Here is a 57,671-nt window from a genome sequence, read left to right as displayed (position 1 = left end):
ATTTGCCTCAAATTGTTCAAGTAAAATATCAAGTTGTCGGAGATTTTTTTGTTTTATCTCCTTGCCTTTATTGCGCAGACTTTCCCAATCATAGAATCTTGCATTGATAAGATTCTTACGATTATTTTTGAGTGTATCCATTGCATTTTTGAGATTTGCCCTTAATTGCTTATCGTTAAGATTTCCATTGATTGCATGATGAAACTCATCTTTAGTCTTTATTCCTATATCACTCATATTATCCCCCTTACAATCCAATTCTTGTTGCTAGAAAGTCATACAGATGCATGTATTTAACATTTACACCTTGTTTTCTCATTGCACCACTTATATTTAGCAAACAACCTGCATCTCCAGCAATCAGATATTCAACATTGCGAGATTTAATATCTTCAATTTTTTGACTTACCATTGCATTTGAGATTTCAGGTTCTTTAATACTAAATGTTCCACCAAAACCACAACATTCTTCTTCTCTCTCTAATTCAATGAGTTCAACATTTTTAAGACTTCTAATTAGTTTTTTTGCAGAATCAACGCATTTTGCTACGCGTAAGGCATGGCAGTTACTATGCCAAGTAACCTTTACTTTTTCACCCTTATCTTCATACACTACGTTCAATTCTTTATCAAGATATTCGCTTAGTTCATAGATTCGAGAACAAAACTTTTTTGCTTGTTCATGATATTGTGTCCCCTCAAAAAGCTCTATATAATCTACCTTAAACATACCCGCACAAGAACCACTTGGAAGCACAATTGGAATATCTTCACTAAAGAGATTCATGTTGTAAAGTGCGACTTGTTTTGTCTCTTCATAATAACCAGAGTTATAGCTTGGTTGCCCACAACAAGTCTGATCTTGTTTAAAGATTACTTCGATGCCTTCTCTTTGTAAAAGTTTGATACCATTGATACATGTATCAGCACATGCTGTGCTTCCAATACAAGTTGAGAAATAATATACTCGTTTTTTTTCCATATTGTTATGTATTCCTTTCTCTAAATAAACAAATAAAGTGAAGATTTTAAATCATGCAAATATAAACATCGTTTAGAATAGAAATATTATGATAACATATTTTTTTCTTACATTTTCTTAAAACGACTATAAAATATTATATTTTATGTTGTATTTCTTAAATTATCTGTATATTTTTTTTACTCAAATTCAAAAAATATTCAAAAATGTTTCTTTGATTAATAGAATGCCAAATTGAATTTTATAAGTTAGTAAATTAACCATGAAACAAGATATATTGTAGCTACTTTAGTCGCAGTGTTAGTCATTTATGGGATATATCTTTTACTTATATTTGTTATATTATTTATTAAGAATATTAATGTGAAGTTATGCCCTAAGTTTTACATAGATAATGCCTAAGAAACATATGGGGTTAATATTAAATTTATATTCAGTGGTAAAATGATAGGGAACATATAATATATAGGGCTTTTGATTGCAGGGAATTATACAAATTTTGAAGTTCAATTAAAATATTGATTAACAAGATGCAATATTTCATAAGTTAGCATTTTTTATGGCTAATATATGACAAATAAATGCTTGATAAGTTAGAAAGACAAGTAACTTGAGACAGCAACTAATCGGCTTTAATTTATATAATATGAGAATCTTTTTCTAAATATGAAGTAACATTTTACCACATGCTGTCATTGGTGCTATCTGTGATACTCTATTACTTTGATTGATATTTAAAAGCTTAAGGCATAGAATCTTGTATTGATAAAGATTTAAAATTTCTTTTTTTAATTTTTTTGATGTCTGGTTTATTTTGTAAGAGAGGATATTTAAACTAAAAGCATTTTGATTGATAATTGAATCAATATTTTATGGTGTGCTCGGAGGGATTCAAACCCCCGACCTACAGGACCGCAACCTGTTGCTCTATTCAGCTGAGCTACGAACACATTCAAGAGAACTATTATACTAGAATATTTATTAAAACTTACTTAAATTTATATTAATTAAACAAATATTTGTTTTACTTAATGATAATGAAAAATCAGAATACTAGCGACTACCAGGTTTATATGCAACAGAATCTTTACATAAAGGGCAATCTTGAGAATCATAAATTTCAAATTCAAAATCTGCTAAAGCAAATAATGGAATATTTTGAGTAAGTTTGCATTCTTTTTTACTTTGTGGCATTGAGAATTGCTTCCAGGATTCTGTTTTTATTTCTTGTGTACTGTGTGTTGTGTGTGGTAATATTCTCCTGCAAAACCCGCGATTTGCGAGTCCTGCAAATGCAACAATTTTTCCCCCTGCATTCTTTATACATTCTGCACTTTCCATTGCACTTCCACCTGTTGTAATTATGTCCTCACAGATTAATATGTTTTCATTTGTCTTAACTTCAAAACCACGTCGTAAAGCCATAATACCATTTACTCGTTCCGTGAATATGAATCGCACACCAAGTGAACGTGCAAGCTCATAACCAGCCAAAATCCCACCTAATGCAGGAGAACAAACACAATCAATTTGAATTGTTGATTCAATAATTTGTTTTGCTAACTCCGTGGCAAGTAACTCTGCTGTTTTTGGATTTTCTAAAACTTTTGCTGATTGCAAATAAAATTTCGTGTGATTACCACTACTAAGGAGAAAGTGACCTTGCAATAAAGCATTATTTTGACGATAAATAGATTCTATATCTAGGCTCATTTTTTCTCCTCCTGTTATACTTTTATAATCTCTTCCTCTTTATGCTTTACCATGTTGTCAATTTTTCTAATATATTCATCAGTAATTTTCTGAATCTCATCCATCCCCTTTTTACTTTCATCGGTTGTAATTTCTTTATTTTTTTCTGACTTTTTAATCATATTATTAGAATCTTGACGAATATTACGAATTGCAACTTTTGCTTTTTCTCCCATTGCTTTTGCATGTTTGGCAATTTCTTTGCGTTGATCTGAAGTCATTGGAGGAAAGAAAAGCTTGATAGAATCTCCATCTGTATTTGGATTCACACCAATATTTGCTTCTTGAATTGCTTTTTCAATATCTTTCAATAATGGTTTTTCCCATGGGGTAATGATAATTGTTGTAGCATCTTGTGCGATTATACTTCCTATTTGTTCCAATGGTGTTGGCGTACCATAATATTCGATGCGGATATTATCTAAAATACTCACATTGACACGTCCGCTACGAAGAGTTGTAAAATCTTTTTGTAGAGAATTGATACTTTTATCCATATGTTCTTTTGTATTTTTGTAAAGACTATGTAACATTATTTGCTCCCTTGCGATTGCTACTGTGTTGTGGATTCTAAAGAATTTTGGGTTGGCAATGTTGTGTTTTGCAATGGAGAATCTCCACCTTGCATTAGGGGAATAGTATTAGATTGATTGCCTCCGTTCAAAAGAGGACTTGATAATGGCACAGAATTATCTGTTGGAGTAAGTGGCAGAGCTTTTGGTATATTCATGCCATCAATAACACTTTTATTTTTTGCTGTCTTTGTGTTATATAGATACCCAAGTGCAATAGTATTGATTAAAAATATTACACCTAAAAGCATTGTAATCTTTGCCATAAAATTTGCTGGTCCTTTTGCACCAAAAAGACTTTCATTGCTCCCGCTATATGCTCCAAGCCCAATGCTAGAACTTTTTTGCAGTAAAACTACAATAACGATGCTAATTGATAAAATCACTTGCAAAACAATCAAAATTGTTGTCATACAAACTCCATGTAATAATTAAAGATGTAAAATGTAAATTTGAAATTGTATCAAAAGATTACTAATAATATTTTAATTCTAAAAAATATTAAAAATTTTTCCTATTGTAGTTTTATAGTATCATTAAATATATAAATCTATTGATAAGAAACTTTATTTATGCAATGTGGTTTTAATCTTCCTAAGATTAATCATAAAATTAAGTAATTTGATAGCATCATGCTTTTCTTGTAAAATTTTTAATGTTTGCTATAATTTTACCACAATAATTATAAAACTAAGTCAAGGATAGGAACATGGATACGCTCAATATTACACAAGAGGCAAAAATACTTATACAACAGCTTAAAAATGAATATCATGATTTTATTATTCATATTTCTGGAGGTTGTTGCGATGGAAGTGCTGCATTATGTTATGAGAAGGGTGATTTTAAAATTGGGGAAAATGATATTTTGCTTGGTAGCGTAGAACAAATCGAAGTTTTTGTCCATAGAAGCCATTATTCCTATCTTGAAAAAAGTAAATTAACACTTCATGCCTTACAAGGAAACGGTAGTGAATATTCCATAGAATATGGAAGTGGTAAATATTTTGTGCTTGAGAGTGAAATTTGCACAACTCTATCAGACGATTCAAAATAATTTTATTGAGACTTCATCAAAAATACCATAAATTATACAAATGTAGAAAAATAAAGTTCAAAAAGAATTTGAATAATATAATAGTGTATGTAGTAGAAAAAAATCCTAAAATTTGAATAAAGATTATTATTTTAATATATTATAGAATTTTTTTGATTTTTAGAATCTAAATTATCATACTACTTGCAATAATACACCGCAATTATGGATTTATATTATTATTTTTTAGCTATAATGACGCACAGCTCAATTGTAAATATATTTTTATTATTGTTTTATTCAAAGTTTATAATATAATTTAAATTGAAATAAGTAAAAGACATACTTTATTTTGTGATGTCATAGACAATAAATTTTAGGATATTTTAATGAATAATATTACTGACCATACTTTCCATCCACAATCAACAACTTTTAATGTTGAAAAACCTGTGCTACTTGATGATCGTATCGCGGTAGGAAATGCTTTTGATGAAATCGTGATAGCACCATTACTATCTGGAAAAGCTTATAATGTAAATATTAAGGAATTTAAGGCTTTTGATTCAAGTTCATTTGCTCAAAGATTTGAAGATTTTGGTTTAGATAGAAGTATTAAAAATGGACATTATAGTGAATACAATATAGAATATAAACCATTCCTTGTGCATTTTGAATTTCAATATAATCCAGATTTTCTTCACAATGCAAAAGATCTTTTTGAGAAAATTAGTAGCACAAGATATTGCGATAAGTCTATTCGAGATGCTAAAGATATACGAAATCTTGATATTCCTTGTGCTATTTTTGGTGATTTTAATCTTGAATATATCGAGAGAGAAGGTTGGTTTGGGATTAAGAATTTTTATTTGGAAACATTTCAAGGCATTAGACTGGAATATGCAAGTTTGCTTGCAAATAAACTTAATAAAATTTCATCAAATCTTTATTTTTCCTTTTGTGATTCAGACAATAATCATTTGGTTGGTGTATATTCAGATTTTCGTGATTATAGTTTAACATTCTATAATACAGAAGCCTTACGGAAAGTTAGTAAGATTTTGGTTAATACGACACGACCAACTTATGTTACCTATCAGGTTGAGCCATTAAGCTCAATGGCTCTTTCTTATCGATTACGAACTTTTTTTCTTGTGCGTGAAAAACCTGAAGAAAATTATTACGCCTTTATTATTTACCTTAGTGAAGAAGAAGTGAATCGAATCAGTAAAGTTCGTGCATGGGCACATGCTGATAGATAATATTGAGTTATGTTGCAACAGGACAAATAATTTTTATCAGATTTTTAGTAAGAGTGATGTTTAAATCATCTAATAATTAGTAATTTTTCTCACTCTATGTTTTCTAGTTATGTCATATTGAGTTTTTAATTGCTTAAATATTAAAGTTTGTATGAAAATTATGGATAATTGTGGAATAAAATATATTCAATATTGCAAGAAAAAAATTACTTAACAAAATAGTATTTAAGGAATAAAAAGATAAACAATTTGCATATAACGAACTAATATTTTCTTTTCAAGTATATAAGCAATATTAAGTAACCTTTTATTTCAATATCAAAATATATCTCTTATAGATTGCAATATAGAGAGTTATTTGCAAGAAGTGATTCCTGCATAAAGCTGATTTGCCATTCTTTATAAGATTTTTTTTCTTATGAAATAAAATACTTACAAAAAGAATGCAATATTATATATTTTACAAGAGAAAAAAGAAAATTATGGTAGAATCTGTTTTATAGCATTATTATTGTGTGTTTGTAGTGAGGGAAAGTAATTTATCAAGCTTATATTATATTGTTATATAAATAAAATTTTAATGAATAGATTTTTAGCAAGATTTTAAAGAATTCAAGGAGAATTTATGAAAATTAGCCCGAGGTATGTTTTACCGAATCTTTTTACTGCAGCAAGCATTTTTATGGGAATATTGGCTATCTTTATGGCATACAAAGGCTTAGTATATGATGACTCAAAATCTTTTACTACTGCTTGTTGGTATATTCTCTTTTCTATGGTATTAGATGGACTAGATGGGCGAGTTGCTAGGCTTACAAATACTGCAAGTAAATTTGGTGTCGAATTCGATTCGCTTGCTGATATAGTTGCATTTGGTGTTGCACCTGCTGTTGTGCTTTATTTTTATGTTGGACATGATTATGGTCGTTATGGAATGGCGATTAGTGGGCTTTTTGTTGTCCTTGGTGCGATTAGATTGGCAAGATTCAATATAACAACAAGTGTTGAAAATTCCTTTATTGGTTTGCCTATTCCATCTGCAGCAGCTATTATATGTTTGTGGATTCTTGTTGTAGAATACCATAAACTTGATATTTTTGGTATTTCAAACTTTATCACTGAACATTCTTATGTTTTTCTTATTCTTGCGTTTGTTACTTCAATTCTTATGGTAAGCAATATTCGTTATCCAAGTTTTAAAAAGGTAAAATGGAATTTAAAATATTTTATACTTCTTCTTATGCTTTTAACATGTGTTATTGTGCAACCTTCATTAACCTTATGTATTCTTTTTAGTCTTTATATTCTCTATGGAATTCTACGTTGGTTTTTTGTTGTTACCTTTAAGATTATTTTTAGAAAGAAATTTGATACACATGACAAACAGTCTGTCGCTACACCTACTAAAGATTTATTATCTTAAGCGAAAATAAATATGACAAAAACACAGTCAAATATCGATCTTGCAAAAGATAGTATCCCTAAACTTTTTATCAACTATTTTATTCCCATGTTGCTTACCATGCTTGCAATGGCAAGTTATTCAACCGTCGATGGAATCTTTGTTAATAAAAAATTGGGTGATGAGGCGATGAAAGCTATTGCTGCGACATGGCCCATTTTTCCGATTTTAATGGCTTGTTCCTTGATGTTTTCACTCGGTGGTGCAAGCCTTATTGGTTATTATTTGGCAAAAGGAAAAAAAGAATTTGCGAGAACTATTTTTAGTAGTATTTTTTATGTTCTTTTTCCTTTGTCTTTTGTTTTGGGAATGTTTTTTTATTACAATGCAGACATAATTGTCCATTATTTTATTAAAGGGCTTTCTACGCATGTTGAAATCATGGCTATTGAATATTTAAAAGGGATTTTTATTGGACTTTTTGGAGTCATTATTCATCCAGTTTTAGATATTTGTGTGGTAAATGATAAGCGACCAAGATTTGCCATGTTTGCAATGTTCTTAGGAGCAATTTGCAATATAATTTTTAATTATCTTTTTTTGTTTGTATGGGAATTTGGCATTATTGGAAGTGCGTATGCTACAACTTTGGGACATATCATTGGCTCTTTAGTGCTATTGTGGCATTATATTTCTACTGATATGAGAAAAGCTTTTTTTGGTTTCTTTAGTCAATCATTATTATGCTTTATGAGTAAAAAATGTAGTTTTTTACTCCAGAAAAAAGGAGATTTATATTTTGTTCGTGCAATAAGCTTTAAGGCTATTTTACGAGTAATGAAATTGGGAGTGCCTTATGCCTCAAGTGAAGCAAGTGTTGGTTTTGTAATGTGGCTTTATAATAGTGTTTTAAAAGATGTTGGTGGAGAAAACTCTCTTGCAATTTATAGTGCTTTGATGTATGCTGGATTCAATTTTTTTACAATTCTCCTTGCACTTGCAGAATCTATCCAACCACTTGCAAGTTTTAATTATGGTATGAAAGATTTTTCACGACTTAAGAAGATTCTAAAATTTTATATATGTGTTGAGATTATTTTAGCAATTAGTATTTATATAATATTTTTTCTTTTTGATACTTTTATAGCGTCCTTATTTCTAAAAGATTTAAGCCTTAAAGCACAAAGTGCGGAAGCAATGAAAATTTATTTTTTAGGATTCATTATTTTAGGAATCAATATTATTATTGCACTTTATTTACAATCTTTACAAAGAGCATTTAGTTCATTTCTTATAATAATGTCTTATACACTTATATTTATTGCAATTTTTTTACCAGTCATTGCATATCGGTATGGTTTAAATGGTGCATGGATTGCTTATCCAATTGCACAAATATGTGCATTGTGTGTGAGCATATTTATTCTTCGGTATGAGATTCGAATTGGACTTTATAACAATAAAAGAAAATGAGTATATTTTGATGTTATATTCTTTCTTTTTCTTTTTTTTGATATATAGTATCAGATTCTGAAGCTTGAGTAAAAATTCATGTGCAAATAGAGGATAAGGATTCCATGCCAATGAAGATATTATTATAGAATCTTTTATTATAATTTTATGTGATTATACAAAAGGCATACAATGGCACGAAAACAACAATATATTCAAATTAAAGACTTGTTTTTAAAAAAATATGCAAATGCACAAACAGAATTACACTACAACAATATTTACGAGTTGCTGATTGCTGTGATACTTTCTGCACAATGCACGGATAAACGCGTTAATATCGTAACCCCATTACTTTTTACAAAATATCCAAGCACAAAAGAATTAAGTAAGGCAAATATTGATGATTTAAAAGAAATAATAAAATCTGTTTCCTTTTTTAATAATAAAGCAAAAAATCTTATTCTTATGGCACAAAGTGTAGAGAGTGACTTTAATGGGGTGATTCCAACCAATCAGCAGGATCTTATGAAACTGCATGGTGTTGGACAAAAAACTGCCAATGTCGTGTTGGGTGAATTTTTTGATATGAATTATATGGCAGTTGATACGCATGTTTTTCGGGTTTCTCATAGGCTTGGACTAAGCAAAAGTAAAACTGCATTGCAAACTGAAACAGATTTAACAAAAATTTTTAAAGATAATTTAAATCTCCTACATCAGGCTTTTGTATTGTTTGGTCGCTACGAGTGCAAGGCTGTTCGACCTCAATGTGAAAATTGCTTTGTAAAGCAATATTGTAAAGATTCTAAAAACTTTAAACCACAATAATTATGATTTGAAGAATATTTGTAAAATCTTAGTAAGATAAAGAGGGTTTTATTAAGATACTTAGCCTACTAAGTGGTAAAACAAATGTAAGTTTAAGGGTATCAATAAAAAGCAATTATGTGTATTTATCATCTTATAATAGTTTATTATTCTGTTTTCATTTATTTTATAAAAGAAAATAATGAGATATATCTATAATATTAGACTTTATAGTAAATACAAACTTGTAGGGCTATATTGTTGTTTTTTATTTTTCTTTTTCAGTTTGTATGTTTTGTATATTGTCATTAAGAGTTGTTGTTTGCATAATTTTTGTATCAACAAGCCAAACATAACTTAAATGATTATTGAAATTTTGCAATTTGAGTTCCGCACGCAAATAACCATTATCTGACTTAATAGCACCAATAGTGCCTACTTTTATATCCTCAAAGAAAATACCATCTAAACCACTTGTAATAACACTATCCCCACTTTTAATACTTTGCCATGCAGGAATATAGTCTATCACAATACTGCCATCTTCTATTGTCCTTAATGTTCCAGGAACATGGTTCTCACCAATGTATACACTATAACTACATTCTGGATCACCAATCAAGATTCCAAGTAAATGATTATCAACCCATTTTGCAATACCAATGGCATAACCATCTTTGATAATTCCCAAAATTTTTGTATTATTTGGTAATGCTGGATAGCGAATCCAAATTTTTGTATATGATCCAAGTGTAGCATATGAGAGAATTTTTGCCAGATGAACATCAGGATCATCATAATGCCTTTCAACTTCAAGAGAGTATGAGAGATTTTCAAATTCTGCTTTGAGGGCTTCGTATTGAATTGTTTCTGCCTCTAGATTTTGAATTTTTGTTCGCATATTTTGAATTTGATTTGCTTGATTGATATAGTCTTGGATAAAGAAAGTAATATCCTCTTTTTTATCCAAATAAAAGATTTTAATATGAAATGACATATCAAGAACATATTGTCGCAATGTAGGTGTAAAACCAAACACGGTAACTAAGATACCTAGAATTATAACAAAAAAGGTAAATAATTTCACTCTATAATCCTAGTATTGTAGTTTTTAACTTCTCGCAGCAATTCTTTCAAGCATGTCCATATCTTCCATTGCTTTACCAGTCCCTTTTGCAACCGCAAGCAATGGTTCTTCACCAACATAAACTGGTAATTTTACAATATCTGAAAAATATTTATCAAGGTTTCGTATAAGAGCTCCACCACCTGTTAAAACGATACCATTCTCTACTATATCACCTGCAAGATCTGGTGGCACTTCTTGCAATACACCATGCAGTGCATTTCCCATTTCTTTAATTTGATCTTTGATTGCTTCACGAATATCCTCACTTGTTAGTTCTATTGAATTTAACAATCCACTCACTTGATCTCGTCCTTTAATAAGCTTGATTAGGGGAGTTTCAAGGGGAGCTGCACAACCTATATCAATTTTGATTTCTTCTGCTGTTCTATCCCCTATTAAGAGATTAAATTTTTTACGAACATAATCCATAATTGCGAGATCTAGTTTATCACCTGCAATACGAATCGATTTTGATATTACTAATCCACCAAGAGATAGCACTCCTATTTCTGTTGTGCCACCGCCAATATCAACAACAAGACTTCCTTGAGGTTCTTGTATAGGTAATCCTGCCCCAATGGCTGCGGCTAATGGTTCTTCAATAAGGAATACTTCTCTTGCACCAGCACTCATAGCCGATTCTTTGACTGCTTTACGTTCTACGGATGTTAATCCATAAGGCACACAAACCATTATTCTTGGTCGCATAAACGATTTTCTTTTATGTGCTCTCTCAATAAAGTAGCGAATCATTTTTTCTGTAATCTCAAAATCAGCAATAACTCCATCTCGTAAAGGACGTATAGCCCGAATATTATCAGGAGTTTTTCCTATCATTTCTTTGGCTTCTTTACCAACAGCAAGGATCTCTCCATCATGATGGTATTTATCAACTTTGACAGCGACAATAGAGGGTTCATTAATGAGAATCTCATGCCCTTTAATCATAACAATAGTATTTGCAGTTCCTAAATCGATTGCTATATCATGTGAAAACCAACCTACAAATTTATTTAAAAACACTTTAAAAATCTCCTTATTTTTTATTCTTTTATTAAACTACTTTACTCTTCTTTTTTTTGATTAAAATAGGTTTTTCAATTTTATCAACGCATTTGCGAGTGATGATTACTTCATATCCATTGAGGTTTGGTAAATCAAACATTACATCAAGGCTAAAGTCCTCAACAATTGCACGCAGACCTCTTGCACCCGTTTTTCTTTCCATTGCAAGTTCCGCAATACGCTCAATTGCATCGTTTTCAAATATAAGCCTTGCACCATCAATATCAAAAAGTTTTTGGTATTGTTTAATTAAGGCATTTTTTGGTTTTGTAAGAATAGAAATCATTGCTTCTTTACTTATGGAATCAAGAGTTGCGATAACATGCAGACGCCCAATAAGCTCTGGTATTAATCCAAAACTCACTAAATCATCTGTTTCGACTTGATGTATAGTATTGTCTTTTGTGACTTCAGACTTAGGATTAGAATCAAACCCTAGAACATTTTTACCTAGCCTTCGTTTTATGATTTCTTCTAATCCATCAAATGCACCTCCACAAATAAAAAGGATATTGCTTGTATCAATTTTAACAAATTCTTGATTTGGGTGTTTTCTTCCACCCTTTGGAGGAATATTTACTATGCTTCCCTCAATAATTTTAAGGAGAGCTTGTTGTACACCCTCTCCTGATACATCACGTGTAATTGATCGATTTTCAGAAAGTCTTGATATTTTATCAATCTCATCAATAAAAACAATTCCCATTTCAGCACGTTTTAAATCGTAGTTTGCTGCCTGCAAGAGTCTTGTGAGGATATTTTCAACATCTTCTCCAACATAACCAGCTTCAGTGAGTGAGGTTGCGTCTGAAATAGCTATTGGAATGTCAAGAAATTTTGCTAAAGTTTGCGCCATAAGTGTTTTTCCACTACCTGTGGGACCAATAAGTAATATATTAGATTTTGATAATTCTACATTTTCTTCTAAATCTGTTACATTTACAATATTGTCGAGAGATTCTGTTGCTTTTTGTTGGTGTAGTAATCTTTTATAGTGATTATAAATGGCAACACTAAAAACTTTCTTTGCCTGATCTTGTCCGACAACATATTGATCCAAATATTCTTTTAATTCTTTTGGAGATGGGACATCTTCAAGGCTATTAGATTGAATGCTTGCAAGAGATTTTTCATCATAAAATGATTTATAAATAAATACGGTGCATGCTTTGCAAATATAGGCTTTTGTGCCTGTGATCTTTTCATTACTTGATACGATAGGATTTGGTTTAGATTTTGTTTTACCACAGAAACTACATATTTCACTCATTTAATTCGCCTCTCTTATAGGGTATCCCTCTTTCTGATTGTAAAATAAATTCACAAATTTTAATAACACTTTTATTGATATCTGGAGAATTTTTTGCTACTTCTAGCTCCATTGTTGCAAGATCTTTTAAGTTTTGCGTTCCTGAAAATAAACGGCGATAGAGGGTATTGATTCTATCAATCTCATCTCTTTCCATAATTTTTCTCATACGAAAACGATTAAGTCCAATAATTTTTGCACGATTACCTTCTGCCATACAATACGGTGGAATGTCTTGTGAAAGTGCAGATGCACCAGCAACCATAGCACCTTCTCCTATTTTAACAAATTGGTGAATGGGCGTCATACCACCAATATTCACAAAGTTTTCAATGTGAATATGTCCTCCTAAAGTTGCATTATTTGCAAGAATATTATTGTCGCCAACTAAACAATCATGTGCAATATGCACATATGCCATAAATAAATTATTATTGCCAATCTCTGTAATCCCACCTCCACCTTCAGTGCCGGGATTAAACATGCAAGATTCACGGATAAGATTTTTATCTCCAATTTTCAAGATTGTATCTTCACCATTATACTTTAAATCTTGTGGTGGTGTTCCTAACACTGCATTAGGAAAAATTTTGTTATCTTTTCCAATTTTTGTATGTCCCATGATTGTTACATTATTATAAAGAAATGTTCCATCTCCAATCGTGATATTGCCCTTAATGACACTATAATCACCAATGATAACATTTGCACCAATTTCTACATTCCCTTCAATAATGGCTGTTTTTGCAATTTTTGCACTTGAATCAATCGTTATGGAATCATTCATTACATTTTACCCCTATAATTTTTATCTATCTTTATTATTTTGAATTTGAATGCAATATCGAAAATAATATAATACTCATTATTTATTATGTGAATCTGTAACCATGGCTTTGAGTTCTGCCTCACTGACTAATACATCATCAACAAAAGCTTTTCCTTCAAGTTGCCAAACATTACTGCGTTGCTTTAAAACGTTCATTTTATAGGTTAGGCGATCACCTGGACGAACAGGAACTCTAAATTTTACCTTATCAATTGTCATAAAATATACAATTTTATTCTGACTTGCATCAAATTCTAAACCCCAAGTGCTAACAAAAGCTAAAATTCCACCAGCTTGTGCCATGCCCTCAATAATCATGACACCGGGATAAATCGGTTCTTTAGGAAAATGCCCCATAAAAACTTGCTCATTAATTGTTACATTTTTGTAAGCAATAATAGTTTTGTGTGCTTGTAATTCTAAAACTCTATCTACCAATAGCATTGGATAACGATGTGGTAAAACTTGCATAATCTTATCGATATTTATATTTTGTTGGTCACTCATTAGAAATCCATGTATAAAGAAAATTTTTTGCTAATTGTAACACAATTTATTTTTAAAGTAGTGTATTTTTTGCAATTCATGTGACTTTTTTATGAGTTTTATTGAATCTTGGGAAAAATTATGTCGATATATTCTCTATAATTTTTTTATTGTTCGATTTTAAAAATCTTTTGGATACTTTTAATAAAGAAATTATAATAATACAATATAGTATTATTTTTGGTGTTTTTTAGCTTAAATATTCTTAAATTCTATAAAGATAAGATATTATAGATAGAAAATTGTAACTTTATAATTTTTATTTAATGAGACTATTTTGTATATGCTTTTGAATGAGGGAACAATGATACAACCAGCACATTTGCAGAATCTTCTTAGTCAAATGGCAACAACCAAAGGAAATAAGGAATTAAATGCAACTTTACCTATGTTATTACGCATTCTTGATAAAAAGGGTGTGGATAAATATCTAGTTCAGCTTGGTAAGCTTGTAATAGAAACGCAGAGTAATAAAGAATTAAGTGTTGGTGCAAATTATTGGGCAAGTGTAAAACAAGGGAAAGATGGGCTTGTTATCTCTGACCTCATTAAACAACCAAAAATGCTTGAGAATCTCCATAATGCAAGGCTTAAATTAAATCCAAGTGATTTAAAGGATCTTTTGAATGAGACACAAAATGGAGGTAAGCAACTCGAAAGTGTATTTAAAGACTTTTTATTAGAAAGATTACCATTAGCAAGTAGTAAGCAAGAATTTATAGAATTATCAAATTTATTAATTGCCCTGCAAAATGGTGTTTTTAGTATGGTTATACAAGATAGTAATGGAAAAGATAACCTTGTGCAGATGAAAAAACAGGTAGATTTTTTAGAGTTTTATAGTATCTTTCCTCATCTTGGTGAAATTAGTGGGATTGTTTCACGCGATAGTCAAGGAGATATAAATTTGCGACTACAAGTAATGAGTGAAAAGATTCAAAGATTTTTAATCAATTCACTGCATGAATTAAAAGGTTTTTCCGATATTCAAATTGATGTAGGACAAAATATACCTTTATGGGATCTTAGTAGTTTTGAGCCTTCATATATTCTGAATCTAAAAGGTTGAGGGTGTATTTTCTTATATAAAACCAGAAAGAAAATATAAAAACTTATGTTACAATGTTAGAACTATTCCACAATAGAATATTGATAAAAGAATGAATTTTGATTTGTTTGAATCTTGCAAAGCTATGAATAAGGGGATAAAATGAAAATTACACGATTTTTTTATATTATCGTATTTTTTTCTTATAGTGTGATGTTATTGGCAAAAGAAAGTGTATATGAATATGCTATTACACAAACGCAAGAGATTTCTCCTGCTATAAAGTGTCAAGGTGATAATGTCAAAGCAATGTGTAATGTTCAAAATGTGGAATGGATTGAGGGTGTGCTTGTTAAAAATTTTGAATTTAATGTTCTATTAAATAAGAATGTTCTTAAGAAAACTCGTTCCTATACTCTGGAAACAAAAGATTTAAACTTTGAGGGATATAATCTCTCTTCACTCATGCCACAATCAATTCTTTGCACTGATTTTTCAGAATTAAAAAAGTCAAAAGATATAAAACAAAATGTTTTATTAGTGAATCTTTCGTGTAATTTACATTCAAATGTATATGAAATTGAAATAGACGCTGATTTTAAAACCTTTCATACACTTTATAATCAAGTAAATACAACACTTGAAGCACTTAATAGAGAACATGAATTATTTATTCAACCATTGGCAGAAAAACAAGAAGATTGGAAAAATAAATATTTTATACAAATTAAAAAAGCAACTTTGAGATTAAAAAGTTATTCTTTACATACAATTCTTTTTGATCTTTATAAAAGAGAACAACGCATTGCACAAAATGAAAATTCACAAAATGATAAAAATTATCGCACAATACAAGATTCTGCATTATTTGAAGATTATTTATCATTTTTGCAAAATTCTTATCAAATTTCTGGAAATATTAAAACAGATTCTAAAATCACAAAAGATAATGAACAAGCTTTGTCTAAGCTAGTTTCTACATTCATTGATATTGCCACAAAGCCAGATCAAAGCCTTTTTTTACAGATTGTGGGGAATAATACTTTTAAACTCTCTTTGGATGAGATTGAAGATATTATGGATATTAATGAATTATTTGTGAATGTCATCATAAAAATTTTAGAAAATACTCAAATGCAAGTCATACAAAATTATGATTCTAAAGCTTAGGACTTTGATTCATGTTGTATAATGTATTTTATTTCTCTACTTAAACAAATGTTGCATTTTAGGGTATTTTTGTATAATTAAGGTTTTTGATTTATTTTGATAATAATTGTAAAGTCAATGGAATAAACACATAAGTTATTTTTATTAAATGTATATTTTTATATGCTTAAAATCATAATTTTCATAATTTTCATAATATTAGTATCGTAACAAATAGTAACTTTTATATATTTTTTCAGACTTATTGAATATACATTTTTTGTTTTAAGGTAGAAATAACTTACCAAAGAGTAAAATTTTTAAAATAATAGTTTTTGTTTAGAAAGGATTCTCTATGGTAATTTTTACTCCCTTTATAAAAAAGACAATAACAATAGTAAATGTTTTTTCAATCATAGCTTCTCAAGCTCTTTTTGCAAGTCAAATCGTGATTGATACAACTCAAACCAATATTAACCCAACTCTCACTCAATCAGATAATAATATCGATATAGTAAATATCGCTAAGCCAAATCAAGCGGGTATCTCTAATAATTTCTATCATGAATTTAATGTCGGTCAAGATGGTGCTATCTTAAATAATATCTTAGCACAAGAAGCACTAGGTAATACGCAACTCGCAGGATTTATTAACTCCAATCCAAATTTAGATTCCGCAACTGCAAGACTTATACTCAATCAAGTAACAGGAGGAAATCTCTCCCAATTACTTGGTTATTTAGAGATAGCTGGGAGCAAAGCAGACATGCTTTTAGCAAATCCAAATGGTATTACTTGTCAAGGATGTGGTTTCATCAATGCAGGGAATGTAACCCTAAGCACTGGTAGTTTGAGTAAAGAAGAGTTAGAGCGATTAAATTCGCTCAAGGAATATACAAATTCTACTCCCATTTTTCTTAATATAAAACGAGGTGATATTATCGTAGAAGCACTTGATGCAAAAAATGTCGCAAGTCTTACTCTCCTTGCAAAAAGCATGAGTGTAAAAGATTCACTTCAAGCACAGAATCTAAGGATATTACTTGGATCAAATCAAGTCAGTTTTTCTCCTGTTGCATTACTTTATAAACCTATCAAGCTTGATAATAATGAGACAGAAAACGCACTAGCCCTTGATGTCGCATATCTTGGTAGTATTTTATCAAATAAGATATTTATTGTAGCAACAGATGAGGGTGTAGGGATTAGGAACTCTGGTATGATAGCAAGCACCGCTTCACAAAATAATGGTGATAATGGATTTGTCTTGCGTGCAGATGGAAAGATAGAGATTTCAAAGCCTATTGACATTACAACTATTTCACAAGTGCAAAATGGACAAAATACAGATATTCTCCTTGATACAGAGAATGCAGACAAAGAGGATACAAAAAAACAATTTGCACCTCTTATTTATTCGGAATCGAATATTGACATACAAGCAGGAAGCATTGAGAATAACTCTATTATCCATGCGCAAAACGATATATATCTCAAGGCAGATACAATCCTCAATAAAGGTTTCGCTGATATTGAGAAAAAAGTTATTACAACAGAGAAATTTAATTCATGGCATCCTACTATTAATAATGTTCAAAAGCCTTCAGATTCTCAATATAAATATACTATTGTTACTTCACAAGAATATATCAATGAGGCGACCTATTCCCCAAGTATCCTTTTAGGGAGAAATATCACTATTGAGGCAGAGGATTTTACCAATGATACAGGCATTATCCATGCAAAAGATTCTTTTAAAAACTATGCGACGAATTTTACTAATATCGCTCCGGAATTACGAGAGATTGTAAGCTATGAAAATGGCAAGGCTACAACATATAATCGATATGGTAAATGCGTATGGTTGCTAGAACATATAAGTCAAGATTGGTTTTGTAGTAGCACTTATACTACTTCTAAGTTCACTCGTGCAAATGAATATACACTACTTGATTTTGTCGCACCAAATCCTAGCCTTAATACAATAGAGATAAACTCGATCAATTCTCTCCTCACAGCCCTTGATAGCTCAAGCTCTTTGCAAGCTCCATTGTATCAAAATCACTATGGGAAATTTATTCTATCAGAGGGATTCCAAAACCATTTAAAAAGCCTTCATTTTACAACCATAGATGAGATACAAGATTATCTCTATATCACACCCAAAAATTCCTTAGCAGAAATCAACGATAAATCTTTATTCTCTCAAACCAAATATAAAGAAAAATTACAGAATCTTAACTCCAAAGACATTGCATTGCAAAGTGGTATTTCTGCAAATAATATACATATAGATTCTCAAAATATATTGAATTCATCAAAGCTTAGCTCTGATAAAAATATGATGGTAAACGCAGACTTTATCATCAATGAAAATGGTAAGATAGTCTCGATGGAGGGACTCAATCTCAATGCAGAATCTTTTACACAAAATGGTGGGAAACTCAAAGGAAATGAAGTCAATATCACTGCAAAAGATGTCAATATCTCCTCTAGCACGATAAGCAATAGTGCAAATCAAGTAGGATATAGATCTGATATATGGAGTTACTTAACGGGTAAATCGCAATCACCATTAGCACAATATACAGAAAGCACTTCAAGCAATACTACACTTGGATCGCTTGCGAGCATTGAGGGGAATGCCATCTCAATCAATGCAAACAATACGCATATCACAGGTGCAAACCTCAATGCACAAGAGAGTGTTTTACTCAAAAGCGATACGCTTACAATCGATACGCTTGCTACACATAATAACTATAGTGATTCTGTCGCAACATACAAGAGTACAACAAATATTGGAAGCTCAATCAAAGGGAACAATGTCTTACTTGAGACAACAGGAGATATGAATCTCATCTCTACAAATATAGAAGCAAAAGATACCCTTGCATTAAATGCTGGGCAAAATATCACGATAGATACAGCAAAAGATACAAGCTTTTCACAAACACAAACAACTACGACTACTAGTGAGTTTTTATCCAAAACCACTACGACAGAGGTTACAAAAGATTCTCAAAGCACAAATCTTGCCTCTAACTTCAGCGGGAATGCTATCTCAATCAATGCAAACAATGATATAAACGCCTATAATCTCAATGCAAATGCGGATTCTGTTACTATGAATGCAGATGGAGATCTCTTGCTAAGTAATCGTGCAGATACGCACAATATCATAACTGATACAAAGATAGAGACAAGCGGGCTAAAGTTTAGCAAAGACGATGGATATTATCGCATGAGTGTAGGTAAGGATACGACAAAGATACATGAGAATCAAACAGCAAATACTCATAATAACGCCTCTATCAATGCAAACAATATCACTATGAATGCAGGTGAGAGTCTCGCTATCCAATCAAGTGATCTCAATGCAGACTCTACAAATGGAACCCTTGCACTCTCTGGGAAAGATGTCTCTATAGAGTCTTTAGATAACGAGATAACAACAAAAACAACGACAGATTTTACCTCCAATCGATTTGGGATAGGGTTTGAAGTTAAGGGCGTAGATAAAGCAGTAGAAACTATTAAAGAAAATCTTGGTAAAGCAGCAGTAGGTAGTATAGATTTGGCTTCTGAACTAAAATCTCAAGATATTTCTATCGGACTAAAAGCAGGCTTTACTCATATTAATCGCACAACAACAGAAAATATATTTGATACGACCGCATCTAGCCCAAATCTCACAGGAGGTAATATCACTATTGCTTCAAACAATGACACTAACATCATAGGCTCAAATCTCAAAGGAAATGATATAGCCCTAAGTGGCGAGAATGTGAATATCTCCGCAAAAGAGCAAAAAAATCAGAATAATACTCAAGAATCAGAGCATACAGTAGAAGTAAGTATAGGAATTGGTGCTGGAACAAAAGCTCAAGATACAGGTGTTAGCCTCACTGCAGGATATGGATATAAAAATGAGAATAAGGATACCAACACTACTGCTAATAAAAGTTCCCATATAGAATCTAATAATTTATCAATAAATGCTAAAAATAATGCTAGTATAAAAGGCTCAAATATCGATACGAATAATGCGGAAATTACAGCGACAAGCTTTGAGCTAGCAGATGCTACAAATACAAGTGAAACTGATATAGATAAACATAACTTTGATATAGGAGCAAAGCTAACATATAATGGCGGATATGATTTTGGCATGGATACTAGCTATAAATATAATGGCACAAATGAAACAAATGCAAGTTCGCATAGCTCTAACTTTAATGCTAATAATCTCAAGCTAACTACCACAGGAGATACAACTATAACAGGATCTAATCTATCAGTAAAAGACACAGCAGATATACAAACAAATAATTTTAATGTTGCAAGTGCTACACATGAACAAACTAAAAACAATCATAGTGGCGGTGCAAATGCTGGATTTGGTATAGGTGCTAGTGGATTCTCTATGTCTTTGGGCGGGAATTATGATTTATTAATCTCAAAAGATACTACCAACACACAATCTAATCTCCAATTAGGATCATTAAATTTAACTACCACAGGAGATACAACTATAACAGGCTCTAACTTTATAGTAAAAAATGATGCTAATATACATACAAATAATTTTACTTTAAAAAATGAGACAGATACAATCAATAGCCATACAGGCAGTATCAAGGCTAACATTGGCTATGATGGCTCTGAAACCTCTCTTGGTGGTAGTCTTAAGTATGATGGTTTAGATGCTAAAAGCAATGTCGCTTCAAATATGTATGCAAATAATTTAAATCTTGTAGCAAAAGGCGACACTACTATCATAGGCTCAAACTTAGTTGCAAAAGATAATGCTACGATACAAACAGATAATATGAAAATACTTAGTGTAAAATATTCTGGTTATGATATTGGAATTGATTCAAGTGGAGAAATGGTTGTCCCTTGGGATGGGAGTAAAGCACATGGTCTTACTCATGCAAATTATCATTGGACTCCAAAATATGTAGGCTCTAGCGTAAGTGCGAACAATTTGACGCTTAATGTAAATAATGATACCACATTGCAAGGCTCAAGTATCAATGCAAACAATGCAAGTATTACGACAAATACCTTAAATATCGAATCAACACAAGATAAATCTGTGGCAATCGGTTTTAAACCTGACTTTGATTCTGTTACATTACATGATACAGAACGTGATACATATATAAGTCTTGATGCTTCATATAAAGCAACCAACAATAATGCAGCGATAAATTCAAATAATTTATCCATTAATACAAAAAGCGATGTCAATATAAATGGTGGTAATATCAACTCTTATACACTAAATGCTAATATAGGAGGAAATCTCAATATTACAAGTAAAAAAGATTCTCGATATGGTGCTGGTTTTGATATAGCTGTCGGCACGACAGAGAATTTAAAAAGTTATCAGAATATGACGGGTAGTGGATATTTTGGACACGAAAATGGTGTGAATAGTCAAAGTGGCATTGCTTCAAATTTTATAAATATGATAGCAGGCAATATTAACTTAAAAGGGGCATATATAGAAGGTAATAGTGGAAATATCACTGCTAATTCTGTATCTAGCAGTGATACAGTGAATTCATCATCACATACTTTATTTACACAAGATACCATAATCTTACCAGAGCCTAATTTGAGCGTTACACACTCTAGTATATCTAAGAATATAAATCTTGATACTAAAATAGATAGTTATGTAAATAGAAGTGACAGAGATCACACTGAAATTGCCAATATAGAGACTCTAGGTAAATGGAATGATTTTAAATACGATCCTGAAAAAACCATTAAAAAAGAAATAAAAGACTTCACACAACGAACAATTGATAATGCTGTAGATACTGCAGTAAATAAAGTAGTGGAACATTTACCACAAGATTCTAATCAATAGAATCATATAAATAGGGCAATGCAATGAAAAAGATTTTGGCATGTATCATTTTATCATTCGTCTTTGCTGATAGTGCATATGCCTTTTTGGGACGTTTTTTTGAATCTAGTCGCAAAAGTAGCAATAGGAGCAATGGTGGAGGATATGCTCCTTTAAAAAAATGGGATGGTTTCTTAGGCGTGAGTGTTGGATATTTTTTTGGTGGGGATTATGTTATTTATCAACAAAATGACTATTTAGCAGAACCAAAAACCTCTGATTATGTAGGTAGTAGTGCCTTTAGAGGTGTGAAATCTCATGGCGTTATGGTAGAGTTTAGTGGTGGTGGTGGAACTAGTATCAATGATTATTTCTCATGGAGATTTAGCACTCCTGTTATGGTTGCCTCGATAATTAAACCCAATCACATGTATAGCTATTATTTAGGGACTAATATAACTTTTGATTTGATTTGGAATGTTGTAGAAATCAATGGCTATTCTTTTCACTTCTATATAGGTGCAGGTGCAGAACTACTTCTAACTTTTGGTAACAGCGTTAAACCAGCTTTATTAAGTCTATCCAGCAGAGCTGGTATGATGTTTGGTATAGATGAGCATAATAGAATAGATATTTTTGTTACCATACCCATTGTTACAATGGAGGGTATAATATCTCGCACAGAATTTGAATACAATCATGAAAGGACTTATGATGATACAGCTTATTACACACCAATGCGACTTATGATAGGTTATAAGTATATGTTTTAATATTTTCTAATCAATAGAATCATATAAATAGGACAATGCAATGAAAAAGATTCTAATATGTGTTTTTACATTCTTTATATTTATTCAAAGTGCTTATAGCTTCGCTTTTAGAGGCACTAAGGATGGGTATGCTTTTGTCGGTGCTGATATTGGATACACTATTGGTAGGGGGCTTTATGTTGGCGATTCTCGATTCTATCCCTTAGGTGGCATTATTGATTCTGCAAAAACTCATGGTATGGCATTGCAGATTAATGCTGGCAATGAATTTAATTGGGGTGATTATTTTGCATTTAGATTCTTTTTTAATGTCATATATAACTTTACATTTAATCTCGATGCAAGGTATCAGCAACATATTGGTTTTGGTTTATATCTTGATTTTATATGGAAAGCTTATCAGACATATAATTTCTCTTTTCAGATATATGTTGGTCTAGCTCCGGGTGAAATGATGTTTTCATTATATCGCTTTGGTGAAAATATGATGAATTTCGCATCCCCTAGGGTTGGTATGATGTTTGCCTTTGATGAGAACAATAGGATAGATTTTTCTATTCTCATGCCTATAGCTACAATGTCATTTGTTACTGATAGATATAAGATAGAAAATCCTCCGAGCCCGGGAGCTCTTGACACTGGAGAAAGACACATGGCTCACTCTCCTATGCGAATCATGATTGGATATAAATATTATTTCTAAGGATAGAAACAGATAAAGTCATGTCAGATATTCCTGCGAACTCTCCATCTCTAAGGTAGATACATAATGAAAAAATTAGTAATAATCTTACTTTTCTTTTTTGTTACAAGTGAATGTATGCAGGCTTTTGGAATGAGAACAAATACAAGTAGTAGTCGTAGTGGTTTTAGCAACAATTTTGGTAGTCTTGGGAGGTTTATTGGCGGTCTTCATTCAGATATATCTTTTTTTATGGGAATAAATATGATATATGCTTTTAATTTATCCTCAAATTACCCAAGAGATCATTCGTCATCATGGGGAAGTGGGGCATTTAGCGAACCCATAACCTCACATTCTCTATTACCCGGCTGGAATATAGGTGGTGAGAAAAGTATCAATGACTATTTCGCTTGGCGAATCTATTTAGAGCAAAACTTTATACCATCTTTTGGATCGCAGGGAAGTGGGCTTTATATTCAAGTTGGGATTGGTTCTGATGGTATCTTGAGTATGATTAATGAGAGTGATTTTTCCTTTTCAGTCTTTGCTGGAGCTTCATTTGATGTCTATACGGGGTTTGGTGCAAGAAATGCTACACGCAGTCCCGATGTGAGCATTGGTTTTCTTGGGAAATTTGGAGTGATATTTGGATTCAAAGAAAACGAGAGAATAGAAATCGCAACACATCTTCCTATTGTGCATTTTAGTGTTCGCTCTGATAGAAATGCAGTATATACTCCCATTCGTTTAGTGTTTGGATACAAGCATATATTTTAAATCATAACTCACTCTTACACGGGAATTAGGCAAAGTAATTGTGAAAGATCAGTAAAGAAGCAAAAAGCGTATTTATTTTGAGAGAAAGAATGAAAAAGAGATAAAATGGGGATAAGAGTAACATATGAATCCTAAAAGACTTTATTTTTAGAATTTACTTTTATTATTATTGAATAAATATTACTATAAGTTATTATATATAGTTGCAAGAAAGGTTATAGAATCTCATGGATTTATCTAATTTATATCAAATAAATTTAAAATTTATTATGATTTGACGATTTCTTTGATATAAATTAAGGGTTATGATAGTCTTTAAATTATAAATTTGAAGAAATCTTATGTAACTTGTTAATTTATACATTTTTACATAAAGGAATATCAATGAAAAAGATATTAGCATTGGGTTTAGTTAGTTTAAGTTTAAGTGCCACTCTTGCACAAGCGAGGACTTTTGTAGGTATTGATGCAGGATATGATAGAGGATCGTTTGAATCTACAAATGGTCTTGCAAAAAAATCTTATACAGGCTTTATTAATGCTCCTGCTGAAGGATGGAATGTTGGTATCAATGTTGGTGGTGAGTGGTTCTTTGGTGAGTATGTAGGGTTAAGGACATTTTTAGGACTTGGCTATGGTCAAGCTTTTGCTCAAGCAAATACAAACCTTCATGTGCTTGATGTAAATCTCAACTTTGATATTATGGCAAATGTTGTCAATACAGGCTCTTTCTCTACCGGTCTCTTTGTGGGTGTTGGAGCAGGTTTTGGTATAGCAGCACAAAAGTTAAGTGCTGAAGCATTAGTCAGTATGAATATTCCAATCTATGGGAGGGCAGGTATTACTTTCGGGCTTGGTGAGCATAGCAGGATTGATGTAACTGCAATTTTACCTATTTTATCATACAATATGATTGGATTTATGGGAACGGATGCTGAAACAGCAGCAGATATGGTGGCAGCTGGTGTTCCTGGTGCATACAATCCACTTCGCTTTAATGTCGGATATAAATTCTTATTTTAATCCATATCTTTAAGAAGAGGGGAGGCTATGCTATATCACTATGGAGAATCTCTCTATGGTAGAGTATTCAAGACCCTTTTTCTTGTCTGTTTGTGTAGTTTTTTTCATGAGATATTTGCAAGAGATGGGGAACAGCAAAAAGTATGTTTCCCCATTGATACAATCTCATTCTCTTCACTCAATAGCTATCTCTATCATACAGATGATGAGAGAGATATTATTGCTAAAACTTTCCCATTTACACAGAGACTCGCTACAAATTATTTAGATCAATGTTTGAGTGTAAAAGACATTGCTTCATTATTACAATCCCTCAACGAAACTGCTTTACGAAATGGCTATATCACTACTCGCTTTGGCATAGGAGAGCAGGATCTAAACTCTGGTGAGCTTCAGATACGTACACAGATAGGTAGAATAGGGGAGATAGACTATCAAAGCAATGGACATGCCTTTTTCTTTAAAAAGGACTTTGCTCTAAAGTCCGGCGATATACTCAATCTCAAGAAACTAGAACAAGGTGTGAGTAACCTAACAAGGATAAAATCTCTTGATACAACAATGCAGATTCTCCCTGCGTATAGTGAGGATTTGAGTAATATTAGGATTGCGATTAAGAGAAAATCACTGCCAATTTCTGGGCAATTTATCTTTGATAATGGTGGTACACTCTTTGATAAATACCAAAGCACACTTTTATTGAGCTATGAGAATCCACTGCGTTTAGCTGATATTATCACACTTTATTTTTTAGGCTCTATCCCTTTTAATGGACAAGCAATCACAAGAAATTATAATTTCTATTCGTCTTTGAGCTATTCTGTCCCCATTCGTCGCTTTCTGATTGAGACAAACTTTGCCTATGCACTCAATGCTATGGAGATTCCATTAGAGAACTTTTCTGTTTTGTATGAGGGGAGAAGTTTTAATTTTGATTCTAAACTAAGCTATGCACTTTTAGCAAATCCAAAGCATAATATCTCTGTTGGTGTTGGCTTTGGTGCGAGGACTTCAGATAGTTTCATAGGAGAAGCAGAGCTTATCGTGCAACGACAAAGAATCTTACAATATTCACTTTTTGCACAATATACATTTACACTTAATCAATATAAATTCTCTACAAATCTTAGTATGTTGCAAGGATTTTCTTTGTCAAATCCAGCTATGCAGGGGTTTAATTATATCGTCCCGGTTGTAAATCTCTATGCGTATGTCCCATTTAATGTATGGAAATTTATAGGTGTTTATACAACAAGCATCAAAACTCAAGTTGCACAAAATAGACTTTATGCAAATGATCAAATGTTGATTGGTGGGCGATATGCTGTGAGAGGGTTTCAAGGACTAAATCTCTCTGGGCAATTTGGCGTATTATGGAGGAATGATGTCTCTTTGTATTTCCCCGCATTTGGTAAAGATCCTTGGAGATTGACTTTTGCTCCAAGTATAGGATTTGATATGGGATACATTCGCGATCTCTACAAAACGGCTAATTCATTCCTCCCTGAGAATGGCGTATTCTTAATGGGAGGAGGAGTGGGACTGCAAGCATTTGTGAGGTATTGCAATGTGCAAACATGGTATTATTTCCCCCTTTATAGTCCATATCCAATGAATACGCAAAGTTTCTTTTTCTCTGTTGCTGCAAATTGGTAATGCTACTTTGTTGTGATGATTGTTATGAGTGTGGTTTCAATCCTCTATACTTTAAGGATTTAATATCATAGATTATTCCAAGTAAAAGGCTTACTTCTAGCAAAATGAGGGTAGGAATCTTAGATTCTCTTTGCTTGAGATAAAATATTTTTATGCTTACCCTTTTGTATCCTCTTTTTATGATTATCCTTTCTTTTTGAGTTTTTCTCTGTGTTGTTTGTCTTTGTGTTTGACATAAAAAATCATACCAACAGGCATGAAGCAAACAACAACAAACATAATGACTGAAAACATTTGAACACCATTCATAGTAACCTCCTTAATCTCTAAGATTTTCTGCCATATCGAAATACCAAATGATTAAAAACAATAAAATCACCGCATTAATAAATATTGTTATACCAACAATATAATCACTTGTATTATAAGTATATCCTATAAGCCCTAACTCCGCTACAAACAAAGCAGTAATGATATTTTTTATAATATCTAAGACCGCTTTATAGTAGTCTTTGTCTCTTTTATCCACACATTTAACCTTTATCTTTGAGTTTTTCTCTGTGTTGTTTGTCTTTGTGTTTGACATAAAACCAAGCTACAATAGGTAAAGCACCAACAATAGCCAACATAATCAATGCTAAAATTTCATGTGCCATAGTAACCTCCTTAATCTCTAAGATTTTCTGCCATATCGAAAAAATAACATTCCAAGCTATCATATTATCCATTACTTATGTTCTTTCTTAAATTTCTTTCCTCTGTATAATCCATATATTGCAACTGCCACAGGAAGGCATAAAGTCGTTATAGTAGCAAAAATTACTAAAATTGTCATTGTTACTCCTCATCAATAAGGTTTTCTAAAAATATTAAATACATTACAAACAAAACTAACATTAAGACTAAATTTATCATGATTCCATAAAACACGATTTTAGTATTATTTGGATGTGTAAAGAAATATCCAATCATACCCAACTCTGCTACAAACAAAGCTGTAATGATATTTTTGATAAAATCTGTAAGAGATTTATAATATTCTTTCATGCCTTTAATCTATTATCCTTTCTTTTTGAGTTTTTTATCTTTTAAGACATCATATAGAAGCTTTATTACCATGCAAGTGGCTAAAATTCCAGATAAAACAGCTGCGACATTCCAAGCTATCATATTGTCCATTACTTTCTCCTTTGATAAAATATCGCTATACCCATAACTATCACACTAAATCCTAAAACAACAAAAACAGGTGTTTCAAAATTTAAGTTTAGCAAAAAATATGTAGCATTTACAAACAATCCTAAGCCTATGTTTTCTAACAATTTCCACATGTTAAAAACCCTTTAGTTAAACTCATAATAACTAACTGATACATACAATTATACAATACTTTTTTAGAAATTACCCAATAACTAAAAAATCAGAAAAGAGATTATATCATTTGCGAATTTCTCAAACTTATGTTAGAATATTGCCATAAGCAAATAGATTCTAAAGGAAATATATGCAAAGTGATAAAATCAAACCTCGTTACCCTACAAAACAAATCTTTGTTGGAAAAATAGCTATTGGTGGGGACGCACCAATTAGTGTGCAAAGTATGACTTTTAGTAAAACTCACAATATCGAAGCAACAAAAGCACAACTTGATAGATTACAACTTGCAGGTGCTGATATTGTGCGTCTTGCTGTGCTTACAGAAGAGGACGCAAAGGCACTAAAGATTCTTAAAACAATGACAAACATGCCACTTATTGCTGATATTCATTTTAAATATAAACTTGCTTTGATTGCCGCAAAATATGTTGATTGCATACGTATAAATCCGGGTAATATCGGCTCAAAAGAGAAAATTAGAGAAGTCGTGAAAGCATGTAATGAGAGAAATATTCCAATTAGGATTGGTGTAAATGGCGGGAGTTTAGAGAAAGAGTTTGAGCAAAAATATGGAGCGACTCCAAAAGGAATGGTAGAATCTGCGTTATATAATGTGAAATTACTTGAAGATTTTGGTTTCACAAATATTAAGATTTCTCTCAAAGCAAGCGATGCACCACGTACAATTGAGGCTTATGAAACACTGCGTCCTTTAGTCATATATCCTTTTCATTTGGGCGTTACAGAAGCAGGGACGCTGTATCATTCTATGATTAAAAGCTCTATTGCATTAGGGAATCTCCTCATGCAAGGTATTGGCGATACTATGCGTTGCTCTATCACAGGTGAATTAGAAGAGGAAATTAAACTTGCAAAATCTATCTTGCGTTATTCTGGTAGGCAAAAAGAAGGTATTACGATTGTTTCATGTCCCACATGCGGACGCATACAAGCTGACTTAGTAAGTGCGATTAAGAAAGTCGAGCAAAGCCTAACACATATTAAAACCCCTTTGCAAGTAAGCGTTATGGGCTGTGCAGTAAATGCACTTGGAGAAGCAAAACATGCGGATATAGCCATAGCATTTGGAAATAAAATCGGGCATATCATAAAAGGTGGGAAAGTATTGGCAAAATATAATGAAAATGAGATTGTAGAAAAATTTGTCTATGAAGTAGAAAAACTTGCGAAAGAAAGAGAGAAAGAATTGTAAAATATTTATGAGATATTTATTGTTCTATAATGTTATTTATATCATAGAGAAATTAGAGTTTTGTGAAACAAGGGAGATTTTACAAGAAAATTCCAAAAACGAGGTAGATTGTTAAAAATAGATTCTTAAAATCATCAATAAGGGGCAATAATGATTACATTTAATTTACATTTTAACACAACGGAATCAAGCAAACAAGATAAACATGATTCGCATTTTATACAAGAAAAAGATTCCGTATTTCATAAAATCTTAGAGGAAAAAGAAAGTCATAAAAGTGGTTATTATGATTTGCCATATGATACAAAAGCTTTGCAAGATTGTAGCACATATATGCAAGACAATGCAGAAATATTAAAGGATCTTACTCATATTATAATTATTGGTATTGGAGGGAGTTCTTTAGGGTTAAAAGCGATTGATACAATGTTGTATCATTTACCACATAGAAATGATATTGCATTAAAATTTCTCGAACACACAGACCCAATTAAAATCCAAAAGTCACTGAAACGCATTCGCATACAAACAAGCCTCTTTATTGTCATTTCAAAATCTGGAATGACAATTGAAACGACCTCCCTTATGAAATATTGTTTGTGGCGATATAATCTTTTAGAACCTAATCTTAAAAAACGACTTTTAATTATAACTGATAAATCTTCAATTTTAGAATCTTGGGCAAATGAGAATCATATTAAAACAATTACAATTAATAAAAATATTGGCGGAAGATTTAGTGTTTTAAGTGCCGTGGGTGTTGTTCCTTTAAAAATTCTAGGATATAAAGTAGAGGAAATCCTTGATGGAGCAAAAATCTTGCAAGATTCCTTTTTAGCAAGAAAGGAAGAACATATCTTAGAAAAAGCAATTTTTATGGCAAACAATCATAATACACTACCGATAAATATTCTCTTTTCCTACTCTAGTTCTTTTCGAGATTTCAATCTTTGGTATGTGCAACTATGGGGTGAAAGTCTGGGTAAGATTAATGAGAAGGGGAAAAAGGTTGGACTTACACCAATTAGCCTTATTGGCAGTATTGACCAGCATTCATTTTTACAGCTTATTATCGAGGGAAAAAATGATAAAACAATCACATTTCTAGGCATTAATCATAATAATTATCATGAGATTGTAATACCAGATATAAAAATGAAAGGTTTAGAATCTACGGATTTTGTGAATGACATTCCTTTTGCAAAACTCCTTTCAGCACAAGAAAAAGCTACTATGCGTGTTTTAGATGAGGATAATTTACCTGTGGATTCTATACAAATAGATTCTCTTAATGAACACAATATTGGTGCACTTATTATGTATTATGAGTTACTGACTTCCGCTGTTGGTTGTATCTTTGAAATCAATACTTACGACCAACCAGCAGTAGAACGAGGAAAGAAAATATTAAGTCAAATGTTAAGATAATATTGTGAATATGTAGGTATTCATTCTTTTTAGTAAGAGTTCTATTGTATATTTTTTATGATATTCAATATTTCTTGGATACTTAATGTATAATCAAGCTGCGTAATACATGTAAATTGTGTGCGATTGAAAGTCATCTGCCGTTTTGCAAGTTGTTTTGTGTGTGTTGCAATAAGCGATTCTAATATGTTTTTATTGATTTCACCATTTAAAAATAAAAGGCATTCTTTTAATCCTATGGATTTAAAAGGCTGAATATCTTTTCCATAGTGTTGCAATAGAGATTTAGCTTCATCGATAATCCCAGATTCTATCATTGCATGTGTGCGTTCATCAATATTATCTCGTAGGAGTTCTCTTGGCATATTAAGATTAAAGATATGAATTGGTTTGTGGAATGGGGTAGGTGGATTGTTTGTGAAAAACTCACTTGGAGATAAACCTGTTTGTATAAATATTTCAATACCTTTTTGGATTCTATAACTATCATTGGGAGAAATTTTTGTTGCATAATCTTTATCAATTTCATAGAGAAGTTCGTAGGTATATTGCTTGGGAGATTCTAAAGATTTATGTGTATTATTTGAATCTTGCTGATTGTGTGGGTTATTTTTGTGAAAATCTTTAGGATTTGGGCTAAGACCTGTGAGAATTGATTTCAGATAAAAGCTTGTCCCTCCAACAATAATGAGATTTTTAGAATCTTGTTTACAAATTTCTAATGCTTCATTTAAAAGGTTGATAAAAATACCTGCATGCACACATTCATGGGGTTGTAATACATTGATAGCAAAATGCTTTACTTTTGATAGCTCCTCATGACTAGGTTTTGCTGAAGCAATATCAATTTCTTTATAAATGCTAAGTGAATCAAGAGAGAAAATATAGCTTTGCAAAAGAGGTGCGAGTTGTAAGGCTAATGCACTTTTCCCACTGCAAGTAGCACCAATAATTGCAATGATTTGTGGTGTAAATATAGAGTCTGCAATGTGTGTTTGTGACATGTTACTTCTCGCCATATATTTCCTATTGGGACTTAGATTTTTCATATAAAGTAATGACTCAAATTGGCATTCTTTCATCATTGCATGTGTTTATATAAATGATTTTTTACTCATCTTTTTATATTTTTCATTCCACATTACTTATACACTTGTTCTAAAAGCACATCAATACCTTGATAATTTTGTAACCCCACATCATGCTTTGTTGGTGATCGATCTTTGCTTACAGAATCTTGCAACAAACTAAAAATGAGGTAAGAGTTTGGTAAAAGCGAAATAAGATTTGGCGGACATAATACACAATCAATAGGATTTTTGAGAGATAAAAGCATTTTTACATCATTTTTATCTTGTAATTGAATAATTGGCACAAGCCCTAGATTGTTTCCAAAAGCTATAAGATTATTAAAGAGTGTTGAAAGCATTTTTTTAGAATCTTTTTTATGTTTTGTTTGTTGTAAATGCTCAAAAAAAGATTCTGTATTGATTGAATCTAGAGGCAGTTTTTCTGTTTGTGCATAACTCAATATATCTATAAAGAGTCGTAAGGCATTGCAATCAAGCACAAACATATCTGCACCACTAATTGCTAATTCCAAGATTTGATATGTATCAATAATAACACCTTTGTAACCAATAAAGACAGGCATCAATCGTCGCAAGGCACTAATTGAGTCAATGAGATTATCTTGATTGGTTCCTTTGTCATCAATAAAAATACAGAGAATCTCTTTTTCTAAGTGAGAATTATCTCCTATTGTGGCTTGTTGCAATATTGTGGTAAGATTATCAAGCTGGATAGATACCCCTTTATGCGTCGAAACAGGGGTATGGTTATTGTTGATTTGAGAAGTTTTTAAGCTTTGTTTTTCATATTGTAGAGAATTTTTATCTGATGGACTTTTATCATATACGCGGAAATTTTGATATAAGTATTCTACATCAGAGAGACGCGGTAAAAAGCTATTATATGCTAAAGTCCTGCCTAAAATATCTAAGGGTAATATATTTTTTCTTTCTTCAATTGTATATATTTGTTTCAAAATAGGTTTGTATTCTTCTAATTCTTTCATACATCTACCTTTTTATGATTTTACAGAATCTTTTTTACTTTTACATACTTTCAAATTATGTGATTTTTTAATCGAATATAATTTTATTCTTTTTGATTAGCGTTACTCCAAATAAGCACAGATTCTATAAGAGAATCAATATCGCCATCAAGCACACCCGCACTATCACTCGTTGCATATTGACTGCGTAAATCTTTGACTTGCTGATAGGGAGAAAGCACATAGCTTCGGATTTGATGCCCCCAGCTATTACTTCCTTTATCATTGTTTCCTGTATTTTGTTTTTCTTTTTCAAGGGTATAAAGTTTGGAAGTAAGCATTTTCATCGCAGTTGCTTTGTTTTTGTGCTGACTTCTATCATTTTGACATTGCACGACAATGCCTGTTGGTAAATGTGTGATGCGAATGGCAGATTCTGTTTTATTAACATGTTGCCCACCGGCACCACTCGCACGATAGGTATCAATACGAATATCTTTTTCTTCAATCACAATGTCAATATTATCTTCTAATTCTGGGCTGACTTGCACACTTGAAAAGCTTGTGTGGCGGTTATTTTTAGAATCAAAAGGTGAGTTTCTGACAAGTCTATGGACACCATTTTTACATTTTAGATAACCATAGGCATTTTTACCTTTTTTAATAAATTCAACACCTTTAATTCCTGCCTCTTCACCATCTTGATAATCAAGCAATTCAACCTTATAGCCCTTTCTATCAGCATAACGTAAATACATGCGATAAAGCATACTGCTCCAATCTTGTGATTCTGTTCCACCTGCTCCGGGCTGAATGGTAATAATAGCATTTGTATTGTCGTTTTCTCCATGCAACATAACTTCTAGTTCAGCTTGAGAAATCAGTTTTTGAAGATTGTTTGATTCTGTGAGGAGAGATTCTAAGCATTCATTATCAGAATCTGCCTTTGCGATTTCATAGAGTTCAATAGTATCATTGAGATTTTGCACTGCATTGCTATATTTTTCAATACTTGATTCTATTTTTCTTTTTTCTTTTAACACCTTACTTGCTGTATCTTGGTTATTCCAAAAATCCTGTTCTAAACTTTGCTTTTCGAGCTCTTCTAAACGTTTTTGTAATGCGTCCGGATTAATAATTTTCTTAATATTTTCACATTTTATTTGTAGCTCTCTAAGGAGTTCGTTATATTCATATAAATCCATTCTAGTGCCTTTAAAAATTGAAATTATAATAAGATTTTGAGAATTTTTCATTTGAAGTAGAATAAACTTTGCAAAAAAATTCAATTTTATTATTCATACAATATTTCTTCATTTTAATATTGAGGAACAATTGAATAAATATTATATATTTGTTACTTATCTACAAATTTTAAAAATTTATAAGATATTTTTTAGTAATTTAAACTTAAGGGAGGGGGAGTATAATAAGCACATATCTTTTATCTCTTAAAGGAGCTAGAATGAAATTACTCAAAAAAATATGTATTTTGGCAGGGATTTTTGTATGCAGTGTAATTGCCGATGAATTGCACCAAACAGAAACAACCCAAAAATCAAACAATAGATTTGTGATTGGTGTGTATGGTGGCGGAAGTTATCTCTCCATGTCATCAGATTATGAATACTTCACAACCGCTAATAGCATTAGCTTTTTACAAGATATTCCAGGTGAATATGATAGTAGCATTGGGGGTTATAGCTGGGGTGCAAAACTCGGCTATGATATGTATTTCTTGCCTCGTCGTGGTGTGAGATTGTATGTAGATTATATGAATAGTGTGCTAGATTCCAAAGAAGGGACACTTGGCAAGATGAATCTCCATACGATAGGATTAAACGCTGATTATAAATTTGAGATTGCTGGTGGATTTGGTGTATTTGCTGGGCTTGGTTTAACATACAATATCATTAATACTCAGTATTTAGGAAATGATAATCGTTTTGGTGGGAGTTTCAATGTCGGTTTAGCTTATCAGATCTCTATTGTTGAAATAGAGCTTCGTTTTCGCTATCTCCTCTATGATGTAAATGAGAAACGTTCAGCATATATTCCTAATGCTGTTCAAAACATCATTCCTGGTGTTGATAAAAATAATATTTGGCATTATGTTGATATGGATACTCCGCTAAGCATTCATCTTGGGATCAATTTAAGATTCTAAAATATGTGGGATTTTAAAGATTGTAATGCAAGTATGTTCCATGAGTATTTTTCAGGATACTTCTCCTAATGTCTGAATAAGCTTGAGTAAAATCTCGCTCAAGCTTAGAGAATCTTATTGAAATCATCATTTGCTTTCGCACTTGCATCCTTGTTTGCAAAACTTTTCAAAATATCTTTTATAGATTCTCAAGCGAAAGATACTTTTATAAAAATTTTACTTTATACAAATGGCAAAGGGGCAAAGAGAATCTTAAGAGCGATTTCTTGCTCGTTGGTAGGGGCTTGATTTGTATCATAAAATTTCACAAGCTTACTTGCCTTGAAAATAAAATGAGAATCTTTATCTTCTGCTTCCTTTTGCAAAACCTCTTGCAATGCCTTGCTTCTTTCACAAAGTGGATATATGAGCCAAACCTCATTTGTCTGATATTTGCTAACATACGCCCACATTTGATACAAATCAGCCTGCGAGATTCCAAACTTTTTGGTATCATTTAGAGAATCTAAGATTTTCCATTTTGTATCAGCGATGATGCTTTTGTTGTCTTTAACAATCACAATATCTGGCTTGAGTTGAAAACAATCTTCCCCCTTGTGATTTATCATAAAATATTTTTGACTATTTTGTGTTTTTATATCACACTTCGGATTATGTCTTGTGAGCATTGTGGCGACATAATCTTCAAAAAGTTTCTCCATAGAAAAGAGCAGGGCAAAGGCTTCATTGCCCCCTTGATATGGGCTGAAAGTATGGTGATTAAGAAATATTTTGCACCATATCATAATATGTTTGTAATGATGAAAATATCGCGTGAAGTGGCATTGCGAAAAATCGTGCCGATAATTGTGTGAAAGATTGATGGTATCAAACCTCTCTAAGGCTTGAAGAATCTTAAATTGATGATATTTTGTTTTCTCTTTGAGGAGATGAAGTGTTGATTTTATCAAGCGATTTGGGGCAATATCCGCGATAAACTCATCACTTGCAGTGAAAAATCGCTCCTTATGAATGAGATTATACTTGATTTGCTTATCAAAAAGGAGTTTGCCTTTGAGAAATGTCCTATTTTCCTCCTTGCTGATATAATTCATCTTAAGCCCTTTGCTAAGGAGTTTGTGAAGCTCATCGACAAACATTGCGATAAAAATCTCAAATAAAGGCATTTTTGCAATCTCAAGTGATGAAATATAACTTTCTTTGAATGGAGAATCTTTGAGTGTTTTGAGGAGATTAATGAGGAGGATTTTGGGGTTTTCTCTTATTGTTTTGCCATCATCTTGAGTGGGAATTTTGCAAAAATTATTGTCAATGTTATAAGAATTTTGTAAAAAATCTTTGTATTGTTGTCTCTTATCTTGAGAATTTTTTGAGTTATGTTGTGCTAAATCCTGCTTAGAATCTTGCAGATAAGATTCTAGGTTTTTATCTGTATATTCTCTTAAATTCGTGCATTTAGGATAAATCTCTAAAACTCCGCTTTTGGTTTGAATAAGCCCGACGAAATTACGAGCTTTGAGGTGATTTGTGCCATCAAAATTTAAGAAAATGTGATTACCTTTTCCTTTGGCAAAGTCTTGGAGTTCGCAAAAGATTTTTTGAGCTTTTTCCTTTATTTTATCCTCATTTTTTTCGACACTATTTTTTATACAAGATTCTATATCACTAATCCCGAATCGTTGCCACTCAATAATATGAAGTGTGATATTTGTAGGCATTTTATTACTTTCATTTTAAGAGTAAATTTTGATATAAGTTTCTACATAATTCCATATTTTATCATTAGAATCCTTTATACGATACACTTTCTTGTCGTTATCTACCAGCTCATCACTTAGATTTATTTTTAAATCTTGCATAGTTTGAGATTCTATCATACCATTACCATTCAGCACCGCATCAATCTTAGCATAATCCTCATAGAAATATTCTTGCAAAAGTGGGATAATTTTGTGCTGAAAAATGGATTTGAGAGAATCAAGTGAGAGTTCATACCAATAATCTTCTTTATTTTCATAATAAATAGTCTTTTCAAAGAAAAACGCATGTCCTATCGTATGTTCCCTATCGAGCAAAAACTCTATGCGATTGTTGATAGATTCTAGTAATTTGTCAAGCTGAATACTTAGTTCAGCCTCTTGCACTTTAACTTTAATTTCATTGCCATATTCATCTATAATCTTAATTTTTTCTAGCAATGTAGCCTTTGGCATCATCTCTATAAACTCAAATCTCCTACGCAGTGCCGTATCAAGCAGGGCGATACTCCTATCTGCCGTATTCATCGTGCCGATGATATAGAGATTGCTCGGCACACCAAAACTTTCATTACTATAAGGGAGCTTCACATTGAGGGCTTCGTCTCTAATACCTCGCTTTTTCTCCTCCTCACTCACACTTATCCGCTTACTAGGCTCGATAAGCGTGATAAGCTCACCTAGAATCTTGCTGATATTACCACGATTGATTTCATCAATGATGAGGATATAGGGCTTTAACTCTACATTTTTTTGTAATTTGTTTTGTGGCTTATAATCATTGCTTTCAAATTCGCGTAATTTTTCAAACAATGTAAAATAATATGGTGCATTGCCATGATAAGCCGACATAGATGTTTCTCTAGGTTCTATATCTTGAAAAGTTTTGATTTCTCCATTTTTAAATTTAAGATAATCCCTCAATACAATTTGACTACTTAAACTTTGAGACGAGTTGCTATTATCTGTGCTAATTTCTATGCTAATTCTATTATTAGCTATGCTCACTCTCCTAATTTTCATACGATTTTTAAAATTTAGGCTCTCTTTTTCATCTAACTGCCCTTGGAGATGTTGTGCATATTGCGATAAAAGTTCAAGTATGTTTGTTTCTTTCCTCAAAACTTCTATTGATTTTTGAGAATCTCGATAATTTTCTTTTGCCTTTTTGCAAATCTCCTTAAAGATTCCATTTTTGACTTCATAAATCATATTTTGAGAATTATCAGAATCTACAATAGGCTTAATCCCCTCGACAAACTCTTCATAAGAATAGTTTTGATGAAAGGTAATAAACTCGATTTGCCCTTGTTCTTTGTAGTGGTCAAAGAGAGCTTTAGCAGAGACTCTATCACTCATAGAATCTACCTCACTAGATTCTATCAAATGTAACTCCTCGAGCCTCCTTTTTATCTTGTCATAGTCGAGATTATCTTTTTCCGTTGGCGTTTTTTTGGCTTCGTTCTCTTTTGTAGTTTCTGTTTTGGATTCTTCGCTACGCTCATGACGATACCCTAGTATCTCCAACGCCTTATTAATTGTGCAATAAGTTTTGCCTGTGCCGGGCGGTCCATAGAGGATTTGATTGAGAGGTTGAGCGGTTTGCATTGTGTTTCCTTGTTTTTGTGGTTTTTGTTGATTGTAGCTTTTGTTTGTATCTGATTTTGATATATCTTGTATTTCTTCTAAGGGGAGTTTTGCAAACCATTCCATTTTATCAAATATTGCTTGAATTATTTTATCTAAATCTGATTCTAAATATTCAAAGCTGCTTATATTATCCTTATTGTATTCATCAACCTTACTTTGTGCATTATATAGAATTTTATTGTCATCACTCTCACCTATTTTAACTCGAATTTTTTTCGTATCTCTGTTTATATCACAATAAACATATACCCCTTTAGAGGAGGAAGTATAGTCGCTATCGATTCTCAAGAAAGCTATATGAGGAGAGTTTGCTAGTTTTCCTTGTCCAAACCTCACATTTGCTCGATACCCATAAGACTCAAGCAACTTAGTGATAGCGTTTTTTAAGTCCGCATAGCCTTGGTCTTGAGTTTCTGTTGCTTGTTTAAAAAACTCTTCAAGCAAATCTCGAAACTTAGATTTTTCATTTTCGCTTATTTCTTTTATAGATTTCATTCAACTTCTCCTAATTTCAAATTTTTGAAAATCATATATTATACCATACAAAAGCTTTTATGTGCCTAAATAGCGGCTTCAAGCACGATAAATCAAAGTATTATGAGATGATGATTTAAGTGCGAATATGTATTAACAATATTTTATTCCAGCTAAAACTAGAAACGCATATTTTTATACATTTTAGAATCTAAAATACAAAAAACATGCTAGAATCAACTTTTGTTTTACAACATTTATAGATTTTATCATCATACATAAAGTGTGATTCTGTATTTTGAAGAAATATTGAAATTGTATAGAATCTCATGAATGGTTTCCATTTATTTCTAATAACTTTCATAGATTCTAAAAGTGTTTTCTTGTAAAGATACAAAGGATTAGGAAGCAATATTTAACTTTTATGAAAATAGAAGTGCAAGAAATCAAGTTGAGATTCTATTTCTATTGAGAGTGTTAAAAGACTCCATGTAATTCATCTCATTATTAAGGAAAAATATGAAACTTATTGATATTAACGAAATTAAAAAAGCACAAAACCGATTGCAACATATCATCGCACAGAATCCACTTGCATATGCCCCGCGTCTCAGCAAGGTTGCGAATACACAAGTTTTTTTGAAAAAAGAGAATCTCCAGCTTACAGGTGCGTTTAAGATACGCGGAGCATTTAATAAACTCGCAAGTCTTAAAGAAGAAGATGAAAAAAATAAAACAACAATTCTTGAACAAGGTGTAATCTGTGCAAGTGCGGGTAATCACGCACAGGGTGTAGCATTTTCTGCACAACATTTTAGGACGAAAGCTGTGATTGTGATGCCAGAGGCTACACCACTTTTAAAAGTTACAGGCACAAAGGCTATGGGTGCAGAAGTCATCTTAGCAGGAAATAATTATGATGAAGCCTACACACATGCCCTCAATCTTGCAAAAGAACGGAATCTGACTTTTATTCACCCTTTTGCCGATAGAGAAGTTATTGCAGGGCAGGGAAGTATCGCATTAGAAATGATAAATGAAGAATGTCTTGATAAAATTGTTGTGCCAATTGGTGGTGGTGGTTTGATTAGCGGGATTGCAAGTGCCTATAAAGCATTATATCCAACAACAAAAGTTATTGGTGTGAATGCAAAAGGTGCAAATGCGATGAAGAAAAGTTATGAACAAAAAAAGATTCAAAACTCGCAATTCGTGAAAACAATTGCTGATGGTATTGCTGTGCGTGATGTCAATGAGGGTGTATTTGAATGTATTTTAGCTGGAGTTGATGAGATTGTTGAAGTTGATGATGAGGAAATTGCAAGTGCGATTTTGTTTCTTTTAGAATCTCAGAAACTTGTTGTAGAGGGTGCTGGTGCTGCTGGGGTTGCTGCACTTATGCATCACAAGATTGATGTTGAGCCACGACATAAAGTCGGTGTTGTGTTGAGTGGGGGCAATATTGATGTAACTATGTTAAATATTATCATTGAGAAAGCATTACTAAAAAGCGATAGAAAAATGAAATTTCAAGTAATTCTTGTTGATAAACCAGGAAGTTTGCAAAAACTTACAGAATTACTAACAAAAGAGGGGGCAAATATCGTTTTTATTAATTATTCTCGTGTAAGCACAAAACTTGAATATGGTGATGCGATTGTTGAGCTTGCACTTGAGATTAAAGGGAGAGAACATAAAGAATCTGTCCAAAAAATTTTACTTCAAAATGGTTATAAATTTAATGAGATATTATAGATTCTCTATCATAGTCTAATATTTTCGCAATAGATGTCTTCTCAAGAATTTATTTGTTTTATGGAATACAACACAAATTACTGGTAGTAAATAGTAAAATATTCGCAGATTCCAAATAGTATAAGAGTAGTTTTAGAATAGTTTTTACAGAAAAGTAAATTTTGGCATTGATAGAAATTAAATTCTTTATTATTTTATGCTTCAAACAGAAATATAAGCTTAGATTTAGATTGCTATTATAAAAGGCAATCTGTAAATTATATTACAATATACAAGAGATTTTGAGATTTCATTTTATCCAATTTATTTTATGTAATATATTCTTCAAGTAGCGGTATCCCACCTTGATAATCGGAACGAAATGTCTTGCCAAGTATAGAATCTAATTGTAAGGGTGAAAGACCGGATGATGGACGCACACACGCAATATTTTCAAGACTTAATACTTCCCCTTTTTTGACATTTTTTGCGATAAAGAGACTTCTTGCAAATTGTCTGCCTTTTCTTGCTCTATTTTCTTTCATTTGAGAATCTTGCATTATATTTTGTTGTATAGTTGGTTTATCAAGATTTATAGAATCTGATGAATTTTCTTTGGGTGGATTCATAAGGGTATTAAAAGATAATGGTTGTTGTTTCGCACTTTTCGCATGTCGCATATCAAGTATATCTAGCTTTTCATCGATAAAATCTTGTGCTAAAGTGCAGATTTCTTGCACACCTTTTACCATTTCCCTAAATTCAGAAATATCAAGACTAAAGGCACTATCAACACCTCCAAGTTTCTTATCTAAGATAAAATGTTTTTCAATCATACTTGCTCCACAAAGTGTCGCCATAATGGGGACACTAATCCCTAAAGTATGGTCAGATAAGCCTATGCTGACATTGTATTGTTGCCATTTTTGCTTCATTTTTCTTATATTCGTAAGTTTAGCTTCAGAGATATTTGCAGGATATTCAGAAATGCAATAGAGTAGGGTAATTTGGCTATTATCGCGTAAAATCTCCAGGGCATATTCAATTTCATGCTCATTTGCTACGCCTAAAGACATAATAACAGGTTTTTTTGTTTGTGCGATTGCACGAAGAAGTATAGGGTGCATAACTTCAAAACTTGCAATTTTATAGATTGGGCAATTAAGGCTTTCTAATAATTCAACACCTTGAGTGCTAAATGGGGAACTAAAGGCAATAAGTCCTAATGATTTAGCGAGAGTAAAAATTTCTTTATGCCACTCCCATGGCATTTGGGCATTTTCATAGAGATTCCATAGATATGAATCTTTCCATAGTCCATCTTGTATCCGAAAATATTCATTACGATAGGGCAGAGTAAGGCAACTTGGTTTATAAGTTTGCACTTTTATTGCATTTGCTCCTGTTGTTGCAATAGCCTCAATACTTTTTAAGGCTATATCAAGACTTTGATTGTGATTGGCACTAAGTTCAGCGATAATAAATGGTGGAGTAAGTGATTGTGATTGCATGAAGAGATTCCTATACTAAATTTATGTTATAATAGCAAAAAAATGAGGATATTGCATGATTGTGCACAATTTAGAAAGAGTTTTACATTCTATTGAAGAGGCAAAAAATCGTTATAATCGCAATGATGAAATTAAACTTATTGCTGTGAGTAAATATAGCCAAAGTAGCCATATATTACAAGCATTTCAAGCTGGACAAATAGCTTTTGGTGAAAATAAAGTGCAAGATTTATCAAGAAAATCTCAAGAATTAAAACCTTTGGATATTGAATGGCATTTTATTGGCACATTACAAGAAAATAAAATTAATATGTTGTTGCATTTAAAACCACAACTTTTGCATTCTTTACATTCAATGAATTTGGCAAATGCTTTACAAAAACGATTGGAGAGAGAGAATCTTTTTTTAGATACACTTTTGCAGATTAATAGTGCAAATGAAGATACAAAGCATGGATTTTCTATTGAAAGTGCATATGAATCCTATAAACAAATTGCAGAAACTTGTTCAAATATTCGATTACAAGGAATTATGTGTATGGGGGCACATAGTAATTCTATAAAACTCATTGAAAAAAGTTTTGTTATTGCAAAAAATCTTTACGACAAATTACAAGTAGATGGTGCAAAAATTCTTTCGATGGGTATGAGTAGTGATTATGAAATAGCTATTGCAAATGGAAGTAATTGTTTGCGAATCGGGTCACAAATCTTTTGTTAAATTATTGATATAAGATATTCTTTGAGAGTTGAATGGAATATTAAAAAATAAATTTTCAAGATAATTTATAGATGAAAAGATTTATAAATTGCAGGATTCTTTACTCATGCAAAGTGTTTTTAATACTATGATTGAAGGATTTGTAAAGATATTAAATTTATTTTCAAAGATATTCATTTTCTTATAATAATTACGAAATTTTAAGATATAATTAAGCCATAATTTACTTATTTAGGAGTTTTATATGAAAAAAGTTTTAAGGTCAATAGTGTTATCAAGTATAGCATTTACATCAATTTCTTTTACAAATATTGCAAATGCAGCAGATTTAAAAGTCGGGGCAACACCGGTTCCACATGCAAAGATTCTTGAAGTTATAGCCCCAACACTCAAAAAACAGGGAATTACGCTTAAAATTGTTGAGTTTAGCGATTATGTTATGCCCAATCTTGCTCTTGCAGATAAATCACTTGATGCAAATTTTATGCAACATTTACCATATTTGGAAAAAATTAATAAAGATAAGAGTCTAAATCTTGTAGGTATTGCACAAATTCATATTGAACCACTTGGGGTATATTCAAAAAAGATTCAAAATATTAATGAATTGAAAAAAGGTGCGATGATTGCAATTCCTGCAGATCCAAGTAATGGTGCTCGTGCATTAATTTTGCTTCATAATAATGGTATTATTACCCTAAAAGACCCTAAAAATCTCAATGCAACAATTTATGATATAAAGGCAAATCCTAAGAAGCTCAAAATTAAACCAATTGAGGCAGGATTACTTACAAAAGCTCTTGATGATGTTTCAATAGCTGTAATTAATGGGAACTTTGCTTTGCAAGCAGGATTGTATTCAAAAGATGCTATTTTACTAGAAGATTCCCGATCTCCTTATGCAAATATCCTTGTTATCCGCACAGGTGATGAGAATAGAAAGGATATTGTAGAACTAAAAAAAGCATTGCAAAGTCCAGAAGTTAAAAAGTTTATTGAAGAGACTTATAAGGGTGAGATTATACCTGCATTTTAATCGAATCTTAACTTAATGGGATTTCATAAAGATTACAAGGATTATGAGATTCCTAGCTTTATGGGAAATTAACTTTGGTTTTCTTACTCTTTTTGACTCTTATGTTTTACTATGAATTTTTCTACCCCAAAATATCTTGCATAATCTGTATTTGGCCATACATCTGGATCTTTTCCTGGATTTCCCCAATCTCCATAACGTTTATATAATGGGTGAAAAGGGTGTGAATCTACAATAATTATTTTTTGATTCAATGCTTTTTGTGCAGCAATAGAACCAAGCATATATTCCCATTTAAAACGCATATCAAGAGAGACATAAAGGAAAAAGATTGCGAAACCAATACTAAGAGCTATAAAAATACATTTTAACCAATAGATAAAATATGTATGTTGCCAATATTGCAATAATACAATAACCATTGCTATATCAATTAAAGCTAGATTCAATCTTGATCTACCTGGTGCAAAATCAATCTGAATTCTTGTCCCAATGTAAAGACTAATAAGACAAATAAAACTAGCTATTAATAATAGTAACAAACTGAATCTCTTATCTCTTTCTCTAAAATAATAACTACCAACAAAGCATAGGGTAAATCCAACGATTAATAACACTAAATTGAGTTTCAATACAATACATAAGACAATAAATAATATACCAAAAATGATATAAACAACTTTTGCAAATTTATTTATGAATATCTTGTTGGAGGAAATAATCAATATAATACATAATGCTAAAATAACAAATCTGATTTCATTAGCTACATAAATTCTTCTAAGAATCGCTATTTTTTCTTCTATACTTAATGCAAGAAAAGTGCTAAGCGTACGTGCATCGCCCGATTCAATAAACAACATTAATCTTTTTGCACTTCCTGGACTGACATACAAAATAATCCAACCAATGATAAAACCAATAACACCCATATAATACCATAATGGCAGTGTAACTTTCTTTTTTATAGCATAGAGAATAAAAGCAATATGAACGAGTATTAAAACAATATTTGCCTCGATACACCAGCCAGCAAATATCCCAAGAAAAAAGATTCCAAATGTGTGTAATCCATTTTTTATGATGGAATTTTGTTGTATTAATCTGGATTTATTGCCATTAAAATAATCTTCCCAAAATAAACGATATGGAATCAAGAAAGAAAGGATTAAAAAATATGCCCACAAATAATTAAAACTACCAGCAGCCCAATAAAATATTGAGCCAAATTTTATAACAGCACTCATTAAGAAAAAGAGAATAAAACACAATATGCTTATATCATTAAAATTCGTTATGGGAAATCTTGCAAAAATAAGAAAAAAGAATAAGTAAATAACACATACTCCAATAAATGCATTAACAAAAGAAAATGAAATGTGTGTAGAAAATGCACTACCAAAAGCAACGCGCATCATGTCTCCAAAGCGACCATTCCATAAATTATAACTATTAATAGCATTTTGAATGCTTGTATGTATGTCAATAAAAGTATATCCAAGATCATCACTTTGTGTTGGGAAAAGTGCATTGAGGCAAAATAAAAAGAGATAAATACAAATAAAAGGAATTAAGTTATATATATATATATATATCGTGTAGTTATATTCATTATAATAAACTCCCAAATCAAGTTAAGAGAATTATATATTTTTTGTAACAAAAAAATTAAATAATACAGCTTTTTGCTGATAATAAAAAGAATACTATAATCCGAGTAAAATTGTATTATAAATCTTTGTACACTCAGAATCACTTATGTTTATAAGGCTTTTTGTCTCATAAAAATCTAAAATATCTTTTTTATTCATAATAACAGGTGCAGTAACACAATTCAGACATGCAAGAAGCAAGCCTTGTGTGATTGCTACTTTATCTTGAAATGTATTTCCACATATAAAACAAATATTTTCATGATACAATCTCCCTTCAAATTCCAAAAGCTTTACATACGCAGATGATACAAGACGTTTTGGATTCTGTTTTTCAAGGATTTTTGAATGTTGATTGAGTAAGTTATAGTAAAATTGATCAATTTCTTTAGTGTCTTGCAAATGTCTATCAAGTAAGTTGCAAAATTGTTGCCATACATATACTCGTTCGAGTTGCTTTTCATAGTTACGTGCAAGATGCATGATATTGCGTAATTTTGGAAGATGGATACCTTGATGCTCAATCTCAAAATCAATTTTACGTCCCGTATAAAGAATATTGTGCCTCGCACCATAGAATCTATAAAGTGTATAATAATGTTTTGTGGTAAGAATTTTTACTATCATATCTTCTTTAATGCTTTTTGTAAGCTTAAGGATAAATCCCTGCATTATTGCTCTTTTGTTGCAGAAATACAATCTTGTTTTTGTGCAATAATAAGTGATGATATGTTTGCACTATAATCTTTTGAGAAAATTATTGGCATATTGTGTAATTGGAGTTCGGCTTCTAGTGATTCTCTTGTTATAAAATTATCAATAGAATTTGGTAAATATTTATAAGCTTTAAAGTTGCGTGAAATAACACCACCAACAATTGGTAAAAGTGCTTTTGTATAAAATTGCATGAGTGAAGCAAGGATTCCTGTGTTTTTATGTGTCATAAACTCAAGTATCATTAGAACACCATTTGGACGCAATACGCGGTAAAATTCTTTAAGGGCTTCTTTACGATTGATAACATTACGCAATCCATAGGCAATTGAAACAATATCTTGACTACTAGATTCTAATGGTAAGTTATTCGCTTGAGCTACATGAAATACACCATTTTGAACCTTTTTGCGTGCAATTGAAAGCATACCATCAGATGGATCAATACCTATGATATTAGCGATATGAATTTTTGCATTTTTACTTTCATTTTGCCAGTGTAATATCATATCGCCGGTTCCACATGCAACATCCGCTATATTTAAATTTTGTTTTTGCAGTATTGCAAATGCTTCCTTACAGGCTTCTTGCCTCCAACTGACATCAATCCCCATACTCATAACGCGATTAGCAGTATCATAAGTTGGTGCGATGTTATTAAACATATCAATTATATCATCTTGTTTTTGCTGATCATACATATTTTGATTCATATTTGGACTCTTGGGAGAGGTATATTAATGTTTAGACTCAAGCGTAATTTTAGCATGTTTTTTTAATTTTTATCAAAGTTTTTAGGATTTTTATGTTTTACATCTCATTTCTATTTTACCTTGTAACAAAAAAAGTTTTGATTTTAAATTTTTTCATCACACAACGAAGAAAAGGATGCTCGAAATACTATTGAGGATATTTTTAACAATAAATTATTTTTTAAAATGTGGAAGAATATTGTGATGAATTAACACTAAAAATATCGTTTAAAAATACTCATTTTCTCTAAAAATTGTTTTACTCTTTCATGTTTTGGTTGGTTAAAAAAATCTTGCGGTGGTTTTTGCTCAATGATTTCTCCATTTGTCATAAAAACAATTCTATCTGCAACAGCCCTTGCAAAATTAAGTTCGTGCGTAACAATCAACATTGTTTTATCTTGTATTACTTTAATTGATTCTAAGACTTCTCCAACGAGTTCAGGATCAAGTGCAGAAGTTGGTTCATCAAATAGCATAACACTAGGATTAAGTGCTAATGCACGAGCGATACCTACTCTTTGTGCTTGCCCACCACTTAATTCATGTGTATAATAGAATGCTTTGTCTTCAAGTCCAACTTTTTTAAGGTTTTCTAATGCAATATCAAAGGCTTCCTTTTTTGGAATCTTTTGAACAATAATCAATGCTTCTGCAACATTTTCTAAGCAATTTTTATTTGTAAAAAGATTATGTTGTTGAAATACCATTGCACTTTTTTGTCGTAATTGTAGAATAGATTTATTGGGAAATAGAGCCAGTCTTTGTGAGATTTTTGCATAATCCAGTGTGATATTATCAATGCGAATACTCCCTTTGTGTGGATATTCAAGGAGGTTGATGCTTCGTAGAAATGTGCTTTTACCCGCACCACTTGGACCTATAATGGCAATAATTTCACCACTTTTTACTTCTAAACTAATATTTTTGAGAATATTAGTATTACCAAATTTTTTACAAAGATTATGTATTTCAATCATCAATAACCTTTATGCGTGACTTTTTCTAAACACTTGCAATCTCTTTTCTATGTATGAAGAGAGAGATTCTAAAACCACACATATCCCCCAATACATTAATGCTGCCATAAAATATACTTCTAAAAATCTAGAACTTCTACCAGATTCTATGTCAGCTAATCCCATGAGTTCTGGCACAGTAATCACAGATGCAAGTGAAGTATTTTTGAGTTGCATAATAAAAAAATTGAGGAGATTTGGTAAGGTAACCATAAAAGCTTGTGGTAAAATAATATGCACCAATGCCTGTGTATAAGTCATACCAACAGATAGTGCAGCTTCTGTTTGTCCTTTATCAACAGCTAAAAGTGCAGATCGAAAAATTTCACTTAAGTAACTACTAGCATATAATGAAAATATTACAAAAGCATAATAAATCGCATCAATTGATCCAAAATCAAATTGGATTCCTAAGTATTTCAAATAAATCGGAATCCCATAATAAAACATAAAGAGTTGCACAAGTAAGGGGGTTCCGCGAAAAAAAGAAATATAAACAATGACACAAGTGCTAAGAACTGGAATTTTATAAAGTCGTATAAGAGCTAAGAAAAACCCAAAGATTCCACCAACAATAAAGGAAACGATTGTGAGAAAAAAGGTAATTGGAATAGCAGGAGCAAGTTTATATGCTACTTCAAAGAAATATTTTACATCAAACATTATTTCGTCAGATCCTTCTGAAAATATTTTTTACTTAAATCACTTAATTTTCCATCATCAATAGCTTTTTTTAAAGCTTGAGAGATTCTCGTTTTTAATTCCATATTATCCTTATGGAAGACAAAAAATACAGGAGTTTTATCAATAATAATATCTGTTGCTTGCAACTCTATACCTTGTGCCTTTGCAATATTGACAGAACTGATTGGTTCCCCGATGATTGCTTGTATACGATTGTTGCCCAAATCTGCAATAAGTGCCGGCGGATTTTTATAATATTTAATTCGTATTGAAAGTTCGGGATGGTTTTTAAGATATTTTTCAAGATTAAGGGCATAGTTTGAACCCAAACTTACTCCAATTACTTGTCCATTGAGCTCATTGAAACTTTTAATGTGTTGATTTTTTCTTGTGATAACCGCACTCACATCATTAAAGTATGGATAATCGGAGAATATATACTTTTTTTCTCTTTCAGGAGTTTTTGTGATTTGAAATGCCAAAATATTAAATTTTCCACTTTCCAAACCAACAAAAATAGCATTCCATGGAACACCATGAAAATGAAAATTTAATCCTTTATCATATAATGTTAATAAACGCAATACATCAACATCATAGCCCTGTAAAGTTTCGTCATTCATATAGGCAAATGGGCGATAGGAATTTCCTGTGCCAACTTGTATATCAATATTTGGTAAATCAAGTGCATAAAGATTGATGGATATTAGGTTGATTGTAAATAAAATGCTTAAAATCTTTTTCATTGAATCTCCTTTAATAATTTTACATATTCTTCCCCAAAATATTGTTTAATGATTGCTTCAATTTTCCCTGCTTTTGATGCCTTGATGTATGCCTCATCAAATGTTCTTGCTAATTCTTGTGAATCTTTTCTGAAAATGAAATAAATTGGTGTTTTATCAAGATAAAAATTCGTTACTTGAATTTTAATTCTTTGTGCTTTTGCATAATCTATTGCTGAAATAGGGTCATTAATCATGCCTTTAATTCTCCCATTTGCTAACTCTGCAATCAATGTAGGGGAAGTTTTATAATAATGAATTGTAAAACGAGCATTTGGATGTTCTTTAAGATATTTTTCAAGATTTAATGCGTGATTTGAACCAACAGTTACTCCAATTTTATCTCCATTATGAAAGTCATTTAAATCTTTAATTGTAGAATTTTCTCCAACAATCAAGCCACTAATGCCATAAAAATATGGTTGCGTAGAAAATATATACTTTTTTTCTCTTTCAAGAGTTTTTGTGATTTGGTTGGCAACAACATCAAATTTTTGAGAGTCTAATCCGCTAAAGATTGTATTCCAAGGCACGGAAATAATTGAAATTTTACAACATGGCATATATTCTGCAACAGCGTTTGCTATATCGTTATCAAATCCTGTTGCTTTGCCCTTTGAATCGATATAAGCAAATGGCTTATAGGTATTTTCACTACCTATACGAATTTCTATTAAAGATTCTTGTGCGAATACGAATTTAAAAAATAAAGTAAATAAACTGATAACAATGAAATACAATGGCAAAAAAGATTTATTGACTTTTATAGTCTTTATGTGTGTTGCAAATCCTTTATTGGATTGTAACAAATTGTATATATACATGATGATATTTGGAATCTTTGGTTGTAAAATTCTTTTCATAACAAATCCTTGATTATATTTTGGCAGATGTTAAAATCTCTTATTTTTAAGATTCTATGTATTATTTGTAATGATATAATTATGTTGAATACATAAGTATGATTTGAAATTTATCCGAGTTAATTTATTAATATTGAACGATTTTTAATACCAAATAATAGCAAATTTTAAATAATATTTTGTAAAAATACATTTTATTGTTGTTAATTTTAGGCTGAAAGTTTTATTTAGAACTCTTATATTTTAAGAAATTCAATGAAAGTATTTTTATATATTTTCAAGAAAACAAATATCTATTTTTAAAATTCGTGTTTAAAGTTTATGTTGTAATAAACGATGAATATTAATATTATTTGAAATGTTCTGGATTTTTATTAATAAACTTGCAATAAAATTTGACATTATTTTTTTAACCATAACTTCTTAAATGGGATTTTTACAATTTTATTATGAATTTTACACTAAAGATTTGCCCAGAAAATAATAGTTTCAATGAAATGGTAAAAAAATCAAAATAAGAAGTCAAGAATATTATTTTAGTGGAGCAATATATGGAATCCTTACTATCATTTTGCTGAGTTAAAAATGGTGAAATTATTGCAGGTGTTTGCAAGAAGAAAGGCGTGCAACGATCATTAATATAATCTTATGACTCATATGCAAGAAGTTTATACTTAATTTGAAAATTCTAGAAGAAAAGATTTTAATGGAATTGAAACTTGCAATACTCCAAAAAATTACAAGCATGTTTTATATGTTTGTAAATACAAAAAATTGTAATGTTGACATTAACAAATGAGATGTGAGTAGTATAAAAGATATGGAGAAAATGTTTTATCAAACACAATCTTTTTATCAAGATTTAGAACTTTGGGGTAAAAAATCCAAAAAGATTGTGTGCAAAACGATATATTCAAAGAATCTTCTATGCAATCTCATCTACGAAAATGGTATAAGAAAGAATCTTGATAAAATCTTTTTACTTTTAGGATATTATGGTAAGATTCTGGAACAAAAAATCAAAAATATTCCACATAATACAGGAATATTTTTTATAAAAAAAGTAAGTTTCATTTTAAAATTTTATAGGGATAAACATGCACTACATAACACATTACAATGATGTTTTGACGCTTAAACAATATCTAGTGGATTTTCGACATACAAGAAAGCTACCTTCATCGCTTCTTATGCTTGCACCATTAGCGGGATTTAGTGATTTACCATTTCGACAAATGGTAAAAAGTTTTGGTGTTGATATAACTGTGAGTGAAATGATAAGTTCCCATGCACTCGTTTATGATAATGCAAAAACTTTGAAAATGGCTTTAAAAAGTCCGATTGAAGTCCCTTTTTCTTTGCAAATTTCTGGTAGTAAAGAAGATATTTTACGACAAGCGGTAGAAAAAATTAATCATCTTGAATGGGTGGATATTATTGATTTTAATTGCGGTTGTCCTGCACCAAAAGTATCAAATCATGGAAATGGTAGTGCATTACTTAAAGATTTGGATAAATTTTGTCATCTCTTGCAAACCATTCGCAAATATGGTAATAAAGAAATTTATAGCGTAAAGGTTCGTTTAGGTTTTGATAAAAAAATTCCAATTGAACTAGCACATGCAATTAATGAATCTGGAGTAGATTATTGTGCTGTCCATGCAAGAACAAAGACTGATGCATATAAGAAAGATAGAATTGATTATGAAAGTTTAGCATTGATGAAAGAGATTTTAAAAATTCCCCTTATTGCAAATGGCGAAATTGATAATTTTAAAACCTATACAAAAGTTATGCAATATACCAACGCAGATGGTGCGATGATAGGGAGAGCAGCACTTAAATCTCCATGGATTTTTTGGCAAATTAAGCAACAAACAGATTCTATGCCAAATACTTTAAAGAGAGATCTTGTATTGCAACATTTAGATTCTATGTATGAATTTTATGGTGAAAGAGGTGTTGTAATGTTTCGAAAAAATTTGCATGCTTATGCAAAAGGTAAAAAAGATTCAAGTAAATATCGTGATTTTGTGAATAATGAAAAAAACTATACGAGAATACGGGAATCCATATATTCTTTTTTTGGAAATATGCAGATAGATTCTGATGGGATTCAACCAATTTTCAACAAAAAGAGTATATAATATTATCTATTGTTGTCAGCAGATTTTGGGGTATTTTTGCTTTGGAAACAACAAAATAGAGCAAAAGGAGGGTAAGCTATGCATAAAAACAATTATATACTAAGTAATGTAATGTTGTTAGATTTAATCAATAGCACAATGCAGAGATTTATCGATAAGAATCTTCAACTTTATTCAAGATTGAGAAGAGTGGTAAAATCTCTTATATTTTTCTATTATTTACAGAGTATTTTTTCACAAAATAGAAAAGAACAAAATAAAAATATATGCAGGTTGTCATTATTTGTATTGATATTTTGTTTGAGTAATATAAGCTATGCAGCAAAATATCAATTCTTTTTAGGATTAGGACAAAGTTTTGGCACAAGTAAGCTTACCACAGATGCAACAAATCAGATGACGAAAAATACAGGCACGGTAAATGAAAAAGGTGGATATTTTTATACAAATACACAACATGGTAGTTATGAAGGAAGTGTAAAAAATATTACGAGTGCATATACTGGAGTTGAGGTAACTTTTGACAAATATGGGATATTTACTGCAAGAGGTTATATTACCGCAAGTTATTCTAATAATGTTAATTTTGGAAATCTTGATAAAAACTCAATACGAGATGGTAATTTAGAAAAATGCCGTCCTGATAGCAATCCCGGACTTCCTTCTGATAGTAATCCAAATGGCATTGGTAGAGAATGTTGGCGAGATGAATTTTCTACTTCTGGGGAACAAAATTCTGTAACATTTAATCCAAATCCCGGTTTTAGTGATACAATCGCAAAAAATGCCTTTATGCTCACTTATGGAATTGGTGCTGATATTGGTGTAAATCTTCCGGTAAGCTTTTTTATAAAAAATTATATGCACTACAAGATAGTTACATTGCGTATTGGTGCGTATGGTGGTATCGGATATGAATTTATTACTTATAGTCTAGGGAAATTTGATAATCGTAGCTATAATAATACAACTTCGGGTGCCACAACTTATGATCCAAGCAATCCAGGCACACCAACAAATGCCGCCCCAGCAGTTTTAAATACTCAAGATTCACTCTATATTGCTGGAGCTGGAATGTTTGCTAGAGTAGGGGGGAGTATTTATATTACTAATCATTTGCGTTTAGATATAGGAGTGAAGATCCCAATAACTTTTGCAGGTGTCCCAAATGCACGTAGTCAAAAATGGTATCTACAAGAATCAATTTATGGTACACAGAATACATTTACACAGCAAATGTTAAAACAAAATCTTACTACGCAAGTTGATATGCAGTGGCATTGTAATGTTAATGTATTGTTTTAGGGGAAGTAGCTATGTCGCTTCAAATAAATAATATTGTAATCAAAATTTTTCTTTTTAATATACGGATGGGGGATATTTCATTGATTTCTGATAAGTATCACTCTTTTTTAAGTTTGCTGATTTATGCAAAAAATATTTTAGGCGATAGGCAGAATTTTTATATTCAATATAATAAGATTTTAAAACTTTTTTGGTTACTAGTTTATATTGTTATTATATTTTTTACTTCTCTTATTGCGAACTCTTTAGAAAAAAATAATGCTATTTATACAACATGGAATCACGCACTTTCTATGGATGGCAAACCAAAGCATATTTATGCCACACATTTCCCTTATGCAAATCCACGAGCAATAAAAGGTGGGGTTTTTAAAATTATGGGTTTAGGTGGATTTGATAGTCTTGATTTATTTGTCCTTAAGGGAAGTAAAGCAGATTCTCTTAATCTCATTTATGATACACTTATGGTGCAAAGCCTTGATGAGCCATATGCAATTTATCCATTGATTGCTGACAAAATAAGTATCGCAAATAATAAAAGTGGAGTGAGATTTCATATAAATCCTTTAGCAAAATTTCATGATGGATCTAAAATTCTTGCAGAAGATGTAAAATTTAGTTTTGATATGTTGATTGAGAGAGGAGATCCAACACAGGCACGTTATTATGCAGATGTGAAAGAAGCTATTGTGATTAATGATTCTGTTATTGAGTTTCGTTTTAAAACGAGTGAAAATAAAGAATTACCTTTTATTCTTACGCAACTTTTTATTTTCCCAAAAAGTTTTTATATGCAAGGTGATGTTAATACTTTTGGAACACAACCATTGCGAGTTCCTATGGGAAGTGGTCCTTATAAAATTTATTCATTTGATATTAATACACAAATTACTTATGAACGCAATCCAAGTTATTGGGCACAAGATTTGATGGTTAATCAAGGTGTATATAATTTTGATAAGGTTATTGTTGAATACTATAAAGATGAAAATGTTGCATTGCGTGGATTTTTAGCAGGAAACTATGATTATCGTTTTGAACCACAAGCAAAATCATGGGCGAATGACTACAAAGGAAAAGCATATCAAGAAGGTAATTTTAATATGTTTGAATTTAAGCATGGACTACCTGCAGGTATGCAAGGATTCTATTTGAACACACGCAAAAAACATTTACAAGATAAACGCGTTCGAGAGGCAATAACACAAGCTTTTGATTTTGAATGGAGCAATCAATATCTCTTTTACTCACAATATAAAAGAACAACGAGTTATTATGAAAATTCTAAATATGCTTCTCGTGGATTTTTGCAAGATAAAGAGAATGCAATGGAAATTATTATATTAGAATCTCTTGGAATATTAGAAAAAAATCCAACAACAAAACAGCTTGAAATAGCACCGCAATATAGGCAAGATATAGATTCGAGAATCTTAACTCAAATTTATACCCCACCAAGTACAAAATATCCCCATTCTAAGAGAGAAAATTTGAAATATGCAAAAAAGCTTTTAGAAGATGCTGGTTATTATGTTTTCAAGAATCAGTTGATAAATAAAAATAATGAACCGTTGAAGCTTACAATTTTATTAAATTCCACACTTTTTGAACGCATTGTTTTACCTTTTAAAAAGAATCTTGCAATTTTGGGAATCATGCTTGATGTCCATATTGTAGATTCGGCACAATATGAAAATCGTGTAAAATCATTTGATTATGATATAATTGTGGGTGTTATTCCTCAAAGTCTTTTTCCGGGCAATGAGCAAGATTTCTTTTTTTCAAGTTTGAGTGCTGATATGGAAGGTTCAAGGAATTTTTCTGGGATAAAAAATAAAGCAATTGATTTTTTGATTACTCAACTCAATCAAACTGAAGATATGCGAAAAAGAGAGGCTATCTTGCATGTAATGGATAGAATCTTGCTTTGGGGATTCTATGTTATCCCACATTTTTATAGTCCAAATTTTCGTATTGCGATTCAAAACAATATAAATATTCCAAAGACCTTTCCTATTTATGGTTCACCATTTAGTATGTATTATTATTGGTGGAAAGAATAAAAATTGTATGTAAATCTTATAGTTTTTTAAGAATACATAATAAATCTGTGAGAATAGAGTATTAAATGAGGGCAAAATATTATGGAGGTAATTTATGCGTATCCAAATCAATACATGTGTGAAAAACATTCAATTTTCTATCATTTTGCTATTTGATATTTATTCTTATTGGAGTTTTATCAATAAAAGATTTCTATCAAAGATTGTTTTATTGATCTGTATGTGTAATCCATATATTCATGCTGTTACACAAGATACGCAAGAAATCACTAAACAAGAAGTGGTAAAAGATAATAATCAACCTCTTACGGTAATACAGAAAGAAGAGTTTGATGATATTTTCACAACAATAGACAACCCGATTTTTATGAATCTTAAACCATATTTAGGTGCTGGTTATTATAATATTTTAGGTTTAGGGGATACACAAACTCTCTCATTTAATGGAGGGTATATTGAGGCAATGTATCCATTGAAGCATAAAAATATTACAACAAACTTTTTTTCTAGTATGTCATTTGGCAGTGCAAACAATACATCTCAAAATGCTGCAATTATACAGACTTATATTGGATTGCTTGGTGGGGTAGAGGTTAACATACCTTTTTCTACTAGTGGCGTTGTTGCACACGGTGTATTTGGGGTAGATGTTGGTGTTGGTTTTCTTTTATCCAAAACAATGAATGTTATTGCTGATACATTTTTTGGTGTAGATTTTATTTACCAACGCTTTGCATTTCGCCCATTTGTTGGTATAAATACTTATGTATCTTTTGGACAGGGAATAGGACTTAATCTTCATATGGGGCTTAAAATATTTTATCATTTTAATAATGCACGGAGTTTTTTGTCTGTTATGGTTACGCGTGATTTTATTCGTAATGGAGATGCAACTTTTACGATATTACCAAATTATAGAGCAGCATATTTTGGTCCAATTGCTACAAGTTTTGAATTCAATGCCGGAGTTGATCTTTTTAGTGTAAAGCATTTATTGATACGAGGCGTTATAAATGCACTTTATACTTCAAATTACTATAATGTTAATGTGGGGGTCAATGCATTTATGAGCTATCGATTTTAATATAGATTAAGTTGCAACAAAGCGATAATTTAAGTAAAAAACTTTTATAACTTTGTTATTTTTGTAAATTCAATTTATTAAAATTTGAGTTATAATAATTCATTATATATGAAAGGGATTTATATGCGACTTGATAAATTTTTAAACGCAACAAATATTACAAAACGTAGAGCCATAGCACAAGATATGTGTGAAAATAATGTTGTATTGGTAAATGATATTATTTCGAAAAGCTCAAAAGAAGTTAAGATAGGTGATATTATTACGATTAAGTTTTTAGAACAAGATAAAAAATATCAAGTTTTGCAAATCCCTACATTAAAAACTATACCAAAGAATATCAAGGATCAGTATATAAA

The 57,671-nt window shown here is 31.3% G+C and carries 54 protein-coding genes, 1 tRNA gene and 1 pseudogene (1 of these 56 running past the window's edge); 25 read left to right on the top strand and 31 right to left on the bottom strand.

Annotated elements, in window-relative coordinates:
- The 6 genes from CQA53_RS06410 to secG all read right to left on the bottom strand — a co-directional run.
- Positions 1-237 carry the 5' end (the start) of a LutB/LldF family L-lactate oxidation iron-sulfur protein gene (locus CQA53_RS06410; protein ID WP_115543193.1) on the bottom strand. The gene continues 1,215 nt to the left of window position 1, outside the view, so only the first 237 of its 1,452 coding nucleotides appear in the window; the start codon lies at positions 235-237; the stop codon falls past the left edge of the window.
- Between the two features lie 10 nt (positions 238-247).
- The gene (locus tag CQA53_RS06405) at positions 248-982 is read right to left on the bottom strand and encodes a (Fe-S)-binding protein (RefSeq protein ID WP_115543192.1); all 735 of its coding nucleotides are present in this window, start codon (positions 980-982) and stop codon (positions 248-250) included.
- Positions 983-1,855: 873 nt separating this feature from the next.
- A tRNA-Arg gene (locus tag CQA53_RS06400) sits at positions 1,856-1,932 on the bottom strand.
- Positions 1,933-2,035: 103 nt separating this feature from the next.
- The gene (pyrE, locus tag CQA53_RS06395) at positions 2,036-2,695 is read right to left on the bottom strand and encodes an orotate phosphoribosyltransferase (RefSeq protein WP_115543191.1); all 660 of its coding nucleotides are present in this window, start codon (positions 2,693-2,695) and stop codon (positions 2,036-2,038) included.
- A gap of 14 nt (positions 2,696-2,709) precedes the next feature.
- Entirely contained in the window at positions 2,710-3,267 is a 558-nt protein-coding gene (frr, locus tag CQA53_RS06390; protein WP_115543190.1) for a ribosome recycling factor, read from the bottom strand.
- A gap of 20 nt (positions 3,268-3,287) precedes the next feature.
- On the bottom strand, positions 3,288-3,719 hold the full coding sequence (secG, locus tag CQA53_RS13725; RefSeq protein WP_115543189.1) for a preprotein translocase subunit SecG: 432 nt from the start codon (positions 3,717-3,719) through the stop codon (positions 3,288-3,290).
- 296 nt (positions 3,720-4,015) lie between these two features.
- On the opposite strand from secG, the gene CQA53_RS06380 reads away from it, so the two are divergent.
- The 5 genes from CQA53_RS06380 (at position 4,016) to nth (ending at position 9,289) form a co-directional block, all read left to right on the top strand.
- A complete protein-coding gene (locus tag CQA53_RS06380) occupies positions 4,016-4,363 on the top strand; it encodes a DUF779 domain-containing protein (protein WP_115543188.1) in 348 nt (115 codons plus the stop codon).
- Positions 4,364-4,731: 368 nt separating this feature from the next.
- The gene (locus tag CQA53_RS06375; protein WP_115543187.1) at positions 4,732-5,604 is read left to right on the top strand and encodes a hypothetical protein; all 873 of its coding nucleotides are present in this window, start codon (positions 4,732-4,734) and stop codon (positions 5,602-5,604) included.
- Positions 5,605-6,229: 625 nt separating this feature from the next.
- A complete protein-coding gene (pssA, locus tag CQA53_RS06370) occupies positions 6,230-7,027 on the top strand; it encodes a CDP-diacylglycerol--serine O-phosphatidyltransferase (RefSeq protein WP_115543186.1) in 798 nt (265 codons plus the stop codon).
- Between the two features lie 12 nt (positions 7,028-7,039).
- Positions 7,040-8,479, top strand: coding sequence for an MATE family efflux transporter (locus CQA53_RS06365; RefSeq protein ID WP_115543185.1), 1,440 nt, complete (start codon positions 7,040-7,042; stop codon positions 8,477-8,479).
- Between the two features lie 171 nt (positions 8,480-8,650).
- Positions 8,651-9,289: an endonuclease III gene (gene nth, locus CQA53_RS06360; RefSeq protein WP_115543184.1), complete on the top strand. Its 639-nt coding sequence runs from the start codon at positions 8,651-8,653 to the stop codon at positions 9,287-9,289.
- A 247-nt stretch (positions 9,290-9,536) separates the two neighbouring features.
- Here nth and mreC read toward each other — a convergent pair whose 3' ends face one another.
- From mreC to fabZ, 5 genes are all read right to left on the bottom strand, one after another.
- Positions 9,537-10,355, bottom strand: a complete 819-nt coding sequence (gene mreC, locus CQA53_RS06355; RefSeq protein WP_115543183.1) for a rod shape-determining protein MreC — start codon at positions 10,353-10,355, stop codon at positions 9,537-9,539.
- A 24-nt stretch (positions 10,356-10,379) separates the two neighbouring features.
- Positions 10,380-11,420: a rod shape-determining protein gene (locus tag CQA53_RS06350; protein WP_115543182.1), complete on the bottom strand. Its 1,041-nt coding sequence runs from the start codon at positions 11,418-11,420 to the stop codon at positions 10,380-10,382.
- A 31-nt stretch (positions 11,421-11,451) separates the two neighbouring features.
- Positions 11,452-12,732, bottom strand: coding sequence for an ATP-dependent protease ATP-binding subunit ClpX (gene clpX / locus CQA53_RS06345; RefSeq protein ID WP_115543181.1), 1,281 nt, complete (start codon positions 12,730-12,732; stop codon positions 11,452-11,454).
- Positions 12,725-13,558 (bottom strand): acyl-ACP--UDP-N-acetylglucosamine O-acyltransferase, encoded by an 834-nt coding sequence (gene lpxA / locus CQA53_RS06340; RefSeq protein ID WP_115543180.1) that lies wholly within the window; start codon positions 13,556-13,558, stop codon positions 12,725-12,727. Before lpxA ends, clpX begins: the two co-directional genes overlap by 8 nt.
- A gap of 78 nt (positions 13,559-13,636) precedes the next feature.
- Positions 13,637-14,107 (bottom strand): 3-hydroxyacyl-ACP dehydratase FabZ, encoded by a 471-nt coding sequence (fabZ, locus tag CQA53_RS06335; RefSeq protein WP_115543179.1) that lies wholly within the window; start codon positions 14,105-14,107, stop codon positions 13,637-13,639.
- 322 nt (positions 14,108-14,429) lie between these two features.
- On the opposite strand from fabZ, the gene CQA53_RS06330 reads away from it, so the two are divergent.
- From CQA53_RS06330 to CQA53_RS06295, 8 genes are all read left to right on the top strand, one after another.
- The gene (locus tag CQA53_RS06330) at positions 14,430-15,215 is read left to right on the top strand and encodes a hypothetical protein (protein WP_245945741.1); all 786 of its coding nucleotides are present in this window, start codon (positions 14,430-14,432) and stop codon (positions 15,213-15,215) included.
- Positions 15,216-15,356: 141 nt separating this feature from the next.
- Positions 15,357-16,364: a hypothetical protein gene (locus tag CQA53_RS06325; RefSeq protein WP_115543177.1), complete on the top strand. Its 1,008-nt coding sequence runs from the start codon at positions 15,357-15,359 to the stop codon at positions 16,362-16,364.
- A 334-nt stretch (positions 16,365-16,698) separates the two neighbouring features.
- Positions 16,699-22,227: a hemagglutinin repeat-containing protein gene (locus CQA53_RS06320; protein ID WP_115543176.1), complete on the top strand. Its 5,529-nt coding sequence runs from the start codon at positions 16,699-16,701 to the stop codon at positions 22,225-22,227.
- Between the two features lie 23 nt (positions 22,228-22,250).
- Entirely contained in the window at positions 22,251-22,979 is a 729-nt protein-coding gene (locus CQA53_RS06315) for a hypothetical protein (protein WP_115543175.1), read from the top strand.
- A 40-nt stretch (positions 22,980-23,019) separates the two neighbouring features.
- Positions 23,020-23,682, top strand: a complete 663-nt coding sequence (locus tag CQA53_RS06310) for a hypothetical protein (RefSeq protein WP_115543174.1) — start codon at positions 23,020-23,022, stop codon at positions 23,680-23,682.
- Positions 23,683-23,748: 66 nt separating this feature from the next.
- Positions 23,749-24,441, top strand: coding sequence for a hypothetical protein (locus tag CQA53_RS06305; protein ID WP_115543173.1), 693 nt, complete (start codon positions 23,749-23,751; stop codon positions 24,439-24,441).
- 384 nt (positions 24,442-24,825) lie between these two features.
- Positions 24,826-25,464 carry an outer membrane beta-barrel protein gene (locus tag CQA53_RS06300; protein ID WP_115543172.1) on the top strand — a complete coding sequence of 213 codons (639 nt, stop codon included), beginning with the start codon at positions 24,826-24,828 and terminating at the stop codon, positions 25,462-25,464.
- 27 nt (positions 25,465-25,491) lie between these two features.
- On the top strand, positions 25,492-27,120 hold the full coding sequence (locus CQA53_RS06295) for a ShlB/FhaC/HecB family hemolysin secretion/activation protein (RefSeq protein WP_115543171.1): 1,629 nt from the start codon (positions 25,492-25,494) through the stop codon (positions 27,118-27,120).
- Between the two features lie 183 nt (positions 27,121-27,303).
- Here CQA53_RS06295 and CQA53_RS13560 read toward each other — a convergent pair whose 3' ends face one another.
- From CQA53_RS13560 to CQA53_RS12320, 5 genes are all read right to left on the bottom strand, one after another.
- Entirely contained in the window at positions 27,304-27,429 is a 126-nt protein-coding gene (locus CQA53_RS13560) for a hypothetical protein (protein ID WP_281271175.1), read from the bottom strand.
- Positions 27,430-27,439: 10 nt separating this feature from the next.
- Positions 27,440-27,649, bottom strand: a complete 210-nt coding sequence (locus CQA53_RS06290; protein WP_115543170.1) for a hypothetical protein — start codon at positions 27,647-27,649, stop codon at positions 27,440-27,442.
- Between the two features lie 4 nt (positions 27,650-27,653).
- Positions 27,654-27,776, bottom strand: a complete 123-nt coding sequence (locus tag CQA53_RS13555) for a hypothetical protein (RefSeq protein ID WP_281271174.1) — start codon at positions 27,774-27,776, stop codon at positions 27,654-27,656.
- A gap of 181 nt (positions 27,777-27,957) precedes the next feature.
- Positions 27,958-28,167: a hypothetical protein gene (locus CQA53_RS06280; RefSeq protein WP_115543168.1), complete on the bottom strand. Its 210-nt coding sequence runs from the start codon at positions 28,165-28,167 to the stop codon at positions 27,958-27,960.
- A 131-nt stretch (positions 28,168-28,298) separates the two neighbouring features.
- Complete coding sequence (locus tag CQA53_RS12320; RefSeq protein WP_181882375.1) at positions 28,299-28,451, bottom strand: hypothetical protein; 153 nt, start codon at positions 28,449-28,451, stop codon at positions 28,299-28,301.
- 173 nt (positions 28,452-28,624) lie between these two features.
- Between CQA53_RS12320 and ispG the strand changes: the two genes are divergently transcribed.
- Both ispG and CQA53_RS06270 read left to right on the top strand, forming a co-directional pair.
- On the top strand, positions 28,625-29,710 hold the full coding sequence (ispG, locus tag CQA53_RS06275) for a flavodoxin-dependent (E)-4-hydroxy-3-methylbut-2-enyl-diphosphate synthase (RefSeq protein ID WP_115543167.1): 1,086 nt from the start codon (positions 28,625-28,627) through the stop codon (positions 29,708-29,710).
- Positions 29,711-29,860: 150 nt separating this feature from the next.
- Entirely contained in the window at positions 29,861-31,138 is a 1,278-nt protein-coding gene (locus CQA53_RS06270) for a glucose-6-phosphate isomerase (RefSeq protein WP_115543166.1), read from the top strand.
- A gap of 41 nt (positions 31,139-31,179) precedes the next feature.
- On the opposite strand, the gene miaA is transcribed toward CQA53_RS06270, so the two are convergent.
- From miaA to prfB, 3 genes are all read right to left on the bottom strand, one after another.
- Positions 31,180-32,157 carry a tRNA (adenosine(37)-N6)-dimethylallyltransferase MiaA gene (gene miaA, locus CQA53_RS06265; RefSeq protein WP_245945738.1) on the bottom strand — a complete coding sequence of 326 codons (978 nt, stop codon included), beginning with the start codon at positions 32,155-32,157 and terminating at the stop codon, positions 31,180-31,182.
- A gap of 122 nt (positions 32,158-32,279) precedes the next feature.
- A complete protein-coding gene (locus CQA53_RS06260; RefSeq protein WP_115543165.1) occupies positions 32,280-33,215 on the bottom strand; it encodes a hypothetical protein in 936 nt (311 codons plus the stop codon).
- An 83-nt stretch (positions 33,216-33,298) separates the two neighbouring features.
- Positions 33,299-34,399 (bottom strand): peptide chain release factor 2, encoded by a 1,101-nt coding sequence (gene prfB, locus CQA53_RS06255; protein ID WP_115543164.1) that lies wholly within the window; start codon positions 34,397-34,399, stop codon positions 33,299-33,301.
- Positions 34,400-34,659: 260 nt separating this feature from the next.
- Between prfB and CQA53_RS06250 the strand changes: the two genes are divergently transcribed.
- Positions 34,660-35,361: an outer membrane beta-barrel protein gene (locus CQA53_RS06250; RefSeq protein WP_115543163.1), complete on the top strand. Its 702-nt coding sequence runs from the start codon at positions 34,660-34,662 to the stop codon at positions 35,359-35,361.
- A gap of 13 nt (positions 35,362-35,374) precedes the next feature.
- On the opposite strand, the gene CQA53_RS13550 is transcribed toward CQA53_RS06250, so the two are convergent.
- The 4 genes and pseudogenes from CQA53_RS13550 to CQA53_RS13715 all read right to left on the bottom strand — a co-directional run.
- Positions 35,375-35,503, bottom strand: coding sequence for a hypothetical protein (locus tag CQA53_RS13550; RefSeq protein ID WP_281271173.1), 129 nt, complete (start codon positions 35,501-35,503; stop codon positions 35,375-35,377).
- A 79-nt stretch (positions 35,504-35,582) separates the two neighbouring features.
- Positions 35,583-37,079: an McrC family protein gene (locus tag CQA53_RS06245; protein WP_115543162.1), complete on the bottom strand. Its 1,497-nt coding sequence runs from the start codon at positions 37,077-37,079 to the stop codon at positions 35,583-35,585.
- Positions 37,080-37,094: 15 nt separating this feature from the next.
- The gene (locus CQA53_RS13720; RefSeq protein ID WP_407918844.1) at positions 37,095-37,970 is read right to left on the bottom strand and encodes an AAA family ATPase; all 876 of its coding nucleotides are present in this window, start codon (positions 37,968-37,970) and stop codon (positions 37,095-37,097) included.
- Between the two features lie 660 nt (positions 37,971-38,630).
- Positions 38,631-38,711: pseudogene (locus CQA53_RS13715) on the bottom strand (hypothetical protein); the annotation flags it as partial.
- Between the two features lie 1,050 nt (positions 38,712-39,761).
- Between CQA53_RS13715 and ilvA the strand changes: the two are divergent.
- Positions 39,762-40,997: a threonine ammonia-lyase gene (gene ilvA, locus CQA53_RS06235; protein WP_115543160.1), complete on the top strand. Its 1,236-nt coding sequence runs from the start codon at positions 39,762-39,764 to the stop codon at positions 40,995-40,997.
- A gap of 308 nt (positions 40,998-41,305) precedes the next feature.
- Here the strand turns inward: ilvA and pseI are convergent, their stop codons facing one another.
- A complete protein-coding gene (gene pseI / locus CQA53_RS06230) occupies positions 41,306-42,487 on the bottom strand; it encodes a pseudaminic acid synthase (RefSeq protein ID WP_115543159.1) in 1,182 nt (393 codons plus the stop codon).
- Positions 42,488-42,542: 55 nt separating this feature from the next.
- On the opposite strand from pseI, the gene CQA53_RS06225 reads away from it, so the two are divergent.
- On the top strand, positions 42,543-43,208 hold the full coding sequence (locus tag CQA53_RS06225) for a YggS family pyridoxal phosphate-dependent enzyme (RefSeq protein ID WP_115543158.1): 666 nt from the start codon (positions 42,543-42,545) through the stop codon (positions 43,206-43,208).
- 244 nt (positions 43,209-43,452) lie between these two features.
- Positions 43,453-44,244 (top strand): MetQ/NlpA family ABC transporter substrate-binding protein, encoded by a 792-nt coding sequence (locus tag CQA53_RS06220; protein WP_115543157.1) that lies wholly within the window; start codon positions 43,453-43,455, stop codon positions 44,242-44,244.
- A gap of 83 nt (positions 44,245-44,327) precedes the next feature.
- On the opposite strand, the gene CQA53_RS06215 is transcribed toward CQA53_RS06220, so the two are convergent.
- The 7 genes from CQA53_RS06215 to CQA53_RS06185 form a co-directional block, all read right to left on the bottom strand.
- The gene (locus CQA53_RS06215) at positions 44,328-45,872 is read right to left on the bottom strand and encodes a DUF6056 family protein (protein WP_220272077.1); all 1,545 of its coding nucleotides are present in this window, start codon (positions 45,870-45,872) and stop codon (positions 44,328-44,330) included.
- Between the two features lie 78 nt (positions 45,873-45,950).
- Positions 45,951-46,568 (bottom strand): recombination protein RecO, encoded by a 618-nt coding sequence (recO, locus tag CQA53_RS06210; RefSeq protein ID WP_115543155.1) that lies wholly within the window; start codon positions 46,566-46,568, stop codon positions 45,951-45,953.
- Complete coding sequence (gene ubiE / locus CQA53_RS06205) at positions 46,568-47,323, bottom strand: bifunctional demethylmenaquinone methyltransferase/2-methoxy-6-polyprenyl-1,4-benzoquinol methylase UbiE (RefSeq protein ID WP_115543154.1); 756 nt, start codon at positions 47,321-47,323, stop codon at positions 46,568-46,570. Before ubiE ends, recO begins: the two co-directional genes overlap by 1 nt.
- A gap of 254 nt (positions 47,324-47,577) precedes the next feature.
- Positions 47,578-48,342, bottom strand: coding sequence for an amino acid ABC transporter ATP-binding protein (locus CQA53_RS06200; RefSeq protein ID WP_115543153.1), 765 nt, complete (start codon positions 48,340-48,342; stop codon positions 47,578-47,580).
- A 9-nt stretch (positions 48,343-48,351) separates the two neighbouring features.
- Positions 48,352-49,044: an amino acid ABC transporter permease gene (locus CQA53_RS06195; RefSeq protein WP_115543152.1), complete on the bottom strand. Its 693-nt coding sequence runs from the start codon at positions 49,042-49,044 to the stop codon at positions 48,352-48,354.
- Complete coding sequence (locus CQA53_RS06190) at positions 49,044-49,811, bottom strand: substrate-binding periplasmic protein (RefSeq protein WP_115543151.1); 768 nt, start codon at positions 49,809-49,811, stop codon at positions 49,044-49,046. The genes CQA53_RS06195 and CQA53_RS06190 overlap by 1 nt, the downstream gene beginning before the upstream one ends.
- Complete coding sequence (locus CQA53_RS06185) at positions 49,808-50,713, bottom strand: substrate-binding periplasmic protein (RefSeq protein WP_115543150.1); 906 nt, start codon at positions 50,711-50,713, stop codon at positions 49,808-49,810. Before CQA53_RS06185 ends, CQA53_RS06190 begins: the two co-directional genes overlap by 4 nt.
- 829 nt (positions 50,714-51,542) lie before the next feature.
- On the opposite strand from CQA53_RS06185, the gene CQA53_RS06180 reads away from it, so the two are divergent.
- The 6 genes from CQA53_RS06180 to CQA53_RS06155 form a co-directional block, all read left to right on the top strand.
- Positions 51,543-51,836 carry a hypothetical protein gene (locus tag CQA53_RS06180; RefSeq protein WP_115543149.1) on the top strand — a complete coding sequence of 98 codons (294 nt, stop codon included), beginning with the start codon at positions 51,543-51,545 and terminating at the stop codon, positions 51,834-51,836.
- 25 nt (positions 51,837-51,861) lie between these two features.
- Positions 51,862-52,860 (top strand): tRNA dihydrouridine synthase, encoded by a 999-nt coding sequence (locus CQA53_RS06175; protein ID WP_407918843.1) that lies wholly within the window; start codon positions 51,862-51,864, stop codon positions 52,858-52,860.
- 78 nt (positions 52,861-52,938) lie between these two features.
- Complete coding sequence (locus CQA53_RS06170) at positions 52,939-54,165, top strand: hypothetical protein (protein ID WP_245945735.1); 1,227 nt, start codon at positions 52,939-52,941, stop codon at positions 54,163-54,165.
- 11 nt (positions 54,166-54,176) lie between these two features.
- A complete protein-coding gene (locus CQA53_RS06165; RefSeq protein ID WP_245945734.1) occupies positions 54,177-56,228 on the top strand; it encodes an extracellular solute-binding protein in 2,052 nt (683 codons plus the stop codon).
- A 94-nt stretch (positions 56,229-56,322) separates the two neighbouring features.
- The gene (locus tag CQA53_RS06160) at positions 56,323-57,312 is read left to right on the top strand and encodes a hypothetical protein (RefSeq protein WP_115543147.1); all 990 of its coding nucleotides are present in this window, start codon (positions 56,323-56,325) and stop codon (positions 57,310-57,312) included.
- 123 nt (positions 57,313-57,435) lie between these two features.
- The coding region (locus tag CQA53_RS06155; protein WP_147290005.1) for an RNA-binding S4 domain-containing protein at positions 57,436-57,671 on the top strand (236 nt) is incomplete at its 3' end.

It is taken from the genome of Helicobacter didelphidarum, assembly GCF_003364195.1.
Taxonomy (GTDB): Bacteria; Campylobacterota; Campylobacteria; order Campylobacterales; family Helicobacteraceae; genus Helicobacter_A; species Helicobacter_A didelphidarum.
Note: the sequence above shows the minus strand (reverse complement) of the source record. Positions and strands in the feature narration are given on the sequence as shown.

Excerpts from the sequence above, each read along its gene's own strand:
- CQA53_RS06405 (WP_115543192.1), bottom strand. The coding sequence starts at position 982 with ATGGAAAAAAAACGAGTATATTATTTCTCAACTTGTATTGGAAGCACA.
- pyrE (WP_115543191.1), bottom strand. The coding sequence starts at position 2,695 with ATGAGCCTAGATATAGAATCTATTTATCGTCAAAATAATGCTTTATTG.
- frr (WP_115543190.1), bottom strand. The coding sequence starts at position 3,267 with ATGTTACATAGTCTTTACAAAAATACAAAAGAACATATGGATAAAAGT.
- secG (WP_115543189.1), bottom strand. The coding sequence starts at position 3,719 with ATGACAACAATTTTGATTGTTTTGCAAGTGATTTTATCAATTAGCATC.
- CQA53_RS06380 (WP_115543188.1), top strand. The coding sequence starts at position 4,016 with ATGGATACGCTCAATATTACACAAGAGGCAAAAATACTTATACAACAG.
- CQA53_RS06375 (WP_115543187.1), top strand. The coding sequence starts at position 4,732 with ATGAATAATATTACTGACCATACTTTCCATCCACAATCAACAACTTTT.
- pssA (WP_115543186.1), top strand. The coding sequence starts at position 6,230 with ATGAAAATTAGCCCGAGGTATGTTTTACCGAATCTTTTTACTGCAGCA.
- CQA53_RS06365 (WP_115543185.1), top strand. The coding sequence starts at position 7,040 with ATGACAAAAACACAGTCAAATATCGATCTTGCAAAAGATAGTATCCCT.
- nth (WP_115543184.1), top strand. The coding sequence starts at position 8,651 with ATGGCACGAAAACAACAATATATTCAAATTAAAGACTTGTTTTTAAAA.
- clpX (WP_115543181.1), bottom strand. The coding sequence starts at position 12,732 with ATGAGTGAAATATGTAGTTTCTGTGGTAAAACAAAATCTAAACCAAAT.
- lpxA (WP_115543180.1), bottom strand. The coding sequence starts at position 13,558 with ATGAATGATTCCATAACGATTGATTCAAGTGCAAAAATTGCAAAAACA.
- fabZ (WP_115543179.1), bottom strand. The coding sequence starts at position 14,107 with ATGAGTGACCAACAAAATATAAATATCGATAAGATTATGCAAGTTTTA.
- CQA53_RS06330 (WP_245945741.1), top strand. The coding sequence starts at position 14,430 with ATGCTTTTGAATGAGGGAACAATGATACAACCAGCACATTTGCAGAAT.
- CQA53_RS06325 (WP_115543177.1), top strand. The coding sequence starts at position 15,357 with ATGAAAATTACACGATTTTTTTATATTATCGTATTTTTTTCTTATAGT.
- CQA53_RS06320 (WP_115543176.1), top strand. The coding sequence starts at position 16,699 with ATGGTAATTTTTACTCCCTTTATAAAAAAGACAATAACAATAGTAAAT.
- CQA53_RS06315 (WP_115543175.1), top strand. The coding sequence starts at position 22,251 with ATGAAAAAGATTTTGGCATGTATCATTTTATCATTCGTCTTTGCTGAT.
- CQA53_RS06310 (WP_115543174.1), top strand. The coding sequence starts at position 23,020 with ATGAAAAAGATTCTAATATGTGTTTTTACATTCTTTATATTTATTCAA.
- CQA53_RS06305 (WP_115543173.1), top strand. The coding sequence starts at position 23,749 with ATGAAAAAATTAGTAATAATCTTACTTTTCTTTTTTGTTACAAGTGAA.
- CQA53_RS06300 (WP_115543172.1), top strand. The coding sequence starts at position 24,826 with ATGAAAAAGATATTAGCATTGGGTTTAGTTAGTTTAAGTTTAAGTGCC.
- CQA53_RS06295 (WP_115543171.1), top strand. The coding sequence starts at position 25,492 with ATGCTATATCACTATGGAGAATCTCTCTATGGTAGAGTATTCAAGACC.
- CQA53_RS13560 (WP_281271175.1), bottom strand. The coding sequence starts at position 27,429 with ATGAATGGTGTTCAAATGTTTTCAGTCATTATGTTTGTTGTTGTTTGC.
- CQA53_RS13555 (WP_281271174.1), bottom strand. The coding sequence starts at position 27,776 with ATGGCACATGAAATTTTAGCATTGATTATGTTGGCTATTGTTGGTGCT.
- CQA53_RS06280 (WP_115543168.1), bottom strand. The coding sequence starts at position 28,167 with ATGAAAGAATATTATAAATCTCTTACAGATTTTATCAAAAATATCATT.
- CQA53_RS12320 (WP_181882375.1), bottom strand. The coding sequence starts at position 28,451 with ATGTGGAAATTGTTAGAAAACATAGGCTTAGGATTGTTTGTAAATGCT.
- ispG (WP_115543167.1), top strand. The coding sequence starts at position 28,625 with ATGCAAAGTGATAAAATCAAACCTCGTTACCCTACAAAACAAATCTTT.
- CQA53_RS06270 (WP_115543166.1), top strand. The coding sequence starts at position 29,861 with ATGATTACATTTAATTTACATTTTAACACAACGGAATCAAGCAAACAA.
- miaA (WP_245945738.1), bottom strand. The coding sequence starts at position 32,157 with ATGGCGAGAAGTAACATGTCACAAACACACATTGCAGACTCTATATTT.
- CQA53_RS06260 (WP_115543165.1), bottom strand. The coding sequence starts at position 33,215 with ATGAAAGAATTAGAAGAATACAAACCTATTTTGAAACAAATATATACA.
- prfB (WP_115543164.1), bottom strand. The coding sequence starts at position 34,399 with ATGGATTTATATGAATATAACGAACTCCTTAGAGAGCTACAAATAAAA.
- CQA53_RS06250 (WP_115543163.1), top strand. The coding sequence starts at position 34,660 with ATGAAATTACTCAAAAAAATATGTATTTTGGCAGGGATTTTTGTATGC.
- CQA53_RS06245 (WP_115543162.1), bottom strand. The coding sequence starts at position 37,079 with ATGCCTACAAATATCACACTTCATATTATTGAGTGGCAACGATTCGGG.
- CQA53_RS13720 (WP_407918844.1), bottom strand. The coding sequence starts at position 37,970 with ATGTCGGCTTATCATGGCAATGCACCATATTATTTTACATTGTTTGAA.
- ilvA (WP_115543160.1), top strand. The coding sequence starts at position 39,762 with ATGAAACTTATTGATATTAACGAAATTAAAAAAGCACAAAACCGATTG.
- pseI (WP_115543159.1), bottom strand. The coding sequence starts at position 42,487 with ATGCAATCACAATCACTTACTCCACCATTTATTATCGCTGAACTTAGT.
- CQA53_RS06225 (WP_115543158.1), top strand. The coding sequence starts at position 42,543 with ATGATTGTGCACAATTTAGAAAGAGTTTTACATTCTATTGAAGAGGCA.
- CQA53_RS06220 (WP_115543157.1), top strand. The coding sequence starts at position 43,453 with ATGAAAAAAGTTTTAAGGTCAATAGTGTTATCAAGTATAGCATTTACA.
- recO (WP_115543155.1), bottom strand. The coding sequence starts at position 46,568 with ATGCAGGGATTTATCCTTAAGCTTACAAAAAGCATTAAAGAAGATATG.
- ubiE (WP_115543154.1), bottom strand. The coding sequence starts at position 47,323 with ATGAATCAAAATATGTATGATCAGCAAAAACAAGATGATATAATTGAT.
- CQA53_RS06200 (WP_115543153.1), bottom strand. The coding sequence starts at position 48,342 with ATGATTGAAATACATAATCTTTGTAAAAAATTTGGTAATACTAATATT.
- CQA53_RS06195 (WP_115543152.1), bottom strand. The coding sequence starts at position 49,044 with ATGTTTGATGTAAAATATTTCTTTGAAGTAGCATATAAACTTGCTCCT.
- CQA53_RS06190 (WP_115543151.1), bottom strand. The coding sequence starts at position 49,811 with ATGAAAAAGATTTTAAGCATTTTATTTACAATCAACCTAATATCCATC.
- CQA53_RS06185 (WP_115543150.1), bottom strand. The coding sequence starts at position 50,713 with ATGAAAAGAATTTTACAACCAAAGATTCCAAATATCATCATGTATATA.
- CQA53_RS06180 (WP_115543149.1), top strand. The coding sequence starts at position 51,543 with ATGTTTTATCAAACACAATCTTTTTATCAAGATTTAGAACTTTGGGGT.
- CQA53_RS06170 (WP_245945735.1), top strand. The coding sequence starts at position 52,939 with ATGCATAAAAACAATTATATACTAAGTAATGTAATGTTGTTAGATTTA.
- CQA53_RS06165 (WP_245945734.1), top strand. The coding sequence starts at position 54,177 with ATGTCGCTTCAAATAAATAATATTGTAATCAAAATTTTTCTTTTTAAT.
- CQA53_RS06160 (WP_115543147.1), top strand. The coding sequence starts at position 56,323 with ATGCGTATCCAAATCAATACATGTGTGAAAAACATTCAATTTTCTATC.